Source organism: Massilia cellulosiltytica (genome assembly GCF_047325105.1).
Classification (GTDB): domain Bacteria; phylum Pseudomonadota; class Gammaproteobacteria; order Burkholderiales; family Burkholderiaceae_D; genus Telluria; species Telluria orientalis.
The window spans coordinates 1,194,855-1,251,393 of the sequence record NZ_CP168562.1 but is presented as its reverse complement, the minus strand read 5'-3'; the positions used below and the strand labels follow the sequence as shown (position 1 = coordinate 1,251,393).

Genomic DNA, 56,539 nt, shown 5'->3' with positions numbered 1-56,539 from the left:
CGAGATCCGCGCGCTCGTGCAGGTCGGCACCGCCGCGCCCACGTCCTTCCACATGCAGAACTGGCGCTTCATCGCCGTGCGCACCCGCGCAGCGAAGGACCGACTGAGTCCGATCGCGTGGAACCAGCCCGCGATCACCGAAGCGGCCGTCACCTTCATCGTCTGTGGCCAGCTGGCCGACTCCGCCGTGATCCCCGATCGCCTGGCGCCGCTGGTGGAAGCGGGTGTCATGCCGGCGGCCATGGTGCGGGACTGGGAAATCCCGGCCCGCGACCTGTACATGGCATACCCGCAGCGCCGGCGCGACGAGGCGGTACGCACCGCCACCTTCGGCGCGGCCGCGATCATGTACGCGGCCCGTTCGCTGGGCCTGGGTTCGACGCCGATGATCGGCTTCGACGCCGACGCGGTGCACCGCGAATTCGGCCTGGGCGAGGAGGAAGTGCCCGTCATGCTGTTGTCCGTCGGGGTGGAGCGCCAGGGTAACTGGGCGCAGAAGCCGCGCCGCCCCGTCGGCGACGTGCTGGATCTGGTCTGACCCTCCGCCATGCCGGCGGTCGCATCGGCCTGCCGGCGCACCCCACATTCGATCGCACCAACGTTCAGGTTCCCGAGATTCCATGTCACACGTCGACTGGCTGAGCCAGCTTCTGCAAATGATCACCGTCACCGGCCAGCTGGAGGTTCGCTGCGCATACGGTGCGCCGTGGCGCGTCGCCTGGCCGCAGGCCGCCGCGCACGAGATTCCTTACCACGTCGTACTCAATGGCCGCGCGATCATCGAGGATCCGGACACGCACACGACGATGGAACTGGGCGGCGGCGATATCGTGCTGCTGCCCCACGGATCGGCGCACGTGCTGCACGACGGCAGCGGACGTGCCCCCGCGCGGACCCACACTCGCCAGAGTACCGCCGGACTGACGCTCCGCGAAAACAATGGCCGGGGCGAGCATCTGGACATGTTGTGCGGGCGATTCTTCATCCGGCCGCCCCACGACCGGCTGATTCGCAATTACCTGCCCACGAACGTCGTGGTACGGACCGGCGCCGGTCGTGGCGAAGACGGCGGCGAGTCCGCGCCGGACCACCTGGCGAACCTCGTCGGACTGATGCGCATGGAGTCCGCCGACGGCAGGCCGGGCGGATACGCGATCCTCAATGCCCTGACCTCGGCGCTGTTCACCCTCGTGCTGCGCGCGGCAAGCGAGTCCGCGTCGGCCCCGCCAGGCCTGCTGGCACTCGCCGGCTATCCGCGTCTGGCCCCGGCCATTTCGGCGATGTTCGCGGAGCCGGCGCGCGCCTGGAACCTGCCCGACCTGGCCAACCTGTGCAGCATGTCGCGCGCCACCTTCGTGCGGCATTTCCAGGACAAGGTCGGGAGTTCAGCCAGCGAATTCCTGACCGATATCCGGATGAGTCTGGCGGCCAACGAGTTGAAGAAACCCGGAATGACCACCGAGGCGGTGGCCGACTCGGTGGGATATCGATCCGTGGCGGCGTTCAGGCGCCTGTTCACGGACAAGATGGAGATGACGCCGGGACAATGGCGGCGCCTGGCGCGCGAGGGCGCCTGATGCGTGTACGCGTCCGGGCGATTCCCTGTCTGCTTGATCCTTTTGAGCAGCTTGTTGAGAAGATCCAGTCTCGAAAACGGCGACCGGCCCGCCTAAAGTGGAGGCTCCTGACCACCTGACGAAAGCACCCGCCATGAGCCGTATTGCAACCACTGGAATCACTCAGACCAATGCCGTCATCGACTGCATCCTGAACCGCAGCGCAACCAAGTACTACGACCCGTCCGCCACCCTGAGCGACGACGAGATCCGCGCGCTCGTGCAGGTCGGCACCGCCGCGCCCACGTCCTTCCACATGCAGAACTGGCGCTTCATCGCCGTGCGCAGCAGCGCAGCGAAGGCCCGACTGAGCCCGATCGCGTGGAACCAGCCCGCGATCACCGAAGCGGCCGTCACCTTCATCGTCTGTGGCCAGCTGGCCGACTCCGCCGTGATCCCCGATCGCCTGGCGCCGCTGGTGGAAGCGGGCGTCATGCCGGCGGCCATGGTGCGGGACTGGGAAATCCCGGCCCGCGACCTGTACATGGCATACCCGCAGCGCCGGCGCGACGAGGCGGTACGCACCGCGACCTTCGGCGCGGCCGCGATCATGTACGCGGCCCGTTCGCTGGGCCTGGGTTCGACGCCGATGATCGGCTTCGACGCCGACGCGGTGCACCATGAATTCGGCCTGGGCGAGGAGGAAGTGCCCGTCATGCTGTTGTCCGTCGGAGTGGAGCGCCAGGGTAACTGGGCGCAGAAGCCGCGCCGCCCCGTGACCGACGTGCTGGATCTGGTCTAGCCGCAAGAAGGACGATCCTCCGACCCCGAAAACCAGAACGAGCATTCGCATGAACATCCTCCATATCGATTGCAGCCCGCGTACCGAATCGCACAGCCGGCGGCTGTCCGCCGCGTTGGTCGGCAAGCTGCTCGACGGCACGCCGAATACGAGCGTCAGCCGGCGCGATCTTGCCTGTGTCCCAATCCCGCACGTCGCATCGGACTACGCGACGGCACTGTCGTCGCCGGCCACGCTGGCGGCGCCGCCGAACGGATCTCTCGAATTTTCCGAAATGCTCATCCGGGAAGTCGAAGCGGCCGATGCGATCGTCATCGGAACGCCCATGTACAACCTCACGGTGCCCTCGGTCCTGAAGGCGTGGATCGACCGCATCCTGCGCGCCGGCCGCACGTTCGCGTCGACGCCCGCGGGGAAAGTCGGCATGCTGCGGGATCGTCCGGTCTTCGTCGGCATTGCTTCCGGCGGCGTCTTCAGCGGCGAGCGGGCCAACCAGCCGGACTTTCTCACGCCGTATCTCGCGGTCGTGTTGGGAAATATCGGCCTGAGGACCGTGCAATTCATCCCCGTGCAAGCCACCGCATTCCTCGACCGCGACCAGGCCGCGTCGGCGACCGCGGCCGGGGTCGCGACCATGGACGTGACGCCGGTCCGACGCTTGCCGCGTCCGATCGCATGGGACCGGAGGCACGCGTCATGACCGTCGACCTGTGGTGGCTGCGCCGCCCAGGAAGCGCCCGTCGGGGCGCATGAGACTCAGCATCCATCCCAAGTCCAGGAGAATGAAAGTGACACCCGATCATCCGATTTTCTCGCGTTGGCCAGCCCGGCACCCCGACCGGCTCCAGCTCTTTTCCCTGCCAACGCCCACCGGCGTGAAGGTCGGCATCATGCTGGAGGAGACGGGCCTCGCCTATGAGCCGCACCGCATCGACATCACCGCGAACGAGAGCCACGACCCGGCGTTCCTCTCGCTGAACCCGAACGGCAAGATCCCCGCGATCTACGATCCCGACGGTCCGGGCGGCCGGCCGCTGGCGTTGTTCGAATCGGGCGCCATCCTGATCTACCTCGCCGACAAGACGGGAAAGTTCCTGCCGGCCGATCCCGGCGCGCGCTACGAAACGATCCAGTGGCTGATGTGGCAAATGGGCGGTGTCGGGCCCATGTTCGGCCAGGTCGGTTTCTTCAACAAATTCGCCGGCAAGGCCTACGAAGACAAGCGCCCGCTTCAGCGTTACGCGAACGAGTCCGCGCGGCTGCTTGGCGTGCTCGACCAACGGCTCGCGGGCCGCGACTGGGTGATGGGGGCGGACTACACCATCGCCGACATATCTCTGCTCGGCTGGGTGCGCAACCTGATCACCTTCTACGAAGCACGCGAGCTCGTCGGTTTCGACCGGTTCCTTCACGTGCGGGCGTGGCTCGACCGCGGCCTCGCCCGCCCCGCGGTACAGCGCGGGCTGCAGGTCACGGCGGCTTAGCGGGGACGGCCATGCGCGATATTACCGCCGACATGGAGGCGATCATTGAACGGGCGATACTGTCGTTCGTCGCGACCGTCAACGCGGACGGCACGCCCAACCTCTCGCCCAAGGCGTCGCTCACCGTCGTGCAGGGCGTGCTCTATTTCGCCGATATCGCATCGCCCGCGACGGTCACGAACCTGAAGCGCAATCCCGCCGTCGACATCAACGTCGTCGACATCTTCGAGCGGCGCGGCTACCGCTTCAAGGGCCGTGCGCAGGTACTGGCGCCGGGCGACGCCGCGTATTCGATGATCGCGGACCGGGTCCGGACGATGAACGGCCCGGAATACCCGGTCGACCACGTGGTCAGGATCGAGACCACGTCGATCACGCCGCTACTGTCGCCGGCGCACGTTTTCGCCGACCCGCCCCGCAGCCAGGACGAGATCAGGCGCACCTATTATCGAAAGTACAGGCTGTACGACGCGGGCCGCTCCAGCTGTCTCGCCCCGCTCGACGCGCAGCGCAACCTGCCACGGTCGAACGCAGCGCCGTGCAACTGCGCGGCAACCGTGCGATCACGACAGTCGCCCTGATCCGCGCCCTCGGTGGCGGCCGGGATGCGCCGGCCGACTGATCTTTTTGAGCAGTTTATTGAGCAGGTACGGTCTCGATGCGCGAAGCAGACACGCCTACAGTAGAGGCTCAAACCACACGGGGACAGCGCCCGACGGCGGCCCCCGATCCGATGAAACCAGTGACTCACTTGATGGAGAATATGATGGCAAGAACCGCAGCGCTCACGCCGGAACACGTGCCGGCCGAATCGAAACCGACCCTCGACGCCTTCACGAAGAATATCGGCTTCACGCCGAACATGATGGCCGCGTTCGCGCAGAGCCCGATCGCGTTCAACGCCTGGGCGACACTGCTCGGCGCCTTGAGCAAGGCGCTCGACGTGAAGACGCGCGACAGCATCGGCCTCGCGGTCTCGGAAGTCAACGGCTGCAACTACTGCCTGACGGTGCACAGCTTCACGGCCGAACACATGGCCAGGCTTCCGGCCGCCGACATCCTGCTCGCGCGCAAGGGCCACGCGAACGATCCGAAGCGCGACGCCGCCGTCCAGTTCGCGCGCAAGGTCATCGAGACGCGCGGCCACGTCGCCGACGCCGACCTGGACGCCGTGCGCGCTGCCGGCTACACGGATGCGAACGCCATGGAAATCGTCGCGCTGGTGGCCATGTACTCGCTGACGAACTTCTTCAACAACGTGTTCGATCCCGAGAAGGATTTCCCCGCCGTCGCGCCGGCCGGTTCGATCTGATCGCCGCGAGTTCGCGCCGCCGTCTGCGCCGACACGCAGAAGGCGGCGCGATGGAACGATTCACCCGGAATGAAACCTAAAAGGAAAAGCAATGCTGCTACCTCGGCAACTGGTGCCTGAACTTCGCGTTCCGACGCTCGATCATGGCGAGTTCGATCTCGCAGACAACGTACACGACCAGTTCACGTTACTCGTCTTTTACCGCGGCCTTCATTGTCCGGTTTGCCTCAAGTACCTGCGCGAACTCGGGTCGCTGCTATCCGAGTACGAGCGTCGCGGCACCAGCGTGATCGCGATCAGTTCCGACACGCCGGAGCGAGCCCGGGACATGGCACGCAAGGTCGGTGCGGGCCATCTCCGGGTCGGACATTCGCTGCCGCTTGCCGTCGCGCGTCGATGGGGCCTCTACATTTCCTCGTCGCGCGGCACATCGTCGATCGGCATCGAAGAGCCGCCCCTCTTCTCGGAACCGGGCGTGTTTCTCGTACGGCCCGATGGCACCCTGTATTACGGCTCGGTCCAGACGATGCCGTTTGCCCGTCCGCTGTTCTCGGAACTGCTTCAGGCGATCGACTTCGCGATCACAAAGGATTACCCGGCACGCGGCGAATACGACGGTCCGCTGTGAAAGGTGACGCTACAATCCCCGCAAGGCTCAAGTCCGGCCGGATTCTGGCATGATGTCGGCCTTTTGAACGGAACAGGCAGTGCGACAAGGAAGGTGTCAATGAAGTCCGTCCCCACTATCTCGACAGCGGATTTGAGCCGATTGATCGCGGCGCTGGACGTCCAGATCGTCACACTCGCGGAATGTCTGGTCAGCCCGGGATACAACCTCGTCATGGGCGGCCACCCGTGTCCGGGCATTCATTACGTGCTCGAGGGCACAGGGCTCATGTACCTGAGAAACGAGGCGCCAGTAAAAGTCGAGCCCCATACACTCGTCATCGTGCCTCCCGATTGTCCGTTCCGGCTGGAGGTCATCAAAGGCGACGAGTCGCCTGGCGCAACCGAACCGGTCACCGGAGCCGATCACATGAACATCGTCGATTCGGTGTATCGCTTCACGGCGGGGAATGAAGGGCCGCGAACCGTCCTGATATGCGGCTATTTCAGAACCCTGTACGGCGCGTCGATGGATTTGTTCGAAACCCTGACGGCACCGATCGTGGAAAAATTCTGTGCTGACGATCGGCTGGACGTCAAGCTCAAATGCGCGATGGACGAATTGGTAGCGCAAGAAATCGGTTACGGGGCGATGACCGGCGCGTTGCTGAAACAGGTCATCATCGCCCTGGTGCGCAAGTCGCTGAGTTCGATGAATGTCTGGATCGAACGCTTTGCCATGCTGAGCGACCCGCAAGTCGCACGTGTGTTCGCGGACATGGTCGCCCAGCCGGGCAAGGGGCATACCGTCCATACGTTGGCGGAGACCGCGTGCTTGAGCAGGTCGGCGTTCGTGGCCCGGTTTACCAACGTCATCGGACGTTCGCCGATGGCTGTCCTGCGGGAGGTGCGCATGCGCCAGGCCGCGGCCGACCTGGCGGCGGGCAATATGTCCATCGACCAGGTCATACGCAACACGGGATATGCCAGCCGCAGCAGCTTTGCCAGGGCGTTCCGGCAGGCTTACGGCATGGACCCATCGGGTTACCGCGAATCCATTCTGCGGAACAAGGACGTGTCGACATCCAGTCGTTGATCCATCAATTCTTCAAACCGCGCGACCACGTGCGGGTCCGCTCTGCAGTACACCCCCGAGCACGCCCGGATTGTCGGTTCCACGCGTCCAGACGTAGGCTCGGCGTGGCTTTTCACGTATACTTGCCGACCCTGCATCTCGCACCGCAGGTCGACCGGTGGGGCATGGTAAAGTGCACGTCTGCCGACAGCTGCTCGGCCGCCCTGGTATCGAGTGCATCACTCTCCCTACGCCGATCCGTAATCGCCATGCGATCGAGAGCCGCACGAGCCCAAGGAATCCGCAACAAAATCATGAAGTTAGACGACAACATGCCGTTAGACCGAGAAGTTACCAAACCCGGAAAAAGCCAGCACACCCCGATGATGCAGCAGTACCTGAGCATCAAGGCCGACTACCCCACGATGCTCGTCTTCTACCGGATGGGCGACTTCTACGAGCTGTTCTTCGAGGACGCCGAGAAGGCCGCGCGCATCCTGGGCATCACCCTGACGGCGCGCGGCAGCTCGGGCGGGAATCCGATCAAGATGGCGGGCGTCCCCTTCCACTCGCTCGACCCGTACCTCGCCAAGCTCGTCAAGCTGGGCGAGTCGTGCGCGATCTGCGAACAGATCGGCGACCCGGCGCTGAGCAAGGGTCCGGTCGAGCGCAAGGTCGTGCGGGTCGTCACGCCGGGGACGCTGACGGATGCCGACCTGCTGCCCGAAAAGGCCGAGCGTCCCCTGCTCGCGGTGTGCACGGTCGCGAACCGCAAGGTGGTCACGACGGGTCTCGCGTGGATGTCGCTCGCCAGCGGGGGACTCCGGCTGATGGAATTCGCGGGCGACGCCCGGGCGGCTGCCGTGCGCCTCGTGCAGGAACTGGAACGCATCGCGCCGGCCGAAGTGCTGCGCGCCGACGGCGGCGCCGACCTGTTCGAAGAATCGCCGGTCGGCCACACCGCGCGCGTGCCGGATTGGCATTTCGACGTCGTGCACGGCCACAAGGCGCTGCTCGACCAATTGGGCGTCGCCACCTTGTCCGGCTTCGGCGCGGACGGTCTCGGCGCCGCGTTCGGCGCGGCCGGCGCGCTGTTGCGCTATGCCCAGGCCACGCAGGGCCGCGGCCTGCAGCACGTGAAGAGTCTCGCGGTCGAATCGGAGAGCGAATTCATCGGCCTCGATGCGTCCACGCGCCGCAACCTCGAGCTGACGGAGACGATCCGCGGCCACGAGTCGCCCACGCTGTTTTCTCTTCTGGATGGCTGCCGCACGGCGATGGGTTCGCGCCTGCTGCGCCACTGGCTGCACCACGCGAAGCGCGACCAGCGCGTGGCCCGCGCGCGCCACGAAGCGATCGAGGCGCTAGCCCAGCGCGAGGCCATGCACGACCTGTCGGCGACCCTTGCACACGTGCCCGACATCGAGCGCATCACGACCCGCATCGCGCTCTTGACGGCGCGTCCGCGCGATCTCGCGAGCCTGCGCGACGGCTTGACCCAGCTGCCCGCGCTGCGCGAGCAGGTGGCGCGCTGCTTCATCCCCGGCGACTCGTGCCTGCTGCGCGACATCCACGACGCCATCGCCGTGCCCGAGGCGTGCGCGGACCTCTTGCAACGCGCCATCGCGACGGAGCCGGCCGCCATGGTGCGCGACGGCGGCGTGTTCGCGCGCGGCTTCGACGCCGAGCTGGACGAGCTGCGCGCGCTGTCGGAAAACGCGGGCCAGTTCCTCGTCGACCTGGAAGCGCGCGAGCGTGCGCGCACCGGCATCGCCAACCTGCGCGTCGAGTACAACCGCGTGCACGGCTTCTACATCGAAGTCACGAACGGCCAGGCCGACAAGGTGCCGGACGATTACCGCCGCCGCCAGACGCTGAAGAACTGCGAACGCTACATCACGCCCGAACTGAAGGCGTTCGAAGATAAAGCCTTGTCCGCGCAGGACCGCGCGCTGGCGCGCGAAAAACTGCTGTACGAGCTGCTGCTGGCCGACCTCGCGCCGCACATCGTGTGCCTGCAGCGCATCGCGTCCGGCATCGCGCAGCTCGATACCATCACCGCCCTCGCCGCCCACGCCGTGCGCAACAACTGGTGCATGCCGCAGCTGGTCGGGGAGCCCTGCCTCACCATCGTCGAAGGCCGCCACCCGGTCGTCGAGAACCAGATCGAGCGCTTCATCGCCAACGACTGCAAGCTGTCCAACGACCGCCGCCTGCTCCTGATCACGGGCCCGAACATGGGCGGTAAATCGACGTTCATGCGCCAGGTCGCGCTGATCACGCTGCTGGCCTATGTCGGCAGCTACGTGCCGGCGACGAGCGCGACGATCGGTCCCATCGACCGCGTCTTCACGCGCATCGGCGCGTCGGACGACCTGGCCAACGGCCGCTCGACGTTCATGGTGGAGATGACGGAATCGGCCACGATCCTGAACGGCGCGACCAAGCACTCGCTCGTGCTGATGGACGAAGTGGGCCGCGGCACGTCGACGTTCGACGGTCTCGCGCTCGCGTGGGCCATCGCGCGCCACCTGATCGAGACGAGCCGCAGCTTTACGCTGTTCGCCACGCACTACTTCGAATTGACGCAGCTGCCGGAACAGCATCCGAGCGCGGTCAACGTGCACCTGTCGGCCGTCGAGCACAAGGACAGCATCGTGTTCCTGCATGCCGTGCAGGACGGCCCGGCGTCGCAGAGCTACGGGCTGCAGGTCGCGCAGCTGGCGGGCGTGCCGCCCGGCGTGATCCGCGCCGCGCGCAAGCACCTGGCGCGGCTGGAAGCGCAGGCGCTCGACGCGACGCCGCAGCTCGACCTGTTCGCGCCGGCGCCGTGCGACGAAGGCGACGCCGAAGCCGCGCCCGCACCGGCACCGGCGCCGGCGCACGTGGCGGCCGAGTCGCCCGCGCTGACGCTGCTGGACGCCATCGATCCCGATGCCCTGACCCCGCGCGAAGCGCTCGAACGCTTGTACGAGCTCAAGCGGCTGGCCTCGGCCTGACGATGCCGCGACGCCGTTCGCTTCTCCTGTTCGTCCTCGCCTGCGCGCTGGCGGGCGGCGCGCGCGCGGACGCCCGCGACGATGATGCGCACCGTTTCGCCATCATCGGCCACGGTTTTACCGATGGCGGCGAAAAACGCCTCAAGCAGGCGCTCGCCGACAATGACGACAAGGACGTCGCCTTCCTGGTCGTCACCGGCATCAAGGGTGCGAACGAGCCGTGCACGGACAAGCTGTACCAGAAGCGGCGCGAGCTGATCGACGATGCGCGCCGGCCCGTCATCGTGCTGCCGGCCGGCAGCGACTGGACGGAATGCCGCAACAGCGCCGGCCGGACGAATGCGATCGAGCGCATGAACCGCATCCGCGAACTGTTCTACGGCGAGCCGTCCACGCTGGGCGCGCGCAAGCTGCCGCTGACGCGCCTGTCGATGAGCCCGCGCTTTCGCAGCTATGCGGAAAATGCGCACTGGTCAGTCGGCAAGGTGCTGTATGCGACCGTCAACATGCCGGCCAATAACAACCACTACCTGAACGAAGCGGGCCGCAACAGCGAGTACGAGGACCGGCTCGTCGCGAACCGCTTCTGGCTGCACCGGCTGTTCGCCATCGCCAGGCGCGACAAGCTGGAAGCGATAGTGCTGTTTTCCGAAGGCGACGTGAAGGCGTTGTCGCAGCCGACGGGCCTGCGCGCCCTGCTGCGCGGCGCCGTGCCGGACAACGACGGCTTCGCGGAGCCGCGCCGGCTGATCCTGTCGCTGGCGCAGAAATTCCCGGGCAAGGTGCTGCTCGTCGACGGTACGCGCATGCGTGCAAGACCCGTCATCGAATGGCGCGGCAATGTCGGCCATCTGGCGGCCGGCGCGGATGCATTGGAGGTTGTGGTGAATCCGGAGACGAAGACCCTGTTCAGGGTCGATCCCCGCAAGGTCGAGACGGCGAACGGCGCAAGGAAGGACTGACGACCCGGCCGCAGCCGGGTCGAGGCGCACCGCGTGCGTGGGTAATTATTGCAGCGGCTGGCTACGGAAGTGGTCGCCCTCTTCGCTGTCGTCGATCTCGCCGTGGCCGTGGTCATGGCCGTGGGCGCCGTGCACGTGGCCGTGCGCGATCTCTTCCGGCGTGGCGGCACGCACGTCGATCACGGACAGGTCAAAGCGCAGGGCCATGCCGGCCAGCGGGTGATTGCCGTCCAGCACGACCTTGTCGTCGGCCACTTCGGTGACGGTGAAGATGACCGGCTCTTCGTCGCTGCCCTCGGCCATGCCTTCGAACTGCATGCCGACTTCGATCGGTTCCGGCAGGCGGTTGCGGTCCTCGACCTTCACCAGGTTCGGATCGTAGTCGCCGAACGCGTCTTCCGGCTCGATCTGGATGGTCGACGTGTAACCCACGTCCTTGCCGTCCAGCTCTTCTTCGATCTTCGGCAGCGTGTTCTCGTAGCCACCGTGCAGGTAGACCATCGGCTGGGCGCCGTCTTCGATCAGGTTGTTCTGAGCGTCGGACAGTTTATAGTTGACCGACACAACCGTGTTCTGGGCAATCTTCATTGCACATCCTTTCGTGGGTAAGGTCTCGATTATACCCGGGGGCCTCGAAAAACCTACTGCGCGTCGCATTGTCGGTCTGCGATGCTCCGCAACGGCGGACCGGCCGTACCGTTAGTACGGCTGCGCTTCTCGACCAACACTGCTTCCGCTCGCTACGGTTTTTCGAGGCCCCTTTAGGCAGCGAGTTTACCAGCCTGGTTATAATGGGATATGCAAAAATTACAGCTCCTCGGCAATATCACGCCCGCCCAGTTCCTCCGCGATTACTGGCACAAGAAACCCCTGCTCATCCGTCAGGCCATCCCCGATTTCAAACCGCTGCTCAAGGTCGACAAGCTGGCCGAGCTGGCCAAACTGAACCACGTCGAATCGCGCCTCGTGACGCTCACCGACGGTCAATGGGACATGCAGCACGGCCCGCTGGCCGAACTGCCGTCCAGGACGCAGCGCGAATGGACCATGCTCGTGCAGGGCGTCAACCTGCACGAGCCGAAGGCCGATGCCCTGCTGCGCCAGTTCCGTTTCGTGCCGGACGCGCGCCTGGACGACCTGATGGTCAGCTATGCGACGGACGGCGGCGGCGTCGGTCCGCATTTCGATTCCTATGACGTATTCCTGCTGCAGGCGCAGGGCAAGCGCCGCTGGCGCATCGGCGCGCAGCAGGACCTGGCGCTGGTCGAGGGCCTGCCGCTGAAGATCCTCGCCAACTTCGAGCCGGAAGAAGAGTTCGTGCTGGAACCGGGCGACATGCTGTACCTGCCGCCGCACTACGCGCACGACGGCGTCGCCGAGGGCGAATGCATGACGTATTCGATCGGCTTCCGCTCGCCGTCGTTCCAGGAACTGGGCGAAGCCTTCCTGCAGTTCATGGCCGACTCCATCGACCTGCCGGGCCGCTATGCCGACCCGGGCCTGCAGCCCGCGAAGAACCCGGCCGAGATCCCGCGCGACATGCTGGCCACCGTCACCGAAGAGCTGAACAAGGTGCGCTGGGACGAGGAAGACGTCACGATCTTCATGGGCGAATACCTGTCCGAGCCGAAGCACAACGTGTTCTTCACGCCGGTCGCGAAGCCGCTGACGGTGGGCCGCTTCATGGAACAGGCGGCGAAAAAGGGCCTGAAGCTGTCCCCCAAGACCTTGATGCTCTACCGCGGCAAGCACGTGTTCATCAACGGCGAATCGTTCGCCGTCGGGCGCGCGGACAAGGTCGTGCTGGACGTGCTCGCCAACGAGCGGGCCCTGGCGGGCAGTCTGCTCGACCAGGCGTCGGACGACGTGCTGGAGGCGCTGTACACCTGGTACCAGGACGGCTGGATCGAACTCGGCTGACATGAACGCGTCCTTCGACACCCGCGCCGCATTCCAGCAGCAACTGGGCGAGGTATGGACACGGGCACGGGCGACGCTCGTCATGTTCGATCCGGACTTTACGTTGTTCCGGCTGGGCGCGCCGGACGCGGACGCGGCACTGCGCCGCTTCCTGCACGCCGGCGGCCGCCTGCGGCTGGCGCTGCACGATCCCGCGCACCTGGAACGGGAGGCGCCCAGGTTCCTGCGCCTGCTGCGCGATCATGCGCACGGCATCGAATGCCGGCGCACGCCGCGGGCGCTGCGCGCGCTCACGGATTCGTTCTGCATCGCGGACGACCTGCACATCGTGCGGCGCTTTCACAGCGATCACCTGCGCGGTGAGGCGGTCTTTGACGCACCGCAACAAACCGAGCTGTCGCGCCTGCGTTTTGACGCCATTTGGGCAGAATCACAAGCTGGTATGCAGGCCAGTGTTTCCGGTCTGTAAATACTCGTTTTGGCTTGGTTTTCTCTATGAGAACTAGCGCACGGACAGATGTATCCTGTTGCTTGAAGATGAACCTTGCCCGATCTGGCAACTGTTACGTCTTGACACGACTTTTCTATTGCGATTCAGTAAATTTGGCTATAATATCGGGTTAGGAAGGTTCCGTTGTCTGTAGGCACTTTTTCCAAAGTATACAAACAAGAGAATTCCTGACGAGCGATAATTACCGGTAATTATTCATCGCACCACCCTTTTGAATTAATTAAGGAAAAACCATGAAAAAATCTCTGCTGATCGTTTCCCTGCTGGCTGTTGCTCTGGCTGCCTGCTCGAAGAAAGAAGAAACCACCGTGACCCCGGCGGCTCCGGCTGCTGAGACCACCGCTCCGGCTGCTGCTCCGGCCGCTCCGGCTGCTGACGCTGCCGCTACCCCGGCTGCTCCGGCCGCTGCTGACGCTGCTGCTTCGGCCGCTTCGGCTGCTGCTTCGGCTGCTTCGGCTGCTGCTGACGCCGCTTCGGCTGCTGCTGCTCCGGCTGCTTCGAAGTAATTCGAATTGCGCTAAAGAAACCGGCCTGCGGGCCGGTTTTTTTACGTCCATTGCTTTTACATAGAATTGGACCGATAAAAAAACCGGCCACGCGGGCCGGTTTTTCATGCAGGCTAAACCAGATTATTTCAGCTCGTCCGCCAGCAGCTTGAGGATCTTGGCACCGGTCGGCGACGTTTCCGGCTTGCCGTCGTTCGTCTGCACGGTCACGTCGGTCGAGGTCGCGCCCTGTGCCGTCGACACGATCACGCGGTATTTCTGCGCTTCCTTGTTCTTGTCTTCGCTACCGAACAGCTTGCTGAAGAAGCCTTCCTTCTTGACCGCGTCCGGATCGACGTAGCGCACGAAATAAATGCCCTGCACGCGGTCGCGGTCTTCCACCGTGAAGCCGACGCGGTCCAGCGCCAGGCCCACGCGGCGCCATGCGCGGTCGAAGCCTTCGTCGACGACGACCTTGCTGCCTTCCAGCTTGGCGTGCTGCGGTTCCAGCGGCGCGTTCGTCACGAACGCGGTTGCTTCCTTGACCTTGGTGCCGGTCAGCTGGGCCATCAGGCGGCCCAGGAATTCCGCTTCCAGTTCCGGATCGTTCGGACGCGCGGTCCAGGTGGCCTGCTCCTTCTGCGGACCGGTCAGCACTTCTTCCGCGCCGCGGTGGCTGATGTAGATCTCGGTCGAACCGTCCGGACGGCGCTCCAGGCGGGTGCGGAACTTGTCGCGCTCGCCGGTCGAATACGCCGAATCGAAGACCTTGCCGATGGTGCGGCGGATGAAGTCCTGCGGGATCTTGGCGCGGTTCTCGGCCCAGTTCGTTTCCATGATGCCGGTCTGCGGCGACTCGGTCTCGACGGTGAAGCCCGAGTTATGCCAGAACTCCAGCAGTTGCGGCCACAGTTGTTCCGGCGTTTCCTTGATCACGAGCCAGCGCTGGTTGCCGTTGCGCTCGATGCGGATGGTGTCGGTGGGCACCTGGCCGATCTGTTCGCCGGACGCGGCCGCGATGGCCGGTGCGGCGCCGCGCTGCTGCTGGAAGCCGGACGCGGTGGCGATGCCTTTGCCATCCGGCACGGCGTAGCGGTTGTCCTTCTGCAGCTGGGTCAGGTCGGGCGGAATGTCCAGCGGTGCCGCTTTCTTGGAAGCCTTGTAGTCCACCTTGTCCGATTCGAACACGGTCGTGCACGCGGCCAGGCTCAACGCGATGGCGGTCAGGGCCACGGTGCGGGCTGCGGTGGAAGTCATCATCTTGCGATTCGTCATATCGTTAAAGCTGGTAATCAAAGGACGCCGGAAGCGCGCAGCGCGGTGCGGACGGTGTCGTGGTATTGCGCGGACAGCGGGGCCAGCGGCAGGCGCAGCCCGGCCGGCATCTTGCCCATCTCGGCCAGCGCCCATTTCACCGGCACCGGATTCGGCTCGACGAACAGCTTGCTGTGCAGTTCGAGGACGCTGTTGTTGATTTCGATGGCGCGGGCAGCCTCGCCGTTCAGCGCGGCCTTGCACATCTCGGCCATCGCGCGCGGCGCCACGTTCGCGGTCACGGAGATGTTGCCGGCGCCGCCGCACAGCATCAGCGCCAGTGCGCTCGCATCGTCGCCCGAGAACACGCCGAACGACTTGCCCTTGCCGGCAAACGAACGGTCAATGTCGCGCAGCAGTTCGATGCCGCGGGCCAGGTTGCCGGTCGCGTCCTTGATGCCGATGATGTTGTCGATGGCGGCCAGGCGCAGCACGGTCTCGTTGCTCATGTCGGCCACGGTCCGGCCCGGCACGTTGTACAGGATCACCGGCAGGTCGGTCGATTCGGCGATCGCCTTGAAGTGGCGATACATGCCTTCCTGCGACGGACGGTTGTAGTACGGGACGACTTGCAGCGACGCGTCCGCGCCGACTTCCCTGGCGTGGCGGGTCAGCGCGATCGCTTCGACCGTCGAATTGCCGCCCGTGCCGGCGATGACCGGAATGCGGCCGGCGATGTGGTCGACGGTCAGCTTGATCAGTTCGCAGTGTTCGTCCGGGCTCACGGTGGCCGACTCGCCGGTCGTGCCGACGATGCAGATTGCGTCCGTACCTTCCGCCACATGCCAGTCGAGGAGTTGGCGCAGGCTGTCCCTGTCCAGGCTTCCATCCTCGAACATCGGTGTGACGATTGCTACTATGCTGCCCTTAATCATAATCAGTGGACCGTGCCGTTAATAAATAAATGTCGATTGTAGCGGATAGCCTGGCGTTATGGTTCATTCCACACCATATAAATGGCATGGTTACAGGTTGGTTACATATCGAGCCTGACTGCTCCCGGATCGACCTCCCGACCCGCCGCGCACAGCCTTTGCACGCGCGCCGGACGGGGCGTCTCGATGATCCCGTCCTCGTAGGCGAGGACCTTCAAACCATGGCGTGCGGCGACGTCCAGCAGTTCGCCGGGCGCCAGCATGAACGCCGGGTTGGATGGTTTGCCGAAGCGTTCGTTCCCGAGCGCGAAGGTTTCGTAGACGAGGATCCCGTTCGGCGCCAGCGCGCCCGCGAGATGCGCGAACAGCGGCCGGTGCAGGTAGTTCGTGACGACGATGCCGGCAAAACGTCCCGGCGCGAACGGCCATGCGCCGCCCTCCGCTTCGAGGTCGTGCTGCAGGGTCGTGATGCCGGGACCGGCCGCCTGCGCGAGCGATGCGGCGTCGCGGTCGACCGCGAGCACGGGATGGCCGAGCGCCGCCAGCAGGCGCGCATGACGGCCGCCGCCGCACGCGAGATCGAGCGTCTCGCCCGGCGGGATCGCCGGCGCAAAGCGCGCGACCCAGGCGGATGGACGGTCCGTCACGAGTAGGACAGTCCCATGACTTCGCGCACGTCGCGCATCGTTTCCTGCGCCAGCTTGCGCGCCTTCTCGCAACCGTCGGCGACGATGGCGCGCACGAGCGACGGATCGTCGACGTACTGCTGCGCGCGCTCGTGCATCGGCTCCTGCTCGGCCAGCACGGCTTCCACGACGGGCTGCTTGCACTCGAGGCAGCCGATGCCGGCGCTCGTGCAGCCCTTCATCACCCAATCCTTCGTATTCGCGTCGGAATAGACTTCGTGCAGCTGCCACACCGGGCATTTGAGCGGATCGCCCGTGTCGCTGCGGCGCACGCGCGCGGGATCGGTCGGCATCGTGCGGATCTTCTTCGTGACGGATTCGGGATCTTCCCGCAGCGAGATCGAATTGCCGTAGCTCTTGGACATCTTGCGGCCATCGAGGCCCGGCAGGCGCGATGCTTCCGTCAGCTTCACTTGCGGCTCGACGAGGATGATCTTGCGGCTGCCTTCCAGGTAGCCGAACAGGCGCTCGCGGTCGATGTTCGACAGGCTGCCCGCCTCGTCCAGCATGGCCTGCGCCTGTTCCAGCGCGGCAGCAATGCCGTCCTGCTGGTACGCGGTGCGCAGTTCCGCATACAGCTTGGCGCGCTTGCTGCCCAGCTTTTTCACGGCGTCCAGCGCCTTCTGCTCGAAGCCAGGCTCCTTGCCGTACAGGTGATTGAAGCGCCGCGCGATCTCCCGCATCATCTCGATGTGCGGCACCTGGTCCTCGCCCACGGGCACCTGCGTGGCGCGGTAGATCAGCACGTCGGCCGCCTGCAGCAGCGGGTAGCCGAGGAAGCCGTACGTCGCGAGGTCGCGGTTGGCCAGGTTCTCGATCTGGTCCTTGTACGTCGGCACGCGCTCGAGCCAGCCGAGCGGCGTGGCCATCGACAGCAGCAGATGCAGTTCCGCGTGCTCCGGCACCCTCGACTGGATGAAGATCGTGGCCTGGGCCGGGTCGATGCCGGCCGCCAGCCAGTCGATGACCATGTCCCACGTGCTTTTCTCGATGATCGCCGGGTCGTCGTAATGCGTGGTCAGCGCGTGCCAGTCGGCGACGAAGAACAGGCAAGGCAGTTCGGACTGCATGCGGATCCAGTTCTTCAGGGCCCCATGGTAGTGGCCAAGGTGCATCAGCCCGGTCGGGCGCATGCCGGAAACGACACGGTCGGGAAACATAGCGGTATCAGGTCAGGAGAAAATTCAGGGGATAGACGATCAGGTGCAGCAGCAGGTTCGCGATCACGCCGACCCAGAACAGCCAGTAGCCGATCACCTTCAGGAAGATCAGCGCGAGCAGGATGATGAAGCCGTACGGCTCCAGGCGCGCGAACTGGAATGCGGCCTTGTGCGGCAGGATGGAAAACAGCACGCGGCCGCCATCCATCGACGGGATCGGCAGCAGGTTGAACGCCATCAGCCACAGATTCGTCTGCACACCCGCCTCGGCCACGAGGTGCGGGAACGACTCCTGCACGCCGAAGTAGTTGAGGAAGATCGCCAGCAGGAGCCAGATCAGCGCCATCACGAAGTTTGCGCCCGGACCGGACAGCGCGACCCACGCCATGTCGCGCTTCGGGTTGCGCATCTGGCCGTAGTTGATCGGCAGCGGTTTCGCGTAGCCGAACACGAAGTGCACCGTCAGGTACATCACCACCGGAATGACGATGGTGCCGATCGGATCGATGTGGGCCAGCGGATTGAAAGTGGTACGCCCGGCGGCGTGTGCGGTGTTGTCTCCGAAGCGTTTCGCGACGAACGCCTGGGCGGCGTCGTGCATCGTCAGCGCAAAGAGGACAGGCAGTGCATACACTGCCAGATTGCGTATGAGTTCATCCATAACCTGCGATTCTATCAGAGCGCGCGGCGCGGCGGCCCCGGCCTACAGGCCGAACGCGGCCGGATCGCCCCGGCCTTCGCGTACGAGTTCGGCGTCGGGCCCCGTGAGGTCGATGATCGTGGTGGGTTCGAGCGTGCCGGCGCCGCCGTCGATCACGAGCTCGATCTGCCTGTCGAGACGCTCGCGCACCTCGTCCGGATCGGACAGCATGTTGTCGTCGCCCGGCAGTTGCAAGGTCGTGCCGATCAAGGGTTCGCCCAGTTCTTCCAGCAGCGCCAGGAGGATCGCGTTTTCCGGCACGCGGATGCCGATCGTCTTGCGCGACGGGTGCGACAGCCTGCGCGGCACTTCCTTCGTCGCTTCCAGGATCACCGTGTACGGCCCCGGCGTGACGGCTTTCAGTTGCCGGTACTGGCGGTTGTCGACGCGCGCATACGTGGCGATCTCGGACAGGTCGCGCACGAGCAGCGTCAGGTGGTGCTTCTCGTCGACGCCGCGGATGCGCCGCAGCTTTTCCACGGCCGCCTTGTCGTCGAGGCGGCATACGAGGGCGTACGCGGAATCGGTCGGCGCGGCGACGATGCCGCCGCTCTGGATGATCTGCGCGGCCTGGCGGATCAGGCGCGCCTGCGGATTCTGGGGATGGACTTCGAAATATTGGGTCATCGCGCGAACCCCGACTGGCGCAGCGCCTGGAGGGCCGCGATGCGTTCTTCCATCGGCGGGTGCGACGCGAACAGCGCGCCCCAGCCGCTGCCGTGGCCGGAGATGCCCGATGCGGCCATCGATTGCGGCAGCACGCCCGGGTGCATGCCGGACAGGCGCGCGAGCGCATGCTGCATCGGCAGCGGGCTGCCCAGCAGCTGGGCCGAACCGGCGTCCGCGCGGAATTCGCGCTGGCGTGAGAACCACGCGACAATGATCGACGCGACGATGCCGAACAGGATCTCGCACACGAACACGGTGATCGCATAGCCGAAGCCCGGCCCGCGCGCGTCGTTCCCGCGGCGGAACACGACGTTGTCGACGAAGAAGCCGACCACGCGCGCGAGGAACACGACGAACGTGTTCACCACGCCCTGGATCAGGGTGAGCGTGACCATGTCGCCATTGGCCACGTGCGCGATCTCGTGGCCCAGCACGGCCTCGACTTCTTCGCGGTTCATGTTGGCGAGCAGGCCCGTCGACACGGCCACCAGCGCGGAATTTTTGAAAGCGCCCGTCGCGAACGCATTCGGCTCGCCCTCGTACACGGCCACTTCCGGCATCGCGATGCCCGCGCGCTGCGCGAGGTTGCCCACGGTGCCGAGCAGCCATGCTTCAGTGGCGTTGCCGGGCTGTTCGATGACGCGCGCGCCGGTGGACATCTTCGCCATCGGCTTGCTCATCAACAGGGAAATGATGGAACCCGTGAAGCCCACGACGAGCGAAAACACGAGCAGCGCCCCGACGTTGATGCCCTGCCCGCCGACCGGTCGCCCGACGCCGAGGACGTTCAGCACGATCGACAGCACGAGCACGACGGCGAGGTTGGTGGCGAGGAACAGCAGTATGCGCTTCATCTGGGGAGCCTCAGGATGGGTTCAATATCAGTCCGACAAGATAAGGGTTGGATGTTGAAATTTCAAGCCCGGCACGTCGTTCCCGCGGAAGCGGGAACCCATACTGAGTTACCGAAATCGATCAATTTGCGGACCACTTGCGATCGCGACGTCGGAGGTTCAGCATGGGTCCCCGCCTTCGCGGGGACGACGGGGTGCTTAGAACCAGTCATGCCAAACCGGCGTCACCCCACTCGGCAACGGCGGCAACTTCGCCGTCCCTGCGGAGGCAGGGACCCAATTTCACGTCGCGTCGACGCACAAAACTTGGGTCCCCGCCTTCGCGGGGACGACGGTGTGCTTAGAACCAGTCATGCCAAACCGGCGTCACCCCGCTCGGCAGCGGCGGCAACTGGTCGAACTCGACGCGCGACTCCCCCGGCGCGTGGAAATCCGTCCCGCGCGATGCGAGGAAACCGTAGCGGCGCGCCACCTCGGCATACGTCGCGTACTGGTCCGGCGTATGGCTGCCCGTGACGACCTCGATGGCATTGCCGCCCAGCTGCTTGAATTCGTCGAACAGCGCGCCCTCGGCCGTCGCGTCGAAGCGGTAGCGGCCCGGATGCGCGATCACGGGGACGCCGCCCGCCGCGCGGATCCAGCCCATCGCATCGGCCAGCGTCGCCCAGCGGTGCGGCACGTAGCCCGGCTTGCCTTCCGTGAGATAGCGGCGGAACACCTCCGACGTGTTGGAACACTTGCCGAGCTCGCACAGGTAGCGCGCGAAGTGCGTGCGCGACAGCAGGTCCGGATTGCCGACGTATTTCAGCGCGCCTTCGTAGGCGTTCGGGATGCCGGCCTGGTCGAGCTGCGCGGCGATCTCGCGCCCGCGCGCGTCGCGCCCGTTGCGCGTGGCGGCCAGGCCCTGCACGAGAGTCGCATTGTCTTCGTCGACCTGCAGGCCGACGAGGTGCACGGTCTCGCCGGCCCACGTCACGGAAATCTCCACGCCCGGCACGAAGCGCATGCCCAGTTCCTCGGCCTTCGCGCGTGCGGCCTTGATCCCCCCGATTTCGTCATGGTCCGTCAGCGCCCATGCATCGACACCGCCCTTGCGGGCATACGCGGCCACGGCGGCGGGTGCGAGCACGCCGTCGGAGACGTTGGAGTGGCAGTGGAGATCGACTTTCATGGGCAGCATCCGGACAGGGTATCGTTTCGAAATACCATTGTACGCAATGTCAGCCCGCGAGGAACGCCTCGATCATGCGCGCCAGCACTTCGGGTTGATCGTGGTGCAGCATGTGCCCCGCATCCGGCATCATGCGCGGCGTGACCTTGGCCAGCTGCGCGAGCCGGCGGTCGACTTCGTGGCGGGCCTCTTCCTTCGGGCCCATCCAGCGCCACATGTCCGTGTGCTCGGCCTCGACCCACAGCACGGGCGCCGTGATGCGGCGCCAGCACGCGAGCACCTCTTCCACCTGGTACAGCAGCGGCCCCGGCATCTTGTGCGCCGGGTCGCCCAGGATTTCCCACTCGCCCTGCGCATTCTGCGCGGCCCAGTGCTGCGCGAGGAAAGCGGCGCGGTCGGCCGGCAGGCGCGGGTTCGTCTTGCGCAGGCGCGTCGCCACCTCATCCAGGCTGGCGTAGCCGCGCATGGCGGGCGGGACCTTCACTTCGTCGAGCCACTTGGCGTAGCGGCCCGGCGCCTGGTCGGGGCGCGTGGCGGGCAGCCCGAAGCCTTCCAGGTTGATCAGCTTCGCGATGCGTTCCGGCCGCACGCCCGCATACACGCTCACGATGTTGCCGCCCATGCTGTGGCCCAGCAGGTTCACGGGTTCGCCGGGCGAATAATGGTCGAGGATCGCTTCCAGGTCGGCGAAGTAGTCGGGGAACCAGTACGTGTCGTTGCCGGAGCGCCCGGTCAGGCCGAAGCCGCGCCAGTCGTGGGCGATCACGTGCCAGTCGCCCTGCAACGCGTCGACGACGAACTGGAACGAGGCCGACATGTCCATCCAGCCATGCGCCATGAACAGCTTGGGCGCGCCCTCGCGGCCCCAGTGGCGGACGTGGGTGCGCAAGCCGCGGATAGTGAGGAATTCGGAGCGGGACGGTGTCATGGCGGTTCCTGTTTGCGAGTTAAATTAGTACGACCGTTCGCATTATAAGCACGAAGCTTGTAATCCTGCAGGCCAGCCCCATCTGGGCCCCTTACGAGCGTGAAGGCGTAAAATACGGGCATCTCAACCTTCCGCGAGCACTCCATGGCGATTTACCAGCTGGGCGAAGATGCGCCCGAGATCGATCCGTCGGCCTATATCGCCGATTCGGCCACCCTGATCGGCAAAGTGACGGTCGCGGCGGATGCCTCGGTGTGGTCCGGCGTGACGATCCGCGGCGACAACGAGCGCATCACGATCGGTACCGGCAGCAATGTCCAGGAAGGCACGGTGATGCACACGGACATGGGCTTTCCGCTCGTGCTCGGCAAGAACGTCACCGTCGGCCACCAGGCGATGCTGCATGGTTGCACCGTCGGCGACGGCGCGCTGATCGGCATCCAGGCCGTGGTGCTGAACGGCGCGAAGATCGGCAAGCGCTGCCTCGTGGGAGCCGGCGCCGTGGTCACCGAAGGCAAGGAGTTCCCGGACGGTTCGCTGATCCTGGGCGCCCCGGCCAAGGTAGTGCGCGCGCTCACGGAAGACGACCTGCTCCGCCTGCAGGGCAATGCCGCCAGCTATGTCGAGCGCGGCAAACGCTTCAAGGCGGAGCTCAAGAAAATCGGATAAAGAATGACGACTGATACCAGCAAGGACACCCTCCAGAAATTCATCTTCGACAACGCAGCCGTCCGCGGCGAGCTCGTCGAGATCTCCAACGCGTGGCGCGAGATCCAGTCGCGCCACGTCTACCCGAAGGCGGTGCGCGCCTTGCTGGGCGAAATGGTCGCCGCGGCGGCGCTGCTGTCCGCCAACCTCAAGTTCAACGGCTCGATCGTCATGCAGATCCATGGCGACGGCCTGGTGAAACTGCTCGTCGTCGAGTGCGACGCGAACCTGTGCATGCGCGCCACCGCCAAGCTGCGCGAAGGCGCGGACGTGCCGGACGACGCGTCCGTCGCGCAATTGCTGAACCAGCATGGCCACGGCCGCTTCGTGATCACGCTCGACCCGCAGGACAAGGTTCCGGGCCAGCAGCCGTACCAGGGCGTCGTGCCGCTCGTCGGCGAGGACATCGCGACCGTCATCGAGAACTACATGCTGCGCTCGGAACAGATGGACACCAAGCTGTGGCTGGCGGCCGACGAGAACGTCGCGCGCGGCCTGCTGCTGCAGAAGCTGCCGCGCAATTCCAGCATCGAAGGCCAGGTCAAGCAGGCCAGCGAGGAAGAAGACCTCGAGACCTGGACCCGCGCCGTCATGCTGGGCCAGACCTTGAAGCAGGAAGAGCTGCTCACGACCGACGTGGAAACGCTGCTCCGGCGCCTGTTCTGGGAAGAGACGATCCGCGTGTTCGACCCGCTGCATCCGGTCTTCCACTGCACCTGCTCGCGCGAAAAAGTGGGCAACATGCTCAAGATGCTGGGCAAGGAAGAAGTCGAGTCCGCCCTGCACGACCTGGGCGAACTGGGCATCAACTGCGACTTCTGCGGCAAGCATTACGGCTTCGATGCCGTCGACTGCGCGCAATTGTTTGCCAGTGACACGACGGCCGACGGTCTGGCGCCCCCCTCCACCATCAAGCACTGATCGATACGGGGCCGCCATTGGCGGTCCCTATCATTTTTATTGGTAATATAAACTACCGCTATCGAGAGATCCTGTTAAGCTTGTCATCAATGTCACAGCAACAGGAGAACTCCATGAGCAACATCAATATCGGCATCAGCACCGAAGACCGCGCCAACATCGCCAATGCCCTGTCGCGCGTGCTGGCGGACAGCTATATGCTGTACCTGAAGACCCACAACTTCCACTGGAACGTGACGGGTCCGATGTTCCAGACGCTGCACATCATGTTCATGGAACAATACACGGAACTGTGGAACGCGCTGGACAACATCGCCGAACGCATCCGCGCCCTCGGTCATTTCGCGCCGGGCACCTATGCCCGCTTCGTGGAACTGTCGTCGATCAGGGAAGAAGCCGGCGTGCCGAACGCGCAGGAAATGATCCGCCAGCTGGTCGACGGCCAGGAAGCACTGATCCGCACGGTGCGCGAGGCGTTCAAGATCGCCGATGAGGCCAATGACCAGCCGAGCGCCGGCATGCTGAGCGACCGCATGGAGATCCACGAAAAGAATGCATGGATGCTGCGTTCCTTCCTCGAGAACGGCCAGTCGGCCTGATCCCGCCTTTTCTGCCGCAGACGGCCCCTGATCAGGGCCGATGCGGCATCCTCTTTATTGCCGGTCGGAAGTTAACCGGCAACCCTGTCGGAATTCCCTGATTCAGGATGACCGACCGGTTCAAATTGCGCTGCATCAATTGGTTTAAATCAACGACGCGTTTCAATGGCCTCCAGTGTACGAACTCGTGCACTTGAGACCGGGAATGTGTCGCTTTTTCGCGTCCCGTTTTGCAAACTTTTGGAGAACCGGATGAAATCAGTACGTAGCAATGATGCAGCCATCAACGCCAACACAGCCACAGCGCAGGGCGCACCCCGTAAAGTGGTCGCCCGCTACCCCATCGCCACGATCGGTTCGCGCACCCGCCGCGGTGGCGAAGTCGTGCTCGCATCGCAGGGCGAGCCCGCGGACGATTTCCGCATCGCCTGCGTCGGCGACCGGGTTCGCTACCCGGACGGCAGCGAGAGCGTGATCGTGTCCGGCGCCGGGCATGCGTCGACGTATGCGAACCAACCGATCGCCCTCGTGGGCAGCCATATCGCGAACGGCGACCGCATCGTCGCGCGTGCGCAGAGCATCGGCGAGATCGTCGTCGTGGAAGGAGAACCGATTCCCGGCCTGCTAGAGCCGGGTTATGCGCCGCCGGGCGCCGTCGGGGCCGGCGCCTGACAGGGGCGCGGCCGCCGGCGTGCGCGGCTGCAATCAGTGGCGGCAGCGAACGCCGGCGGGCGCGAGAAGCTTGATCAATTGGGTGCGCCGTCGGCCGGACGGTGCAAATCGATGACCTTCATGATGGCCAGCAGGCTATCGAGGCCCATCTCGCCGCGGTTCATCGCCGCGGCGAGCAGGTCGCGCGGCAGGCCGGCAGCGGCGGCCAGGTGCGTGAGGCCCGCGGAGCGCGCGACCAGCTTCAGCGCCTCCGTCATGGTGTCGGGATCGCCGGCATCGAACGCGGCGGCGAGATAGCCCGCGACGGCCTCGAGCGTGTCGAGCGCCGGCGGGGAAGATTCCGTGGGGATCATGGCGCGCCCTTCTTGACCTTCGGCGGCGGTGGCGGCGGCGGTTCCGTCATCATGACGGCCGGCTTCTCGTCCTTGCGCAATACCTGCACGAAGATCTCGTTCGACTTGATCATGCCCAGGTCGTAGCGCGCGCGTTCCTCGACGGCGCCGAGGCCGTCCTTCAGGTCGCGCACTTCCGATTCCAGCTTGGCGTTGCGGGCTTTCAGCTGCTCGGTCTTGGCGCGGCTCGCGGCCACCTGGGATTCCAGGTCGGCCACGGTAAGCCAGCCGCCCTTCCCCAGCCACAGGGGATACTGGATCAGCAGCAGCAGGGCTGCCAGGGCAAGGGTGATGAGGCGCATGGATGAATACGGCTGGCGGGGTGTCGACACGAGCCCGGCGAACGAACCCGTGTCCATACTACTCGATTACTTCAGGTTGTAGAAAGCGTCGCGGCCCGGGTAGCTGGCGATGTCGCCCAGGTCTTCCTCGATGCGCAGCAGCTGGTTGTACTTCGCCATGCGGTCCGAACGCGACAGCGAGCCCGTCTTGATCTGCAGGGCGTTCATGCCGACGGCGATGTCGGCGATGGTCGAGTCTTCGGTCTCGCCCGAACGGTGCGAGATCACGGCCGTGTAGCCGGCGCGCTTGGCCATCTCGATGGCGGCGAAGGTTTCGGTCAGGGTGCCGATCTGGTTGATCTTGATCAGGATCGAGTTGGCGATGCCCTTCTGGATGCCTTCTTTCAGGATCTTGGTGTTGGTGACGAACAGGTCGTCGCCCACCAGTTGCACCTTCTTGCCCAGGGCGGCGGTCAGCGTTGCCCAACCTTCCCAGTCGCCTTCGGCCATCGCGTCCTCGATCGAGACGATCGGGTACTTGTCGCACCAGGTGGCCAGCATGTTGGTGAAGTCCTGGGCCGTCAGCTGCAGGCCGCCTTCGCCTTCCAGCACGTACTTGCCGTCCTTGTAGAACTCGCTGGCGGCGCAGTCCAGGCCGATGGCGATGTCCTGGCCGGCCACGTAGCCTGCCTGCTCGATCGCTTGCATGATCAGCTTGATGGCTTCTTCATGGTTCGCGACGGACGGGGCGAAACCGCCTTCGTCGCCGACGGCCGTGTTCAGGCCCTTGCTGTGCAGGATTTTCTTCAGGGTGTGGAACACCTCGGCGCCGTAGCGCACGGCTTCCTTGAACGACGGGGCGCCGACCGGGATGATCATGAATTCCTGAATGTCCAGGTTGTTGTCGGCGTGCGCGCCGCCGTTGATGACGTTCATCATCGGCACCGGCATCTGCATCGCGCCCGAACCGCCGAAGTAGCGGTACAGCGGCAGGCCGGATTCTTCAGCGGCGGCCTTGGCGACGGCCATGGAGACGGCCAGCATCGCGTTCGCGCCCAGGCGGCTCTTGTTCTCGGTGCCGTCCAGGTCGATCAGGGTGCGGTCCAGGAATGCCTGTTCGTTGGCGTCCAGGCCCATGATGGCTTCGCTGATCTCGGTGTTGATGTTCTCGCAGGCCTGCAGCACGCCCTTGCCGAAGTAACGCTTCGGATCGCCGTCGCGCAGCTCGATGGCTTCGCGCGAACCGGTCGAGGCGCCCGACGGGACGGCGGCGCGACCCATCACGCCGGATTCCAGCAGCACATCGCACTCGACGGTCGGATTGCCGCGCGAGTCGATGATTTCGCGGCCGATGATATCAACGATAGCACTCATGGTTCTTTAATCTCCAGAAAGTAAGAATCGATACAGTCGCGCCAAGCCGCACGGCGCGCTTTATTGAGCCCGTCATTCCCGCCTGGGCGGGAATCCATGCCGAGCCACTTCGATACGCTCGGCATGGGTCCCCGCGTTCGCGGGGACGACGTCGTTACGCTTACGGAACGACGTGGTACGCCACGTTCCTGTTATTGAAAGTCCGATTCGATAAAGCCGGCCTTCTTGACGATACGGTCGAGGTCGACCAGTGTGGTCAGCAAATCCTTCATGCGGGCGAGCGGCACGGCATTCGGGCCGTCCGACAGCGCGCACGCGGGATTCGGGTGGGTTTCCATGAACAGGCCCGACACGCCCGCCGCGACCGCTGCGCGCGCCAGCACGGGCACGTGCTCGCGCTGGCCGCCGGACGACGTCCCCTGCCCGCCCGGCAGCTGCACCGAGTGGGTGGCGTCGAACACGATCGGGCAGTTCGACTCGCGCATGATGGCGAGCGAACGCATGTCGGAAACCAGGTTGTTGTAGCCGAACGAGACGCCGCGCTCGCACGCCATGAACTGGTCGGGCAGGCCGGCTTCCGCAGCTGCGGCGCGCGCCTTGTCGATCACGTTCTTCATGTCGCCCGGTGCCAGGAACTGGCCCTTCTTGATGTTCACGGGCTTGCCGGAACGGGCGCAGGCGTTGATGAAGTCGGTCTGGCGGCACAGGAAGGCCGGCGTCTGCAGCACGTCCACGACGCTCGCGACGACCGGGATCTCTTCCTCGGTGTGCACGTCGGTCAGGACGGGCACGCCGATTTCCTTGCGCACGTCGGCCAGGATCTCCAGGCCTTTTTCCATGCCGGGGCCGCGGAACGACTTGCCGGACGAACGGTTCGCCTTGTCGAACGACGATTTATAGATGAACGGGATGCCCAGCGCCGAGGTGATCTCCTTCAGCTGGCCGGCGACGTCCATGGCCATCTGGCGCGACTCGATCACGCAGGTGCCGGCGATCAGGAAGATCGGCTGGTCGAGGCCGACGTCGAATCCGCACAGTTTCATGCTGCATCTCCTTGCAGGGCTGCAGGCGTGTTTGCAGCCTGTTGATTGGCATTGGCGGCCTGGTGGGCCAGCGCGGCCTGGATGAACGACGAGAACAGCGGGTGGCCGTTACGCGGCGTCGACTTGAACTCGGGGTGGAATTGCACGCCCATGTACCACGGGTGGACATTGCGCGGCAGTTCCATGATCTCGCACAGGTCTTCGTTCGGCGTACGCGCCGCGACGACGAGGCCTGCAGCTTCGACCTTCGGCAGGTAGTAATTGTTCGCTTCGTAGCGGTGGCGGTGGCGCTCCGTCACGACGTTGCCGTAGATCTCGGCGGCCAGCGTGCCCGGGTTCACGGCGCAGGTCTGCGCGCCCAGGCGCATGGTGCCGCCCAGGTCGGAATTGACGTCGCGCTTCTCGACCTTGCCGTCGTGGTTCTGCCACTCGTTGATCAGGGCGACGACCGGCTGGTCGGTCTCCGGATCGAATTCCGTCGAGTTGGCGTTCGGCAGGCCGGCCATGTGGCGCGCGTATTCGATCAGCGCGACCTGCATGCCCAGGCAGATGCCCAGGTACGGGATCTGGTTTTCGCGGGCATAGCGGGCGGCCATGATCTTGCCTTCCACGCCGCGCTTGCCGAAGCCGCCCGGCACCAGGATGGCGTCGTACTTGGCCAGGTTGGCGCAGCCCGTCGACTCGATCTCTTCCGAGTCGATGTATTCGATGTTGACGCGGCTTTCCGTGTGGATGCCGGCGTGGCGCAGCGCTTCCGTCAGGGACTTGTACGACTCGATCAGGTCGACGTACTTGCCGACCATGCCGATCGTGACTTCGTGCTTCGGATTCTCCAGCGTGTGGATCAGCTTCGTCCACATCGACAGGTCGGCCTTGGGCGCCTCGAGGCCGAGGGCGTCGAGGATGATGTCGTCCAGGCCCTGGTCGTGCAGCACCTGCGGCACTTTATAGATCGTGTCGACGTCCCACACGGAGATGACGGCCTGCTCTTCGACGTTGGCGAACAGCGAGATCTTGGCGCGCTCGTCGTCCGGGATGCGGCGGTCGGCGCGGCACAGCAGCGCGTTCGGCGAAATGCCGATCTCGCGCAGTTTCTGCACCGAGTGCTGGGTGGGTTTGGTCTTCAGCTCGCCGGCGGACGAGATGTACGGCACGAGGGTCAGGTGCACGAACGCTGCGCCCTTGCGGCCCTGGCGCAGCGACAGCTGGCGCGCGGCTTCGAGGAACGGCAGCGACTCGATGTCGCCGACGGTGCCGCCGATCTCGACGAGCGCGACGTCGACGCCTTCGGCGCCGCGGCGGATGTAGTCCTGGATCTCGTTGGTGATGTGCGGGATCACCTGCACGGTCTTGCCGAGGTACTCGCCACGGCGTTCCTTGCGGATCACCGATTCATAGATCTGGCCGGTCGTGAAGTTGTTCACCTTCTTCATCCGCGTGCTGATGAAGCGCTCGTAGTGGCCCAGGTCCAGGTCGGTCTCGGCGCCGTCGTCGGTGACGAACACTTCGCCGTGCTGGGTGGGGCTCATCGTGCCCGGGTCCACGTTGATGTACGGGTCGAGCTTGAGCATGGTGACTTTGAGACCGCGCGATTCGAGGATCGCGGCGAGGGAGGCGGCCGCGATCCCTTTACCCAGGGAAGACACGACGCCGCCAGTGACGAATACGAATTTGGTCATTGTGCAGAAGGTGCCGAACGGCACGCGCGGGAAATAGAAATTATACCTTAAACCTGCAAATACTTCCTCATTCCATCTTGGCAACATATCCCATTGCCAACAGTGGTGGACTGTGGCTACACTGGTGATCTTTCTTCCATGTCAAGAAAATCGGCCATGCACGCACCTGACGACCGTCCTTTCGATGAGCCGACTTCGCATGCCCTGTCGTTCTCCGGCAGCGGCGCCGAATACTTCCGCATCTGGATCGTCAACCTGATGCTGACGGTGGCCACGCTGGGCATCTACTCGGCCTGGGCCAAGACCCGCCGGCTGCAGTATTTTTACCGGAACACCCAGCTCGCCGGCGCCGGCTTCGACTTCCGGGGCGACCCGAAAGCGATCCTACGCGGACGCATCCTCGCGGTGGCGCTGCTGGCGGCGTATCACTACGCGTTCGGCTTCTCGCTCAAGGCGGGCGTCGTCACCGTCGCGCTGCTGCTGGCCGGCCTGCCCTTCATGATGCGGTCGGCGCTGCGTTTCCGCCTGTCGAACACGGTCTACCGCGGCCTGCCGTTCGGCTTCGCGGGCGGCATCAAGGAGGCCTACATCGTGTACTTCGTGCCGGTGGCGATCTTCGTGCTGCCCGGCGCGCTCGTCGCCCTGATGCCGGGGAATCCCGGCGTCGGCGCCATCTTCCTGCTGTACCTGTGCTGGCCGCTGATGCATGGCGCGATGAAGGCCTACCAGCACAAGCACCTGATGGCGGGCGACCAGCATGCCGCGTTCGGGCTCGACACGGCGGACCTCGCCAAGCCCTACGTGCGCGCATTCCTGATCGGCCTCGGCGTGATGGTGGTCGTCGGCCTGTCGATCGGCCTCTCGGTGTATCTGGCGCGCGGGCAAAAGTCGGCGGCGGCGTTCGCGGCGTTCCTCCCGGCCATCCTCGCCATCGTGCTCACGTATCTCTACATGCTGCTGATGGGGCCGTACATCCTCGTGCGCATGAACAACCTGGCCTGGTCGGCCACGTCCTTCCCCGGCATCCGTATCACGTGCGCGATGCGGACCTGGCCCTATCTGCGCCTGCAGACGGTCAACGTGCTGCTGACCCTGCTGACGTTCGGCCTGTTCCGCCCGTTCGCCGTCGTGCGCACGTGGAAATATCGCGTGGCCCACCTCAGCGTCGACGCGCCGGACGGGTTCGAGCAGGCCGTGCTGGCGGCGCGGCGTCCACCCGCGGCGGCGGCCGGCGACGGCATCGCAGACTTCCTCGGCGTCGACCTGTCGTGGTAAGGAGCGCAAGATGATCGCAGCCCATTTCTTCGATGGCCACGACGCCCGCCTGCAACCGGTCGGCCTGGACGTACGCGATGGCCACCTGCACGTCGATGCGTCCGGGTTCGAACGCAGCTTTCCCCTGGCGGACGTCGCGCTGGCCGAACCGTTCGAGCAGGCGCCGCTCGTGCTGCGCCTCGGCGACGCCACCTGCGAGGTGCCGTACGGCCCGGGACGGCAGGCGCTGCTGGCCGCGCTCGGCTACCGCAAGAGCGCCGTCGAGCGCTGGCAGGCACGCTGGCCCGCCGCCCTCGCCGCCCTCGTCCTCCTGCTGGCGCTGCTCGGCACCGGTTTCGTGTGGGGCGTGCCGGCCGCCGCCGAATTCGTCGCCGCGCGCCTGCCGGCCTCGGTCGACACGAAGCTCGGCCAGGCCGCGCTGGCCGGCCTGGAAGCGCAGGGCATGCTGGCGCCGTCGCGCCTCTCGGACGACCGCATCGCCGACGTCGAAGCCCTGCTGCCCCAAGCGCTGCCCGCGCACCCGCGCGTGCCCGTGCGCCTGCTCGTGCGCTCGTCCGACACGTTGGGCGCCAATGCGCTGGCGCTGCCGGACGGCACGATCATCGTGACGGACGCGATGGTCCGCCTCGCGCTCGACGACGACAACGAACTGGACGACAACGGCAAAGCCGCCCTGCTGGGCGTGATCGGCCACGAGGTCGGCCACATCGAACGGCGCCACGCCACGCGCGCGATGACGGGGTCGTCGCTGACGGCCGCGATGTCGGCCACGCTGTTCGGCGACTTCAGCGCCGTCGCCGCCGGCCTGCCGGCCGTGCTGACGCAGATGCGGTATTCGCGGGCGATGGAGCTGGAAGCGGACGACGACGCGGTCGCGGTCCTGCGCCGCAACGGGCTCGAACCGGACGTGCTCGCCGATGTCCTGGAGGCGCTGGAACGCGCGCGTCCAGGCGAGGACAAACTGCCGCGCTGGCTGAAGAAATCGATGTCATATCTGTCCACGCACCCCGACACCGCCGAACGCATCGCGCGCCTGCGCAAGACCGCCCGCTGAAACCCGTTGTCAACCTCATCATGGCAGTTAACCGACATGCATGATGCTGTCACATGCGGGCAACATTATGGTGCTCATATGCACACTTTTTGGGCGCAGAGTTCCATAAGGCAACAAAAAATTCTTCCCTGTACGTAGAATCAAGCCGGGAACTGTTTGTTACCTCTTCCCCCATAACAATCACGCTTGAATCAAGGAAGAACAAGATGGGCTTTCTCGCCAATATGAATATTGCGAAACGTCTCGGCGTGGGCTTCGCCCTGGTGCTGGGCCTGACCCTCGTCATCGCGGCCGCCGCCGTCTGGCGCCTGAATACGATCGCGGATGCGACGCGCGCGATGATGGCCGTCCCGCTGGCCAAGGAGCGCATGATGGAAGAATGGCATATGCAGACGTTCGCCGCCGTGCGCCGTACCGCCGCCATCGTCAAGAGCTCGGACCCCAGCCTCGTCGAATTCTTCAAGGCCGACGGCGTCAAGACCGCCAGCCGCTCGACCGAACTGCTGAAACAGATCGAAGCGTTGCTCGACAGCGACGAGGAACGCGCGCTGTTCGGCCGCATCACCGAACTGCGCAAGGCATACACGTCGTCCAAGGAACGCGCCATCAAGGCCAAGGCCGCCGGCGACACCGCGGAAGCCGAGCGCATCCTGAACCAGGAATACGTACCGACGTCGGAAGCCTACGAAGGCAAGCAGGCCGAACTGGTCAAGATGCAGCAGGACCGCATCGACACCGTCGCCAGGGAGATCGACAACGCCAGCCGCCACAGCGCGCGCATGATCATGATCGTGGCCGGCGTCGCCGTGCTGTTCGGCGCCGCCTGCGCGTGGGTGCTCGCGAATGCGATCGTCCGTCCGATCCGCCAGGCCGTGGACCTGGCCGAGAAGGTGGCCGGCGGCGACCTCACCCAGCACATCGACGCGAGCGGCACGTGCGAAACCGGCGCCCTGCTGCGCGCGCTGCGCAACATGAACGACAGCCTCGTCGCGATCGTCGCCCAGGTACGCAGCGGCACCGATACCATCGCCACCGCGTCGGCGGAAATCTCGGCGGGCAACATGGACCTGTCCTCGCGCACCGAACAGCAGGCCGGCTCGCTCGGCACGACGGCCAGCACGGTCGAGGAACTGACGGGCACCGTGCGCCAGAACGCGGACAATGCGCGCCAGGCGAGCCAGCTGTCGATCGCCGCGTCGGAAATCGCCACCCAGGGCGGCGCAGTCGTCGACCAGGTCGTGCAGACGATGGGCGCGATCAACGATTCGTCCAAGAAGATCGTCGACATCATTTCGGTCATCGACGGCATCGCCTTCCAGACCAACATCCTCGCGCTGAACGCCGCCGTCGAAGCGGCGCGCGCGGGCGAACAGGGCCGCGGCTTCGCCGTCGTGGCGGGCGAGGTGCGCACGCTGGCCCAGCGCTCGGCCGCCGCGGCGAAAGAGATCAAGGCACTGATCGTGGACTCGGTCAGCAAGGTCGAGGACGGCACGAAGCTGGTCGACCAGGCCGGCATGACGATGAGCGAAGTGGTCGACAGCATCCGCAAGGTGAGCGACATCGTGGCCGAGATCGCCAGCGCCAGCGGCGAGCAGAGCACCGGCATCGAACAGGTCAACAACGCGATCGCCGACATGGATTCGTCCACGCAGCACAATGCCGCCCTCGTCGAGGAATCGGCGGCGGCCGCCACCGCGCTGCGCGACCAGGCCGACAAGCTGGCCGAAGTGGTCGCCCTGTTCCATATCGACTCGAAAGCCATGACGGCACCGAAGGCCGCGCCCGCACCCACTCCCTCGCGCGCCGTCGTGCCCGTGAAGACGAGCGTCCGCAAGCCGGCACCGAAGGCGGCGCCAAAGGCGGCCGCTACCGAGGAGTGGGAAACGTTCTGAAGCCGTCCGTGCGCTCCCGCCCGAACCGGCGCGCCGGACTCGGGTTATGCTTCTGCTTCCGGACAAGAACGAGGCGAGGAGAAGGGATATGTCCTACGAGGAACGCGACGACTACGGCATGTACAAGAACAAGCACGGCAAGGGCCCGGGCCCGGAGCTGATGGGCGCGAACACCCTGATCGGCGACCACGTCCACAACCTGCAGAACGAGCACCTGGGCGTCATCAAGGAATTCATGGTGGACATGCGCACGGGTGCCATCGCCTACGCCGTGATGTCGTCCAGCCGCTTCCTCGGGCTGGGCGAAAGACTCTTCGCCGTGCCCTGGCAGGCGCTGACCCTGGACCCGCGGCACAAGCGCTTCACGATGGACATCCCCAAGGAGCGCATCGCCAGCGCGCCCGGCTTCGATACCGACCACTGGCCGGACATGGCCGATATTCGCTGGATGGGCGAGGTGCACGCGTACTTCGGCACCTCGCCGGCCTGATTACTTCTTCGGCATCAGGTCGAGCAGGATCGCCGTCTCGGCCTTGATGGTGTTGACGACGGTCGGCTTGAAGTCCGGCGCCCACTGCGGCGAGTGCGTACCCGGCAGCGGCTGGCCGGCCTTCTTCGCGGCGTCCAGGCGGGCGGCGTCGACGGCGCCCACGTGCAGCAGGATCGCCTTCACGCCCGGCTGCTGGCCGTACTGCGAAAAGTCTTCCGACGTCATCTTCGGCGGCATCTCCTTCACGAACTCGGGGCCCACCGCGCCCTGCACGGCCTTCACCATGCGGGCCAGCGTCTCCGGATCGTTGTAGACCGAATCCGTACCCGGCTTCACTTCCACCAGCGGCTCCTTCGGCGCGCCGGCGGCCATCGCTTCGCCCTTCGCTTCGCGCGCAATGCTGGCCAGCACGCGCTTGCGCACTTCCGGCTTGAAGGTGCGCACCGACAGCTGCATGGTCACCTGGTCGGGAATGATGTTCGCCTGCGTACCGCCGTGGATGCTGCCCACGGTGATGACGACCGGGTCGATCGGATTGTTCTCGCGCGAGACGAGCGTCTGCAGCGCCAGCACGATGCGCGACGCCATCACGATCGGGTCGCGCGCCTCGTGCGGCACGGCGCCGTGGCCGCCCTGGCCGAACACGGTGATGCTGACGACGTCGGACGACGCGCGGAACGGACCCGCGTGGTACATGATCGTCCCGGACGGCATGGACGCGTCGTCATGGAACGACAGCGCGTAATCCGGCTTCGGGAAGCGCGTGAACAGGCCATCCTTCAGCATCGCGCTCGCGCCGTTCACCGGCTCCTCGGACGGCTGGCCGACCAGCATCAGCGTGCCGCTCCAGGCCTTGCGGTTCCCGGCCATCAGCTTCGCGGTGCCGTACCACGCCGACATGTGCAGGTCGTGGCCGCAGGCGTGCATCACGGAGACGGTGTCGCCGGCGGCGTTCTTGGTCGTGACCTTGCTGGCGAACGGCAGGCTCGTTTTTTCCTGGACCGGCAGTGCGTCCAGTTCGGTGCGCAGCATCACGGTCGGGCCGGGGCCGTTGCGCAGGATGGCGACGACGCCGGTGCCGCCGACGCCGGTCGTGACGTCGAAGCCCAGCGCCTTGGCGCGCTCGGCCAGCTTGGCCGCGGTCTGGTGTTCGTTGAACCCAAGCTCGGGGTTGCGGTGCAGGTCCTGGTACAGCGTCTCGATGGCCGGGTAGCTGGCGTTCAGCTGTTCGGCGAACGGCGCGGGCAGCGCGGCGGCGCCGGCGACCTGGGTGCCGATGACGCCCGCCAGGAACAGGGTGGTGCGGAGAATGCGGGAAGATTTCATGGGTATCCGTGAACAAAAAAACGGGTGGACGATGCCGCCACCCTTTTTTACGCTAACAGATGCGTCCAAATGCGACAATGGATCGTTTAACAATTCCCAGAGGAGGCTTGTGGAAACTACGTAGTGGAGTGTTGCGTAAAAGTTTCTTTACAGTATTTATTTATTCCAAGTGGAAAGTATGATGCGTACAATACGTCCCTTCGTTTCACAAGGAATCACGATGGGACTCATTGCAAACATGAAGATCGGCCGACGGCTCGGCCTGGGCTTCGCCCTCATTCTCGCGATGACGGTGGCGATCGCCGCGGTCGGCGCGTGGCGCCTCACCGAAGTCGCCAATGCGACCAAGGCTATGATGGCCGTGCCGCTCACGAAGGAACGCCTGATCACGGACTGGTACAGCCTGAACTACGCCTCGATCCGCCGCACCGCCGCCATCGTCAAGAGCACCGACCCGTCGCTGGGCCCGTACTTCAAGGACGACGCGGCCGCCTCGGTGAAGCGCGCCGCCGAACTGCTCAAGCAGATCGAACCGCTGATCGCGGCCAGCGGTCGGGAACATGACCTGTTCGCGCAGATCCTCGAACAGCGCAAGACGTACAGCGCGTCGCGCGACGGCGCCGTCAAGGCCAAGGCCGACGGCAACGCGGACGAAGCCGCGCGCATCCTCGACCAGGCGTTCACGCCGGCCGCCCAGAAATACCAGGGGCTGCTGCAAGACCTCGTCGCCATGCAGCGCACCAGCATGGATGCCACCGCCGCCGCGATCGATGCCGACGCGACGCTCAGCACCCGCCTGATCGTCATCTTCAGCAGCTGCGCGCTGGCGCTGGGCGCCCTCGTGTCGTGGCTGCTCACGCGCGGCATCGTGCTGCCGATCCGCGCCGCCGTGGCCGTGGCCGAGACGGTGGCCGCCGGCGACCTGACGCACGCGATCGAAGCGCATACGCAGGACGAGACGGGCGCCCTGCTGCGCGCCCTGCGCCATATGAACGACAGCCTGGTGGGCATCGTCAGCCGGGTGCGCGGCGGCACCGATACCATCGCGACGGCCTCGCGCGAAATCAGCGCCGGCAACCTCGACCTGTCGGCCCGCACCGAGCAGCAGGCCGGCGCGCTGGAAGAGACGGCAGCGTCGATGGAAGAACTGACGACGACCGTGCGCCAGAACGCGGACAATGCGCGCCAGGCCAACCAGCTCGCCATCGCGGCATCAAGCATCGCCACGCAGGGCGGCGCCGTGGTGAGCGAAGTCGTCACGACGATGGGCGCCATCAACGCGTCGGCCAGCCGCATCGCCGACATCATCGGCGTCATCGACGGTATCGCCTTCCAGACCAACATCCTCGCATTGAACGCGGCCGTGGAAGCGGCGCGCGCCGGCGAACAGGGACGCGGCTTCGCGGTCGTGGCGTCGGAAGTGCGCAACCTCGCGCAGCGCTCGGCCGCCGCGGCGAAGGAGATCAAGGACCTGATCGCCACGTCGACGGCCAACGTGGACGCGGGCACGAAGCTCGTCGACCAGGCCGGTGCGACGATGGAACAGGTGGTCGGCAGCATCCGCCGCGTGACCGACATCATGGCCGAGATCACGAGCGCCACGCAGGAGCAGACGGGCGGCATCGAGCAGGTCAACCAGGCCATCGGCCAGATGGACCAGGTGACCCAGCAGAACGCGGCGCTCGTCGAGGAAGCGGCGGCAGCGGCGGCGTCGATGCAGGAGCAGGCGGCGACGCTGGCCGAGGTGGTCGGCGTGTTCAAGGTCGAGCGCGGGTTCAGCCTGGCTGCACCGGCGGCGGCAAGGCCCGTCGCACGCCCCGCCCTGCCGGCGAGGTTCTGATCCTTACACCTTGCGCACGCTGCAGACCGTGTCGAACCACGACTGCATGCCCACCAGCGGCGCCGGATTGACGGGCAGGATGGCGTTGATGTTCACGCCGTTGCCGCGCCCGCCGCGGTGTGCGTCCCACCACACGCCGTTCGTGAGGTCGTCGACGCGCGGCGCCGGCGCCAGGCTCTTGCGCATCGCCGCCTGGCCGGTGGCATCCAGCACGGCGTCGCGCGCGCCCGCGCGGCCCTGCGCGGCGCGCCCGCCCACCTGCCAGCCCAGCGAGTTCGACACGGCCAGCACCTTCGGATGGATGGCGTCGGTGACGAACACGCGGATGCGCGCGCGGCCCACGACCTCCTCGCGTCCCGCGGGCGCGGCCTTGAAGGCGACGTCGCCCCGGGCGCCCGAGCGGGGGCGGTAGGTCGTCAGTTCGACCATGTCGCCGGACTTCACCCCGATGCGCCGCGCCACCTTCGGATGCATCCACATCGGGTTGTCGTGCACGATCTCGGACAGGTACTTCTGCGACGCCGTGCGGCCCTGCGTGTGCACGTTCCACTTGAACGTCGTCAGGACGAAGCGATCGTCGGCAAGCCGGTCCAGGCCGGGCACGGGATGGAATGCCGGCATGCCGTCGTCCGCCATGCCCGCCTTCGCCGCGACCTCCGCCACTTCCGGCGCGAGGATCTCGAAGCGGCGCGACGGCGTGGCGAACCCGCGCAGCGGCTCGCCCTTCACCATCATCCCGATGGCGCGTTCCTTGCCGGCCTTGTCGGCTTTCAGGATGCGGCCCGCGTCGTCGACGCGCGTGCCGGCGAGCTGCTCCGCGCCCAGCCTGCGGCGGTACACCTCGTAAGTCTTGGGCTGGCTCGTGTCCACGTGCACGCCGTAGTGTTTCATGTAGTCGAAACCCGACGCGAACGTGCGGCCGTCCGGACCTTGCGTCGGCAGCTTCGAACACTGCGCGCGCACGAAGTCCTCGTGCTTACCGAACGCGAAATATTTCGCCTGCTCCGGCGCCAGGCGCCGGCCCACGTCGAACAGCACCTCGGGGAAGGACCGTGCCTCGCCCGGCGGCGCCGTCATCGGCTGGCGCAGCATCACGTAGTGCTGCAGCTCGAGGTTGTTGCGGATGTCCATGCCCCACCGTTCGAGATAGGTCGCATCGGGCAGGATCAGGTCGGCCCAGTGCGCCATCTCGGAATACACGATGTCCGAGCAGGCGTGGAACGGGATCAGCTTTTCGTCGGCCAGCACACGGGCGGCCGTCGTGCGGCCCTCCGGCCACGTCATCGGGGACACGACCGTGTAGCTCAGGTAGACGTCGAGCTGCGCGCGGCCCTGCTCCAGGTAGTCGTACACGACCTGGCCCACCTTCATCTTCTGCCACCGGTTCGCCAGCGGCCATTCGGGCGGGTCTTCCAGGTCGGTGCGGATCCTGGCTTTGGGCGGCTCGGGCTGCGGCGCCGGGTACTTCGCCGGCGCCAGCTTCTCCTCGAGCCCGTAGCAATAGCCGCCTGGCCGCCCGACGGAACCGACCAGCGCATTGAGCATCACGACGGCCCGTTCGTTGTTGAAGCCGTTGTAGTGCGCGCCCGTGCCGCGATTGGTGAACGCGGCGACGGCGGGACGCGCGCGTGCGAACTCGATCGCGATCCGCTCGATGTCGGCGGCCGGCACCCCCGACTGGGCCTGCGCCCACGCCGGCGTGCAATCCTTCAGCCACGTGCGCAGCTGCGCCTCGCCGGGCTGCACGAAGTCCTCGATGAAGGCGCGGTCGTGCAGGTTCTCGCGCAGGATCACGTGCGCCATCGCGAGCGCGATCGCGCCTTCGGTGCCGGGATGCGGCTGGAACCATTCGTCGCTGCGGCCCGCGGTATTCGACATGCGCACGTCGAACGTCACGAGCTTGGCGCCGTGGTCGAAGCGCGCCTTGACGACTCGTTTCACCAGATGCAGGCCGCCCTGGTGCGCCTCATAAAAATTGGCGCCGAAGTTCAGGAAGTAGCGGCAGCGCTCGGCGTCGATCGATTCCCAATCGGTCTCGCCCAGGCTCACGTAGTTGGCGGCGCGCTTGTTCGACGAGCACAGCGCGCGGTGGTTCAGCAGGACGGGCGAGCCGACCGCGTTCAGGAAGCGCGCGAACTCGGCCTCGTAGCGCGAGCGGCCCTGGTGGATCGCCACGCGCTCGGGGTGGCCGGCGGCGATGCTCTTGCGGATGCGCGCCGCAATCTCGTCGTACGCCTCATCCCACGTGATGCGCTTCCACAGGCCCTCGCCCCGCTTGCCCACGCGCTTGAGCGGGTACAGCAGGCGCTCGGGATACGTGTTGATCGTGGGACCGCTCTGCCCCTTCGCGCACGTCATGAAGCTGCCGAGGTTCGGATCGAGCGGATTGCCGCGGATCTTGACGACCTTGCCGTCCTCGACGAACCCTTCGATGCCGCACACGGTGGAGCAGTTCAGGCACACGCTTTTCACCGCCGTGGCCGTGCGGTAGTCGACGTGCCGCTTGCGCGCCTTGCCGTCCGCGTCGGTCGCGTAGTTCAGCGGCTCGGCGACACCGGCAGCGGCATCGCCCGGGGCGAGGAGGATCGTTTCGCCGACCGCCAGCGTGGCCAGCGCGCCTAGGCCGGACTTGAGAAAACCGCGACGTTCCATCATTTGCCTCCCTTCGGTTTGGCCGTTGCGTTGCCGACGACGGTGCCGTAATCGGCGCGCAGCTCCGCCCACGTGTCGATCTCGTACGTGAACGGATCGTGGTTGCGGCCCTTCGGCAGCTTGTTCTCGACGGCGCGCGGCACCACGGTCCCGATGCCGCGGTAATGCACGGCCGGCCGCGTGCCTTCCTGCGGCTTGAGCACGGCCAGGTCCTTCCCGTGCCGCGCGTTGAAGCGGCTCACGGCGCTGCCCGGATCGTTCAGGTCGCCGAACGCGAACACGTCGGCGGGACAGGCTTCCACGCAGGCCGGCTGCATGCCGGCTTCGAGCCGGTGACTGCAGAAGTCGCACTTGTCCGCGACCTGCGCGACCGGATCGATGTGGATGGCGCCGTACGGGCACGCGGCGATGCAGTCGCGCGAACGGTCGCAGCTGTCCACGTCGATGCGCACGATGCCGTCCGCCCCGCGGCTGATCGATTCGGTGGGACACGCCTTCAGGCACGGCGCATCCTCGCACTGCATGCACAGGGCAGGCAGGAATGCGCGCTTCGGCGTGACCTTGCCGGCGGCGTTCTTGCCGTGGAAGTCGTGGTAATAGACCTTGGTGCGGAACATGCCGAGGTAGACCGAGTTCTCGACCTTGCAGGCGACGGAGCAGGCATGGCAGCCGATGCAGCGCTCGGTGTCGATGGCCAGGCCCCAGTGCGGAGTTTTTTCAGGTGTCATGGCGTGAAGAATGGTGGGCCGCGCGGGCGCGAAACCCGCGATGATAAACGATCGCGCCGCGCGGCCCCTTCACATCGCGTTACGCCGCGGCCGCGAAGTGGCGGTTCACGCCACTGAGGATCGCCCGGAACGACGCGGTCATGATGCTGCCGTCCACACCGACGCCGAACAGCGAGCCGCCGCTGCCGACGCGCAGCTCGACGTAGCACGCGGCCTGCGCATCGGCGCCGCGGCCCAGTGCGTGCTCGTGGTAATCCATCACCTTGACGTCGAGGTCCAGCGCATTCACGAACGCGTCGATCGGGCCGTTGCCGATGCCGTGGCGGGTCGTGCGCACGCCGTCGGTCTCGATGTCCACCTCGAGCCGCGTGCCGTTTTCTCCTTCATTCGACATGGCGTGACCGCGATAGATGTAGCGGCCCGGGTCCAGGTACTGGCTGCGGAAGATCGCGTGGATGTCGGCGGCGGCCACTTCACGCCCGCTGCTGTCGGTCGCGTGCTGCACGGCGCGGCTGAATTCGATCTGCAGCCGGCGCGGCAGCACGAAACCGTATTCCTGTTCGAGCAGGTAGGCGATGCCGCCCTTGCCCGACTGGCTGTTCACGCGGATCACGGCATCGTAGTTGCGCCCCAGGTCCGCCGGATCGATGGGCAGGTAAGGCACTTCCCAGATCGCGTCCGGCCGCTGCTGCGCGAAGCCCTTCCTGATGGCGTCCTGGTGCGAGCCGGAGAATGCGGTGAACACGAGGTCGCCCGCATACGGATGGCGCGGGTGGACAGGCAGCTGGTTGCAGTCCTCGACGCACTGGCGCACCGCATCGATGTCGGAAAAATCGAGCCCCGGGTGGATACCCTGCGTGTACAGGTTCAGCGCCAGGGTGACGATGTCCACGTTGCCGGTACGTTCGCCGTTCCCGAACAGACAGCCTTCGACGCGGTCCGCGCCCGCCATCACCGCCAGTTCCGCCGACGCGACGGCCGTGCCGCGGTCATTGTGCGGATGCACCGAGAGGACGATGGCGTCGCGGCGCTCCAGGTGGCGGTGCATCCATTCGATCTGGTCGGCATACACGTTCGGCGTGCTGCACTCGACCGTCGACGGCAGGTTGACGATCATCCTGCGGTCCGGCGTCGGCTGCCAGATCGCGGAGACGGCATCGCATACCTCCTTCGCAAAATCCAGTTCCGTCATGCTGAACGTCTCCGGCGAGTACTCGAACACCCATTCCGTGCCGGGCCGCGCGTCGGTCAGTTCCTTGATCAGGCGGGTGCCGTTCAGCGCGATCTGCTTGACGTCGTCCGGGGTCGCGCCGAACACGATGCGGCGGAAGGCCGGTGCGATCGGATTGTAGAGGTGGACGATGGCGCGCCGCGCGCCCTGCAGCGAGTCCACGGTACGGCGGATCAGGTCCTCGCGCGACTGGGTCAGGACCTCGATCGTCACGTCGTCCGGAATGCGGTCTTCCTCGATCAGCTTGCGCACGAAATCGAAATCCGTCTGCGACGCGGAGGGGAACGCGACTTCGATTTCCTTGAAGCCGATCTTGACGAGCTGCTCGAACATGCGCAGCTTGCGCTCCACGCTCATCGGCTCGATCAGGGCCTGGTTCCCGTCGCGCAGGTCGGTGCTCATCCAGATGGGCGGGCGTTCGATGATGCGGTCCGGCCAGGCGCGGGACGTGGTGGAAACGGTCGGGAAACGGCGGTACTTTGCTGCGGGGTTCGACAACATGGACGACTCCTTTTCAGGGCTGTGGGAAAACGCGGGCGTGACGGGTCCCGCCGCATGGCGCGCATGCGGTGCGAAAAACCCGAACGAAATCAGAGGTGGCGGAAAGGCTGCCCGGCTGCCACGGGGCACGTGGCCAGGCAACCGGACACTAGTCGAAACACGGGAGTGAACATGGAACAGCGAACCTTATTCTGAAACTTCGGCGGTACGGCACGGCAGACGAACTGAGGACGATCTGCGGGAATGGCGATTCAGGCCAGGTGCGGTAGCACTAGCGGTAGCGCTAGGGAAGTCAGAAAGGTGAGGTTCGCGGTGAGCATTCTTTTAATATAAAAAGTTTATGCCGATTGTGTCAAGCAAAACCTAGCAAAAGTCACGACTGCGCGCATCGAGCTTGCCGAGCAGGTGCGACATGTCGACGAGGCGCCTGGCGACGAGGTGACGCACTTCGCCTTCGCGCTGCCACACGCCGTACACGCCCAGCAGCGACGCGTTCAGCACTTCGCGCCGCTGCTGTTCGACGAGCTGCGGCCAGACGATCACGTTGATGTTGCCCGTCTCGTCCTCGATGGTCAGGAACAGCACGCCCTTCGCCGTGCCGGGGCGCTGGCGCACGGTGACGATGCCGCACGCGCGCGCCAACTGGCCGTTCTGGAAATCGTGCAGCACGTCGGCCGGCAGGAAGCGCTGCGCCAGCAGCCGGTCGCGCAGCAGCGCCAGCGGATGGCGGCCCAGCGTGAGGCCCTGCGCGCGGTAGTCGCCGACGATCTCCTCGCCCTCCTGCGGCGCCGGCAGCGCGGGCACGTCCTCGACGGGCGCCGTGGGTTTTAATAAATCCTTGTCCGGCACGGCGCCGGCCGCCTCCCACAAGGCCTGGCGGCGGTGGCCCGCGAGCGGTCCGAGCGCATTGCCGGCCGCGAGCACCTGCAAATCGCCGCGATCGAGTCCCGCGCGGCGCGCGAGGTCGGCGACGTTCGCGAACGGTCGGAGCGCGCGCGCGAGCTCGATGCGCTCCGCCGCTTCCTGTGCCATCCCCCGCAGCATGTGCAGGCCGAGGCGCACGGCGGGCTGGCCGCGTGCATGATCGTCGAGGTCTTCCAGCGTGGATTCCCAGGCGCTGATCGTGATGTCGACGGGACGCACCTCGATGCCGTGCCGGCGCGCGTCCTGCACGAGCTGCGACGGGCTGTAGAAGCCCATCGGTTGGCTGTTCAGCAGCGCGCACAGGAACGCGGCGGGCTCGTGGCACTTGAGCCAGGAACTGGCATACGCGAGCAGCGCGAAGCTGGCCGCGTGCGATTCGGGAAAGCCGTATTCGCCGAAGCCCTGGATCTGGCTGAAGATCTGCTCCGCGAACGACTGGTCGTAGCCTTTCGCGAGCATGCCGCCGACGATGCGCCGGTAGTATTTTTCGAGCCCGCCCTTTCTCTTCCACGCGGCCATCGCGCGGCGCAGCTGGTCCGCTTCGCCCGGGGTAAAACCGGCCGCGAGGATCGCCACCTGCATTACCTGCTCCTGGAAGATCGGCACGCCCAGCGTGCGCTCCAGCGCGACCTTCATGTCCGGGCTCGGATACTTGACCGGTTCCTTCTGCTCGCGCCGCTGCAGGTACGGATGCACCATGCCGCCCTGGATCGGGCCGGGGCGCACGATCGCGACCTGGATCACGAGGTCGTAGAACGTCCTCGGCTTCATCCGCGGCAGCATGCTCATTTGCGCGCGCGATTCGATCTGGAAGACGCCGACCGTATCCGCACGGCGGATCATCGCGTAGGTGGCGGGATCGTCGTGCGGGATGTCCTGCATCTCGAACGTCGTGCCATGGCGCAGGCCGACCAGTTCGAACCCGCGGCGCAGCATCGACAGCATGCCGAGCGCCAGCACGTCGACCTTCATGAGGCCCAGTTCCTCGAGGTCGTCCTTGTCCCACTGGATCACGCTGCGGTCTTCCATCGTCGCGTTCTCGATGGGGACCAGGCGCGACAACTGCCCGCGCGCCATCACGAACCCGCCCGGGTGCTGCGACAGGTGCCGCGGAAAACCGAGCAGGCGCTGCGCCAGCGACGCCCATTGCTGCGACAGCGGCGCGTCCGGATCGAGCCCGCTCTCGGCCAGGCGATTGAGCAGGTCGGCCTTGCTGTCGAACCAGTGGTGCTGCTTGCAGACCTTGTCGACGATGGCGAGGTCCACGCCGAGCGCGCGGCCGCTGTCGCGCAGCGCGCTTTTCGGGCGGTAGCTGATGACGACGGCCGCCAGCGCCGCGCGCGTGCGTCCGTACTTCCGGTAGATGTACTGGATGACTTCCTCGCGGCGCTGGTGCTCGAAGTCGACGTCGATGTCGGGCGGCTCGTTCCGCTCCTTGGAGATGAAGCGCTCGAACAGCAGGTTGCCGCGCGCCGGATCGACTTCCGTGATGCCCAGGCAGTAGCACACGGCGGAATTGGCGGCCGAGCCGCGGCCCTGGCACAGGATCTGTTGCGAGCGCGCATAGCGCACGATGTCGTACACGGTCAGGAAGTAGTGCTCGTAGCGCATCTCGGCGATCAGCGCGAGCTCGTATTCGATCTGCGCCTGGACCTTCGCGGGGATGCCCTCGGTGAAGCGCCGGTGCGCGCCGATCCACGTCTGCTCGCGCAAATAGCTCGCGGCCGTGTGGCCGGCCGGGACCACTTCGTCCGGGTATTCGTAGCGCAGCTCTTCCAGCGAGAACGTGCACAGGCGCGCGATGCGGACCGTCTCGTCCAGCGCCGCGCGCGGATAGATGTTCGCGAGGCGCACGCGCGAGCGCAGGTGCTGCTCCGCGTTCGGCGCCAGCTGGTAGCCGCACTGCGCCACCGGCTTGCCGGCGCGGATGGCCGTCATCGTGTCCTGCAGGGGCTTCCTCGAACGGACGTGCATCGTCACGTGACCGCACGCGACGATGCGCATGCCGTGCTGCCACGCCACTTCCTCGATGGTGGCGCGGTGCGCGTCGTCGAACGCGCGGTGCAGCAGCGTGAGGCCGAGCCACGCGCGGCCGGGGAACGTCTGCGCCAGCCACGCGGCCTGATGGTGCAGGCGGTCGACGTCTTCGGGCATATGGCCGGGGTAGGCGGGCAGCAGGATCGCCAGGCAATCCGGCATGCCGCGCAGGTGCTCGAGGCCTTCGGGCGGCGCGTCGAAATCGGACGGATGCAGCCGGTACGTGCCCTTCTCGCTGCGCGTGCGGCCCAGCGTGATCATCTCCGACAGGTTGCCGTAGCCGTTGCGGTTCTGCGCCAGCAGCAGGAGGGAGAGCGCGCGGCTACCGTCTTCCGGATGCTGCAGATGAAAATGCGCGCCGACGATGAACGGCAGCTTCGCCCGCTTCGCTTCCGCATGCGCGCGCACGACGCCGGCCAGCGAGCACTCGTCCGCCAGCGCCAGCGCCGTGTAGCCCAGCTGCACGGCGCGGTCGACCAGTTCTTCCGCATGCGATGCGCCCTGCAGGAATGAAAAGTTCGACAGGCAAAACAGTTCCGCATACGCCGGTAGCCCTGCCGCCGCGCCGAGGTGGGGATCGTGCGTGGGTGGACTCAGGCGGGTCGGCGGAAGATTTGGCATGGCATTTCAGGCAAAATGGTGTATTATGAAATACTGTATATAAACCCAGTATATCCGACGAACCCGACCTTGCCAAATATGCACATCCATTCTTTGCGCTGCTTCAGTTCCCGTCCAGGTACCGGGAACCCGGCCCTCGTCATCGAGGACAAAGAACAAGACCCGGATGCACGCCAGGCCCTCGCCCGCGCGCGCGACACGACCTGCGTCTTCATCGACGTGGGGAGCGACGGTGCGCTGTCCGTCGATTACTACTATCCGCACAAGCGCAGCCCGCTGTGTCTCCACGCGACGCTGGCTGTGGCGGCCGTGCTGTTCGCGCGCGATCCGCACGCGGGCGCCATCGCCGTACGCACGGCGGTCGAAGGACAACATCTGGAACTGGTGCGGGGCAGCGAGGAATATTTCGTGCGATTGTCCGCGCAGCCGGTGGCGGCGCGGGACGTCGGCGCTGACGTGGCGGCCGAACTGCTGGGCGTACCGGCGGCATCGCTGGCCACGCCGCCGCGCGTGGCGTCGGTCGGCAGTCCCAAGCTGCTCGTGAAGGTGGCGGATACGGACGCTTTATATGGCCTCGCGCCCGACCTCGCACGCATCGCCGCGTGGGGCAAGGAAGCGGGCGTGAACGGCATCTACGCGTGGTGCCGCCGGGACGACGGCACGTTCGAGGGCCGCAACTTCAACCACCTCGACCCGCGGCTGGAAGACAGCGCGACGGGCGTCGCGGCCGGTGCGCTGACGGCGTTGCTCGGCCTCGGCATCCGGCTGCGCCAGGGCCGCGCGACGGGCGGCGATTGCCTGATCCGCACGCGCAAGGAAGGTGCCGCCATCCTCGTCGGCGGCGCGGTCGAAACCATTTGATTCGCAGGCGTTGTACCCCCCAACCCACTCATCAAGGAGACCGAAATGGATAGGAATGTCGTAGGCTGGTTCGAAATCTATGTGGACGACATGAAGCGCGCCCGCGCTTTCTATGAAGCCGTGTTCGAAGCAAAACTGGATAACCTCGCGCCGGAAGGCGACGCCTCCGGCCTGGAGATGTGGGCGTTCACGGGCGACCCGAACGCCGGCGGCGCGGCCGGATCGATCGTCAAGATGGAAGGCTGCAAGGCCGGCGGCAACAGCACGATCGTCTATTTCAGCTGCGCCGATTGCGCCGTCGAAGCGGCGCGCGCCGCCGCGAACGGCGGGCGCATCTTCAAGGACAAGTTCTCGATCGGGCAGTACGGCCACATCGCCCTCGTCGAAGATACCGAGGGCAACATCATCGGATTACACTCGATGAATTGAAGTCAATAAATTAATTCAAGCCTGGGGCGCCATCCAGGCCAGTTCCCAGATATGGCCATCGAGGTCTTCGAACCCGTGGCCATACATGAAGCCGTGATCCTGCGGCGGGCGCGGCGCGCGTCCGCCGGCAGCAACGGCTTTCGCCACCAGCGCATCCACTTCCTCGCGGCTCTCGCAGCTCAGGCAGACGAGGACTTCCGTCGCTTCCTTCGCCTGCACGAGGGGCTTGTCGACGAACGTCTTGAAGAACGGTTCCGTGAGCAGCATCGCGTAGATGCTGCCGTCCGCGATCACCATGCAGGCGCCGCTCTCGTTGGTGAACTGGGGATTGAACGTATAGCCCAGCGCCTCGAAGAACGCCTTGGATTTGTCCAGGTCCTTGACGGCCAGGTTGACGAAGATCTGCTTGTTCATGATGCCTCCTAGTGTTGGGTGAAATGGATGCCACATGCCTACGACGAACGGGGCATCACGAAATCGACAACGTCATCAAAAAAAGAATTGCCGTCGTTCCCTATACGTCATGTAAGACGTTATGATTTCCGAGGACGCTTGGAAAACGGAGTACATGCAGGCTGTGTCGTTCCCGAGGCTTCGAGCCTGTTACGCAGATAAGCCGCATGTACTCCCCTTTATCTGAAGAGTGCGAACAGTATCTGAGGCCTTGAGCCTGTGTTTGTAAGGATGCACGAGATAAAGCCATGCGAAATCTAACATCAGAGGGAAGCGATGAACTTTGTAGGTATTGATATTGCAAAGCGCAAATTCGACGTAGCTTGGTTGTCAGAGGACGGGAAGGTCAAGACCAAGGCGCTCGAGAACACGGAGGCGGGACATGCCGACCTGCTCGGCTGGCTGAAGAAACAGGGCTTAACTGTCGAGAACTGCCATTTGGCGATGGAAGCAACAAGCCAATACTACGAGCCAGTAGCGCTGGCGTTGTTCGACGCGGGTTATACCGTGAGTGTCGTCAACCCATCACAAATCAAGGCGTTTGGACAGGCGATGATGAATCGGCAGAAGACCGATCGCGCCGACGCGACGTTGATCGCACGCTTTTGCCAGACGATGAAGCCACTGGCCTGGCAAGCGCCACCCCGGGAAATCCGGGAACTACAGCGTTTGCTGGCGCGATTGGAAGCCGTGCAGTCGATGCATGTGCAAGAGCAGAATCGGAGTTACGAAGCGCAAGGTATTGCTTTGGAATCCATCGAACGTGTGATTGCGACGCTCAACGATGAAATCAAGCGTTTGCAAAAGAAGATCCGTGACCATATCGACCACCATCCTGGCTTACGCGAGCAGGACGAGCTGCTGCAGAGCATTCCCGGTATCGGCAGCGGTGTAAGCAGCTACGCAATCGCGTGGCTTCGTGGCGAGCGTTTTGACGATGTACGCCAAGCTGTCGCGTTTGTCGGGCTATCGCCGCGGCATCACGAATCTGGCGACTCCGTACAAGCCAAAAGTCGCCTTAGCAAACTTGGGCACGGCAGGCTACGCAAGATCCTGTACTGGCCTGCCATGGCAGCGATCCGCTACAACGCTGCTGCTGCAGCGCTATCGGCACGCATGGTTGCGGCTGGCAAGAACAAGAAAGTGGCCATCATTGCCGTCATGCGCAAGCTGGTGCACTGGATGATTGGTGTACTCAAATCTGGCAAGTCCTTCGATGTGAATTTGGCGCTTGCCAAGGCTTGAGGAGCACAGTATCTGCGAAGGCGGGAACCCAATTTGCATGAGCTGCCGCGACGCAGGCAGAACTTGGATCCCCGCCTGCGCGGGGATGACGGTGTTTTTAGGTTGCCTGATTTATTTCGCCAGGAAGCTGCTCAGCTTCGCCAGGTCGATATTGCCGCCGCTGACGAGAATCCCGACCTTCTTGCCGCGCAGTTCATCCCGCATGCGCCGCGCCGCCGCGAACCCGAGGCAGCCGGTCGGCTCCACGACGATCTTCATGCGCTCGGCGAAGAAGCGCATGCATTGCACCAGTTCATCGTCGGTGGCCGTCAGGATGTCGTCGACATCGCGCCGGATGATCGGGAACGTGATATTGCCCAGGTGCTGGGTCTGGGCGCCGTCGGCGATGGTCTGCGGGGTGTCGATGTGCACGATCGCGCCGCTGCGGAACGATTGCTGGCCGTCGTTGCCCGCTTCGGGCTCCACGCCGTACAGGCGGCATGACGGCGACAAGGCGCGCGCGGCCAGCGCGGAGCCGGACAGCAGCCCGCCGCCGCCCAGGCACACGAAGAACGCGTCCAGCGGCCCGACTTCCTCGAACAACTCCTTCGCGGCCGTACCCTGCCCCGCGATGACGTCCGGATGGTCGTACGGCGGGATCAAGGTGAGGCCGTGCTTCTGCGCGAGGTCGCGGCCGATCTGTTCGCGGTCTTCCGTGTAGCGGTCGTACATGACGACGTTGCCGCCGTAGCCGCGCGTGGCGGCGACCTTGGCGGCGGGGGCGTCCTGCGGCATCACGATCGTGGCGGGGATGCCGAGCAGCTTCGCGGACAGCGCGATGGCCTGCGCATGGTTCCCCGACGAGAACGCGACGACGCCGGCGCGGCGCTGCTCCGGCGAGAACTTCATCAGCGCGTTGTAGGCGCCGCGGAACTTGAAGGCGCCCATGCGCTGCATGTTCTCGCACTTGAAAAAGACCTGGGCGCCGAAGGCCTCGTCGACGGTACGCGACGTCAGCACCGGGGTACGGTTGGCGGCGCCGGCGATGCGGGAGGCCGCCTGGACGACGTCATCGTAGGTAGGGAGCGAAGGTGTGCTCATCCAGTTTTCCTTTTGGGTTGGTCGATGGGTGGCAGCATTCTAATCCTTCCTTGTTGTACTTATGAGACGTTCAATGGTTGCCTTCATGGAAATTCATTAATATGCAATTTTTCCCTGGAGCCCACCCCTTGAAACTTACAACGATCCGCCAGTCCGTCCTGCTGGGCCTGTACGGCAGCGCGGCACTGGCTTTCGCGCCGGCCGCCTTGGCACAAAATGCCACCGCGCCTGCCGCTTCCGACGCCAATATCCAGAGCGTCAACATCGTCGGCTCGCGCCGCGTCGGCAACACGTCGTCCACCGATACCCCGGTGCCCGTCGACTACATCCCGCTGACGAAGGCCGCCGAGCAGAGCGGTCAGTTCGACCTGGCCCAGACCCTGGCCAACATCTCGCCGTCGTTCAACTCGACGCGCCAGACCGGTGCCGACGGCGCCGACCTGGTCGACTCCGCCGCGCTGCGCGGCCTCGGCTCCGACCAGACCCTCGTGCTCGTGAACGGCAAGCGCCGCCACACGACGGCCCTCGTGAACCTGTTCGGCGCGCGCAACCGCGGCAACACGGGCACGGACATGAACGCGATCCCCGTCCTCGCCATCAAGAGCGTGCAGGTGCTGCGCGACGGCGCCGCCGCCCAATACGGCTCGGACGCCATCGCCGGCGTCATCAACGTGGAACTGCGCAAGGACCTGGGCTGCGAAGCGGTTGCCGGTTTCGGCGAATATTCGAAGCACGACGGCAAGAACTGGCTCGCGTCGGCCTACTGCGGCGTGGCCGTGGCGGACGGCGTGCTGGGCATCACCGGCGAATACTACGACCGCGGCCGCTCCAACCGCTCCGACCCGGGCAGCCTGCGCATCATCGGCGACACCAAGTCGAAGAACGAGACCGTCTACCTGAACGGCGAATTCCCGGTCGGCCCGGGCAAACTGTACGTGACGGCCGGCGCGCAGACGCGCGACGCGTCGTCGGCGGCATGGGCACGCGGCGGCATCGGTTCCGACGACATCCCGTCGCGCAACTCGGCCGCCATGTACCCCGGCGGCTTCGTTCCGTTCATCAATGGCGACATCGACGACCGCTACGGCATCATCGGCTACCGCACCCGCATCGGCGACTGGGCCAGCGATTTCTCGCAGACCTATGGCTACAACCGCATGCGCTACGACATCGCGCACACGCTCAACGCGTCGATCGCGAACCTGGACCTGATCAACGGCGGCAAGGGCATCAGCCCGTCGCAGTTCGACGCCGGCGGCTTCTCGTTCCGCCAGCTGACGACCAACGCCGACTTCAGCCGCTTCTACGACGACATCCTCGGCGGCCTGAACGCCGCGTTCGGCTTTGAGTACCGCAAGGAGAATTACCAGATCTTCGCGGGCGAGCCGGGCTCGTACAACGATGTCGACGGCCTGGGCTTCGGCGGCAATGCCGGCAGCCAGGGCTTCCCGGGCTTCCAGCCGGGCGACGCCGCCAACCGCGATCGTCACAGCAGCGCCGCCTACCTCGACTTCGAGGCCGACATCGCCCCGCGCACCAAGCTGCAGGCCGCCGTGCGCCACGAGCGCTACTCCGACTTCGGTTCGACGACGACCGGCAAGGTGGCCGGCGCCTTCAAGGCCACGGACGACCTGCTACTGCGCGCCTCGGCCAGCACGGGCTTCCGCGCTCCGTCGCTGCAGCAGGTGTACTTCTCGTCGACCTTCACCGACTTCGTCGCCGGCGTGCCGATGGACGTCGTGCTCGCGCCGAACGGCGGCAAGGTCGCCAACGCGGCCGGCATCCCGAAGCTGCATGAAGAAAAATCGAAGAGCTACACGCTGGGCGCGACGTGGACGCCGACGAAAGCCATCTCCGTCACGGCCGACCTGTACCACATCCAGATCGACAACCGCATCGTGCTGTCGGGCCGCTTCGACGCCGACAACTACCCGGCCCTGGGCGCCATCCTGCAGAACCTGGGCGTGGGCCAGGCGCAGTTCTTCGTGAATTCCGTCGACACGCGCACGCGCGGCCTGGACCTGACCGCGTCGCACCGCACGAACCTGGGCGCCGGCAAGCTGGCCACGTATCTCGCCATGAACTTCAGCAAGACCGAAGTGACGGGCGTGCACGCCCCGGCCGCGCTGGCCGGCTACGAGGACGTGCTGCTGTCCGAACGCGAGCGCCTGTTCATCGAACAGGGCGGCCCGCGCCGCAAGGCCACGCTGGACTTCGACTACACGCTGGGCCAGCTGGAATCGGACTTCCGCATCATCCACTACGGTCCGCAGACGCTGGGCACGTTCTCCGGTCCGCCGGTGCCGAACCAGTATTACAAGGCCAAGACGTCGGCCGACCTCGCGTTCACCTGGTCGTTCACCGAGAAGACCAAGCTGACCGTTGGCGGCACCAATATCTTCAACGTGCATCCGACCCAGCAGAATCCGGATGAGACGGATAATGGCTTCAAGTATGAGAGTGTGCAGTTCGGCCTGAACGGCGCGGCATACTTCGCGCGTCTGTCGCACAAGTTCTAAAACTTACGCGCACCTGAAATACCGTCGTCCCCGTCTTCGCGGGGACGACGTTTACAACGACGATTCCACAGCGAACTGAACGCATCTCCCAAGCATCGTCGCGTAACACACACGAAACGAAAAATCGAGTCCGTCCAACCTGTGTTATGTTTCATCGCTGATGCATAACCAGATTGTCGACGGATCGATATGAGCTTCCCCAACGAAACCATAGTTCCCGACAAGGTGACTGTCGGCCCGCCAGGCCCGCCCCTGCTGTCGCTCGTCGTGCCGTTCTACAACGAGCAGGAGATGATCCCGCATTTCTTCAGCGGCGTGATCCCGGAACTCGAACGCATTCCGAACATCCGCTTCGAGATCCTGTGCGTGAACGACGGCAGCCGCGACCGCACGCTCGACTCCCTCATCGCCTACGCCCACGCGGATGCGCGCGTGCGCGTCGTCGACCTCACGCGCAATTTCGGCAAGGAGGCGGCGCTGACGGCTGCCATCTTCGAAGCACGCGGCGACCTCATCGTCCCGTTCGATGCTGATTTGCAAGACCCGCCCGAGGTCATCGGCAAGCTGGTCGAGAAATGGCGTGAAGGCTATGACGTCGTTCTGGCCAAGCGGGCCGACCGCGAGTCCGATTCGCCGCTGAAGAAATGGACCGCGCAATTTTTCTACCGCATCCACAACGACATGGCCGACCTGCCGATCCCGGAAAACGTCGGCGACTTCCGCCTGTTCACCCGTAACGTGGCCAACGCCTTGAAGATGCTGCCGGAATCGTGCCGCTTCATGAAGGGCCTGTTCGCATGGGTCGGCTTCAAGACGGCCATCGTCGAATACAAGCGTGCGCCGCGCGCGGCGGGGAAGACCAAGTTTTCCGGCTGGAAGCTGTGGAATTTTGCGCTGGAAGGCATCACCAGCTTTTCGACCTTGCCGCTGCGCATCTGGACTTACCTGGGCGTCTCCGTGGCAATCTTCGCGCTGACGCGCGCGTTCTGGCTCGTCATCCGCACGATGCTGTACGGCGTCGACGTGCCCGGCTATGCGTCACTGGCGACCGCGATCCTGCTGCTCGGCGGCATCCAGCTGATCGGCATCGGCGTGCTCGGCGAATACGTGGGCCGCATCTACCTGGAGTCGAAAGGACGGCCCGTGTACCTCGTGCGCAAGCGCTACGAAAAGGCGATGGCCCATGCCTGAACGCGGCGGCGTGGCCCGCTTCCTGATGTACGCCGCAGTGGGCGCCGCCGGGACAGCCGGACATTATGCCTTCCTGGTCACGGCCGTCTCGCTGGGCGTGCTGGCGCCCGTGCCGGCGTCCGTCATCGGCGCCCTGGTCGGGGCCGTCATCAATTTCGTGCTGAATGCGGTCGTTACCTTCCGCGGACACGCACACTCGCACCTGGCCTGGCGCACGGCCGCGCGCTTCTTCGCGACGGCCGGCGTCGCCGCCGTCCTCAACGGCGCCGCGATGGCCGTGCTCGTGAACGGCGCGCGCCTCGACTATCGCCTGGCCCAGGTCCTCGTGACGGGCACGCTGCTGTGCGTCACCTATGTCGTGAACTCGCTATGGACATTTCAAGCCAGCAAAGCCCGCTGACGCCCCTGCCGACCGCCGCACCACGGGGGCGCGACGTACCGCAGGCCCGCTTCTGGACATTGGCCCTGCTCGCGACAGGCCTCGCCCTGCTGCTGCGCCTGCCGACCCTGGCCGGCCGCTCGCTATGGCTGGACGAGACGTACAGCGCGTGGTTCGCCGCCGTCCCGCTGCGCGAACTGTGGACGAGCGTGCCGCTGTACGAGACGCATCCCCCGTTCTACTACACCCTGCTCAAGGGCTGGACCGCGCTGTTCGGCACGCACGAGGCTGCGCTGCGCAGCCTGTCCGTCCTCGCCAGCGTGCTGACCGTGTTCGCGCTCCCCGCCGGCGCGCGCTGGGCGCGGCTCGGCGCGAAGGCGGAACGCGTCGCGCTGCTCGCCGCCCTGTTCCTTGCCGTGAACGCGGCCAGCATCCAGTATGCGCAACAGGCCAGGCCGTACGCAATCCAGGCGCTGGCCGGGTCGCTGGCCGTGTTCTTTGCCGGCATGCTGGTACTGTCCTTCGTGCGACCAGATCCCCGCCGGTGGTACTGGATGACCGGCCTTGCCGTCAGCACCGGCCTGACGATGTGGCTGCACAACACGGGCGTGTTTGCCGCGCTGGGGATGTGGACGGGGATGACGATCGCGCTGCTGGCAGGCACGCCCGGCCCGCGCCGCCCGCAGATCCTGGCCGTGGCTGCGGCCGGCATCGGCGCACTGCTCGTGTGGTCGCCGTTCGTGCCGATGCTGATCAAGCAGAACGCGGCGATGGCGCACCTGGCGTACTGGATCCGTTTTACGCCGCGTAACGTCACCGCGGCGTGGACCGTCATCAGCGGCGGACAGGTGCTGCACTACCCCGTCGCGCTGCTCGTGCTGCTGGGCTTTGTGTGGTTGTGGCAGCGGGCGCGCGCCCATTTCTGGCTGCTCGCGTGCGTGCTCGTGCTGCCGATCCTCGCGCTCGCCGGCTACAGCTATGTTGTGAAGCCGGTGTTCCTGTCGCGATTGTTCCTGTGGCTCGGGCCGTTGGGGATGGCGTTGACGGCGCTGGGCGTCGCCCGGCTGCCGTCGCGCTGGCGGCTGCCCGCCGTCGCCGTCGTGCTGGCGCTGTCGGCCCATGCGGTGCTTGGCTTTTATCGCTCGCGCACGGAAGACTGGCGCGGGATGCTGGCGCAGGTGGCGCGCGACAGCCGGCCGGGCGACGTCGTGCTCGCGTTCCCGAACGAAGTGCAGATGCCCGTCACCTATTACATGAAGTCGGGACCGGCCGTCGCCTATCTGCCGGGCCCCTTCCCCGCGCTGCACCTGCCGCGCACGTACACGGGCAACTCCGGCGCGCCGAACATCGCGCCCGAGGACGTCGCACGGATCCGGGCGCTGACGGCCGGGCATCCGCGCGTGTGGCTGATCGAGCGGCTCGCGAAGCTGTACGATCCGGACGGGATCGTGATGAAGGAACTCGCCAATCGCTACCGGCTGGTGCAGACCATCGAAGGCAACGGGGCGAACATCCGGCTGTACGAAGCCGCTGACGGAACACTTAGGCCGGGAAGGTAACGGTCGCTTCGAGTCCGCCCAGGCGCTTCGATTCGCCCAGCGCCAGCGTCGCCCCATGCCGCTCCGCGATCGACTTGATGATGGCGAGACCGAGCCCGCTGCCCTTCGCGTCGCTGCCCGGCACGCGATAAAAGCGGTCGAACACGCGCTCGCGTTCCGCCGGCGGGATGCCCGGGCCGCTGTCTTCCACGGTCACGGTCACGCCGCGGTGTTCCGCCACCACCGACACATCGACCGTGCCGCCCTCCGGCGTGTACTTGATCGCATTGTCGATGAGGTTGCGCAGCAGGATCATCAACGCGTCCGGCTGCCCTTCCACTGCGGCGCTGTCCGCGCGCGGCAGGCCGAGGTCGATCTGCTTCGCGGCCGCGACGCTGGCCAGTTCCGCGACGGCCCGCCTGGCCGCGCCGGCGATGTCGACCGGCTGGCGCGGCGCGCCGCCCGCGACGCTCGCTTCCTGGCGCGCCAGCACGAGCAGCTGCTCGACCAGTCGCGTCGCGCGTTCGATGCCGGC

General features: G+C 65.6%; 52 protein-coding genes and 2 pseudogenes (2 of these 54 only partly in view). 31 read left to right on the top strand and 23 right to left on the bottom strand.

The genetic code is table 11. From position 1 onward, the window contains the following. The 12 genes and pseudogenes from ACEN9H_RS05585 to ACEN9H_RS05530 all read left to right on the top strand — a co-directional run. Positions 1–538 carry the 3' portion of a nitroreductase family protein gene (locus tag ACEN9H_RS05585; RefSeq protein WP_413674048.1) on the top strand. The gene continues 98 nt to the left of window position 1, outside the view, so the window shows 538 of its 636 coding nt (coding positions 99–636); its start codon lies off the left edge, out of view; its stop codon occupies positions 536–538. An 82-nt stretch (positions 539–620) separates the two neighbouring features. Then, entirely contained in the window at positions 621–1,577 is a 957-nt protein-coding gene (locus ACEN9H_RS05580; RefSeq protein WP_160410264.1) for an AraC family transcriptional regulator, read from the top strand. 133 nt (positions 1,578–1,710) lie between these two features. Next, positions 1,711–2,358, top strand: a complete 648-nt coding sequence (locus tag ACEN9H_RS05575; RefSeq protein WP_413674047.1) for a nitroreductase family protein — start codon at positions 1,711–1,713, stop codon at positions 2,356–2,358. 49 nt (positions 2,359–2,407) lie between these two features. Beyond that, positions 2,408–3,058: an FMN-dependent NADH-azoreductase gene (locus tag ACEN9H_RS05570; RefSeq protein ID WP_413674046.1), complete on the top strand. Its 651-nt coding sequence runs from the start codon at positions 2,408–2,410 to the stop codon at positions 3,056–3,058. Between the two features lie 88 nt (positions 3,059–3,146). Beyond that, positions 3,147–3,842, top strand: a complete 696-nt coding sequence (locus ACEN9H_RS05565) for a glutathione S-transferase N-terminal domain-containing protein (RefSeq protein ID WP_413675554.1) — start codon at positions 3,147–3,149, stop codon at positions 3,840–3,842. An 11-nt stretch (positions 3,843–3,853) separates the two neighbouring features. Beyond that, positions 3,854–4,108, top strand: a pseudogene (locus ACEN9H_RS05560) (pyridoxamine 5'-phosphate oxidase family protein); the annotation flags it as partial. 195 nt (positions 4,109–4,303) lie between these two features. Next, positions 4,304–4,464, top strand: a pseudogene (locus ACEN9H_RS05555) (RND transporter); the annotation flags it as partial. A gap of 144 nt (positions 4,465–4,608) precedes the next feature. Continuing rightward, positions 4,609–5,154, top strand: a complete 546-nt coding sequence (locus ACEN9H_RS05550; protein ID WP_160410260.1) for a carboxymuconolactone decarboxylase family protein — start codon at positions 4,609–4,611, stop codon at positions 5,152–5,154. 91 nt (positions 5,155–5,245) lie between these two features. Next, entirely contained in the window at positions 5,246–5,782 is a 537-nt protein-coding gene (locus ACEN9H_RS05545; RefSeq protein ID WP_413674045.1) for a peroxiredoxin-like family protein, read from the top strand. Positions 5,783–5,881: 99 nt separating this feature from the next. Then, a complete protein-coding gene (locus tag ACEN9H_RS05540; RefSeq protein ID WP_413674044.1) occupies positions 5,882–6,856 on the top strand; it encodes an AraC family transcriptional regulator in 975 nt (324 codons plus the stop codon). A gap of 311 nt (positions 6,857–7,167) precedes the next feature. Next, positions 7,168–9,834 carry a DNA mismatch repair protein MutS gene (gene mutS, locus ACEN9H_RS05535; protein WP_413674043.1) on the top strand — a complete coding sequence of 889 codons (2,667 nt, stop codon included), beginning with the start codon at positions 7,168–7,170 and terminating at the stop codon, positions 9,832–9,834. Positions 9,835–9,836: 2 nt separating this feature from the next. Continuing rightward, a complete protein-coding gene (locus ACEN9H_RS05530) occupies positions 9,837–10,796 on the top strand; it encodes a hypothetical protein (RefSeq protein WP_413674042.1) in 960 nt (319 codons plus the stop codon). 45 nt (positions 10,797–10,841) lie between these two features. Here ACEN9H_RS05530 and ACEN9H_RS05525 read toward each other — a convergent pair whose 3' ends face one another. Further along, positions 10,842–11,384: an FKBP-type peptidyl-prolyl cis-trans isomerase gene (locus ACEN9H_RS05525; RefSeq protein ID WP_056136636.1), complete on the bottom strand. Its 543-nt coding sequence runs from the start codon at positions 11,382–11,384 to the stop codon at positions 10,842–10,844. 210 nt (positions 11,385–11,594) lie between these two features. Between ACEN9H_RS05525 and ACEN9H_RS05520 the strand changes: the two genes are divergently transcribed. The 3 genes from ACEN9H_RS05520 (at position 11,595) to ACEN9H_RS05510 (ending at position 13,733) form a co-directional block, all read left to right on the top strand. Continuing rightward, on the top strand, positions 11,595–12,716 hold the full coding sequence (locus ACEN9H_RS05520; protein ID WP_413674041.1) for a JmjC domain-containing protein: 1,122 nt from the start codon (positions 11,595–11,597) through the stop codon (positions 12,714–12,716). A 1-nt stretch (position 12,717) separates the two neighbouring features. After that, positions 12,718–13,185 carry a hypothetical protein gene (locus ACEN9H_RS05515; protein ID WP_413674040.1) on the top strand — a complete coding sequence of 156 codons (468 nt, stop codon included), beginning with the start codon at positions 12,718–12,720 and terminating at the stop codon, positions 13,183–13,185. A gap of 275 nt (positions 13,186–13,460) precedes the next feature. Then, positions 13,461–13,733 (top strand): hypothetical protein, encoded by a 273-nt coding sequence (locus ACEN9H_RS05510; RefSeq protein ID WP_082439717.1) that lies wholly within the window; start codon positions 13,461–13,463, stop codon positions 13,731–13,733. A 123-nt stretch (positions 13,734–13,856) separates the two neighbouring features. Here the strand turns inward: ACEN9H_RS05510 and bamC are convergent, their stop codons facing one another. The 9 genes from bamC to ACEN9H_RS05465 form a co-directional block, all read right to left on the bottom strand. Then, complete coding sequence (gene bamC / locus ACEN9H_RS05505; protein WP_200948782.1) at positions 13,857–14,972, bottom strand: outer membrane protein assembly factor BamC; 1,116 nt, start codon at positions 14,970–14,972, stop codon at positions 13,857–13,859. Positions 14,973–15,004: 32 nt separating this feature from the next. Beyond that, the gene (gene dapA, locus ACEN9H_RS05500) at positions 15,005–15,901 is read right to left on the bottom strand and encodes a 4-hydroxy-tetrahydrodipicolinate synthase (RefSeq protein WP_371767625.1); all 897 of its coding nucleotides are present in this window, start codon (positions 15,899–15,901) and stop codon (positions 15,005–15,007) included. Positions 15,902–16,002: 101 nt separating this feature from the next. Then, a complete protein-coding gene (locus ACEN9H_RS05495; RefSeq protein ID WP_413674039.1) occupies positions 16,003–16,548 on the bottom strand; it encodes a class I SAM-dependent methyltransferase in 546 nt (181 codons plus the stop codon). Then, on the bottom strand, positions 16,545–17,747 hold the full coding sequence (locus ACEN9H_RS05490) for a tryptophan--tRNA ligase (protein WP_413674038.1): 1,203 nt from the start codon (positions 17,745–17,747) through the stop codon (positions 16,545–16,547). Before ACEN9H_RS05490 ends, ACEN9H_RS05495 begins: the two co-directional genes overlap by 4 nt. Positions 17,748–17,754: 7 nt before the next feature. Next, a complete protein-coding gene (locus ACEN9H_RS05485) occupies positions 17,755–18,408 on the bottom strand; it encodes a site-2 protease family protein (protein ID WP_413674037.1) in 654 nt (217 codons plus the stop codon). 42 nt (positions 18,409–18,450) lie between these two features. After that, complete coding sequence (locus tag ACEN9H_RS05480; RefSeq protein WP_413674036.1) at positions 18,451–19,074, bottom strand: L-threonylcarbamoyladenylate synthase; 624 nt, start codon at positions 19,072–19,074, stop codon at positions 18,451–18,453. Next, positions 19,071–19,970 carry a protease HtpX gene (gene htpX, locus ACEN9H_RS05475; RefSeq protein WP_413674035.1) on the bottom strand — a complete coding sequence of 300 codons (900 nt, stop codon included), beginning with the start codon at positions 19,968–19,970 and terminating at the stop codon, positions 19,071–19,073. The genes ACEN9H_RS05480 and htpX overlap by 4 nt, the downstream gene beginning before the upstream one ends. Positions 19,971–20,310: 340 nt before the next feature. After that, the gene (locus ACEN9H_RS05470; protein ID WP_056328613.1) at positions 20,311–21,150 is read right to left on the bottom strand and encodes a 3',5'-nucleoside bisphosphate phosphatase; all 840 of its coding nucleotides are present in this window, start codon (positions 21,148–21,150) and stop codon (positions 20,311–20,313) included. Between the two features lie 40 nt (positions 21,151–21,190). Beyond that, positions 21,191–22,069 carry an alpha/beta fold hydrolase gene (locus ACEN9H_RS05465; RefSeq protein ID WP_413674034.1) on the bottom strand — a complete coding sequence of 293 codons (879 nt, stop codon included), beginning with the start codon at positions 22,067–22,069 and terminating at the stop codon, positions 21,191–21,193. A 144-nt stretch (positions 22,070–22,213) separates the two neighbouring features. Between ACEN9H_RS05465 and ACEN9H_RS05460 the strand changes: the two genes are divergently transcribed. The 4 genes from ACEN9H_RS05460 (at position 22,214) to ACEN9H_RS05445 (ending at position 24,969) form a co-directional block, all read left to right on the top strand. Further along, positions 22,214–22,738, top strand: coding sequence for a gamma carbonic anhydrase family protein (locus ACEN9H_RS05460; protein ID WP_413674033.1), 525 nt, complete (start codon positions 22,214–22,216; stop codon positions 22,736–22,738). 3 nt (positions 22,739–22,741) lie between these two features. Further along, positions 22,742–23,698: an Hsp33 family molecular chaperone HslO gene (hslO, locus tag ACEN9H_RS05455; RefSeq protein WP_413674032.1), complete on the top strand. Its 957-nt coding sequence runs from the start codon at positions 22,742–22,744 to the stop codon at positions 23,696–23,698. Positions 23,699–23,811: 113 nt separating this feature from the next. Further along, positions 23,812–24,297 (top strand): Dps family protein, encoded by a 486-nt coding sequence (locus ACEN9H_RS05450; RefSeq protein WP_413674031.1) that lies wholly within the window; start codon positions 23,812–23,814, stop codon positions 24,295–24,297. Positions 24,298–24,549: 252 nt separating this feature from the next. Next, the gene (locus tag ACEN9H_RS05445) at positions 24,550–24,969 is read left to right on the top strand and encodes a PAAR domain-containing protein (RefSeq protein WP_413674030.1); all 420 of its coding nucleotides are present in this window, start codon (positions 24,550–24,552) and stop codon (positions 24,967–24,969) included. A gap of 74 nt (positions 24,970–25,043) precedes the next feature. On the opposite strand, the gene ACEN9H_RS05440 is transcribed toward ACEN9H_RS05445, so the two are convergent. The 5 genes from ACEN9H_RS05440 to ACEN9H_RS05420 form a co-directional block, all read right to left on the bottom strand. Continuing rightward, the gene (locus ACEN9H_RS05440; RefSeq protein ID WP_413674029.1) at positions 25,044–25,322 is read right to left on the bottom strand and encodes a DNA-binding protein; all 279 of its coding nucleotides are present in this window, start codon (positions 25,320–25,322) and stop codon (positions 25,044–25,046) included. Beyond that, a complete protein-coding gene (gene ftsB, locus ACEN9H_RS05435) occupies positions 25,319–25,663 on the bottom strand; it encodes a cell division protein FtsB (RefSeq protein ID WP_056136910.1) in 345 nt (114 codons plus the stop codon). Before ftsB ends, ACEN9H_RS05440 begins: the two co-directional genes overlap by 4 nt. A gap of 66 nt (positions 25,664–25,729) precedes the next feature. Further along, on the bottom strand, positions 25,730–27,016 hold the full coding sequence (gene eno, locus ACEN9H_RS05430; protein ID WP_056136601.1) for a phosphopyruvate hydratase: 1,287 nt from the start codon (positions 27,014–27,016) through the stop codon (positions 25,730–25,732). Positions 27,017–27,207: 191 nt separating this feature from the next. Next, the gene (gene kdsA / locus ACEN9H_RS05425) at positions 27,208–28,059 is read right to left on the bottom strand and encodes a 3-deoxy-8-phosphooctulonate synthase (protein ID WP_371761139.1); all 852 of its coding nucleotides are present in this window, start codon (positions 28,057–28,059) and stop codon (positions 27,208–27,210) included. Further along, positions 28,056–29,738, bottom strand: coding sequence for a CTP synthase (locus ACEN9H_RS05420; RefSeq protein ID WP_413674028.1), 1,683 nt, complete (start codon positions 29,736–29,738; stop codon positions 28,056–28,058). The genes kdsA and ACEN9H_RS05420 overlap by 4 nt, the downstream gene beginning before the upstream one ends. 156 nt (positions 29,739–29,894) lie before the next feature. Here ACEN9H_RS05420 and ACEN9H_RS05415 point away from each other — a divergent pair, with 156 nt between their 5' ends. The 4 genes from ACEN9H_RS05415 (at position 29,895) to ACEN9H_RS05400 (ending at position 34,449) form a co-directional block, all read left to right on the top strand. After that, positions 29,895–31,013, top strand: a complete 1,119-nt coding sequence (locus ACEN9H_RS05415) for a YjgN family protein (RefSeq protein WP_413674027.1) — start codon at positions 29,895–29,897, stop codon at positions 31,011–31,013. A 10-nt stretch (positions 31,014–31,023) separates the two neighbouring features. After that, positions 31,024–32,067, top strand: coding sequence for a M48 family metallopeptidase (locus ACEN9H_RS05410; RefSeq protein ID WP_413674026.1), 1,044 nt, complete (start codon positions 31,024–31,026; stop codon positions 32,065–32,067). Positions 32,068–32,273: 206 nt separating this feature from the next. Continuing rightward, complete coding sequence (locus ACEN9H_RS05405; protein WP_413674025.1) at positions 32,274–33,959, top strand: methyl-accepting chemotaxis protein; 1,686 nt, start codon at positions 32,274–32,276, stop codon at positions 33,957–33,959. Between the two features lie 88 nt (positions 33,960–34,047). Next, complete coding sequence (locus tag ACEN9H_RS05400; protein ID WP_413674024.1) at positions 34,048–34,449, top strand: PRC-barrel domain-containing protein; 402 nt, start codon at positions 34,048–34,050, stop codon at positions 34,447–34,449. Here ACEN9H_RS05400 and ACEN9H_RS05395 read toward each other — a convergent pair whose 3' ends face one another. Continuing rightward, entirely contained in the window at positions 34,450–35,775 is a 1,326-nt protein-coding gene (locus tag ACEN9H_RS05395; protein WP_371767642.1) for an amidohydrolase, read from the bottom strand. 220 nt (positions 35,776–35,995) lie between these two features. On the opposite strand from ACEN9H_RS05395, the gene ACEN9H_RS05390 reads away from it, so the two are divergent. After that, a complete protein-coding gene (locus ACEN9H_RS05390) occupies positions 35,996–37,615 on the top strand; it encodes a methyl-accepting chemotaxis protein (protein WP_413674023.1) in 1,620 nt (539 codons plus the stop codon). Positions 37,616–37,618: 3 nt separating this feature from the next. On the opposite strand, the gene ACEN9H_RS05385 is transcribed toward ACEN9H_RS05390, so the two are convergent. From ACEN9H_RS05385 to ACEN9H_RS05370, 4 genes are all read right to left on the bottom strand, one after another. After that, entirely contained in the window at positions 37,619–40,270 is a 2,652-nt protein-coding gene (locus tag ACEN9H_RS05385) for a molybdopterin-dependent oxidoreductase (RefSeq protein WP_413674022.1), read from the bottom strand. Next, positions 40,267–40,995: a 4Fe-4S dicluster domain-containing protein gene (locus ACEN9H_RS05380; RefSeq protein ID WP_413674021.1), complete on the bottom strand. Its 729-nt coding sequence runs from the start codon at positions 40,993–40,995 to the stop codon at positions 40,267–40,269. The genes ACEN9H_RS05385 and ACEN9H_RS05380 overlap by 4 nt, the downstream gene beginning before the upstream one ends. 79 nt (positions 40,996–41,074) lie before the next feature. Further along, on the bottom strand, positions 41,075–42,727 hold the full coding sequence (leuA, locus tag ACEN9H_RS05375) for a 2-isopropylmalate synthase (protein WP_413674020.1): 1,653 nt from the start codon (positions 42,725–42,727) through the stop codon (positions 41,075–41,077). 363 nt (positions 42,728–43,090) lie between these two features. Further along, positions 43,091–46,309 (bottom strand): error-prone DNA polymerase, encoded by a 3,219-nt coding sequence (locus tag ACEN9H_RS05370; RefSeq protein ID WP_413674019.1) that lies wholly within the window; start codon positions 46,307–46,309, stop codon positions 43,091–43,093. Between the two features lie 78 nt (positions 46,310–46,387). Between ACEN9H_RS05370 and ACEN9H_RS05365 the strand changes: the two genes are divergently transcribed. Together ACEN9H_RS05365 and ACEN9H_RS05360 are read left to right on the top strand one after the other, a co-directional pair. Then, positions 46,388–47,170: a PhzF family phenazine biosynthesis protein gene (locus ACEN9H_RS05365; protein ID WP_413674018.1), complete on the top strand. Its 783-nt coding sequence runs from the start codon at positions 46,388–46,390 to the stop codon at positions 47,168–47,170. A 45-nt stretch (positions 47,171–47,215) separates the two neighbouring features. Beyond that, positions 47,216–47,599, top strand: coding sequence for a VOC family protein (locus tag ACEN9H_RS05360; protein WP_413674017.1), 384 nt, complete (start codon positions 47,216–47,218; stop codon positions 47,597–47,599). A 15-nt stretch (positions 47,600–47,614) separates the two neighbouring features. On the opposite strand, the gene ACEN9H_RS05355 is transcribed toward ACEN9H_RS05360, so the two are convergent. Further along, complete coding sequence (locus tag ACEN9H_RS05355) at positions 47,615–48,013, bottom strand: VOC family protein (protein WP_176936259.1); 399 nt, start codon at positions 48,011–48,013, stop codon at positions 47,615–47,617. A 315-nt stretch (positions 48,014–48,328) separates the two neighbouring features. On the opposite strand from ACEN9H_RS05355, the gene ACEN9H_RS05350 reads away from it, so the two are divergent. Beyond that, positions 48,329–49,297 (top strand): IS110 family transposase, encoded by a 969-nt coding sequence (locus tag ACEN9H_RS05350; protein ID WP_413673197.1) that lies wholly within the window; start codon positions 48,329–48,331, stop codon positions 49,295–49,297. Positions 49,298–49,408: 111 nt separating this feature from the next. Here ACEN9H_RS05350 and ACEN9H_RS05345 read toward each other — a convergent pair whose 3' ends face one another. Then, positions 49,409–50,377, bottom strand: coding sequence for a threo-3-hydroxy-L-aspartate ammonia-lyase (locus ACEN9H_RS05345; RefSeq protein ID WP_413674016.1), 969 nt, complete (start codon positions 50,375–50,377; stop codon positions 49,409–49,411). Between the two features lie 128 nt (positions 50,378–50,505). Between ACEN9H_RS05345 and ACEN9H_RS05340 the strand changes: the two genes are divergently transcribed. From ACEN9H_RS05340 to ACEN9H_RS05325, 4 genes are all read left to right on the top strand, one after another. Continuing rightward, positions 50,506–52,896 carry a TonB-dependent receptor plug domain-containing protein gene (locus ACEN9H_RS05340; RefSeq protein WP_413674015.1) on the top strand — a complete coding sequence of 797 codons (2,391 nt, stop codon included), beginning with the start codon at positions 50,506–50,508 and terminating at the stop codon, positions 52,894–52,896. 189 nt (positions 52,897–53,085) lie between these two features. Next, positions 53,086–54,087 (top strand): glycosyltransferase family 2 protein, encoded by a 1,002-nt coding sequence (locus tag ACEN9H_RS05335; RefSeq protein ID WP_413674014.1) that lies wholly within the window; start codon positions 53,086–53,088, stop codon positions 54,085–54,087. Further along, positions 54,080–54,487, top strand: a complete 408-nt coding sequence (locus ACEN9H_RS05330; protein WP_413674013.1) for a GtrA family protein — start codon at positions 54,080–54,082, stop codon at positions 54,485–54,487. The genes ACEN9H_RS05335 and ACEN9H_RS05330 overlap by 8 nt, the downstream gene beginning before the upstream one ends. Then, complete coding sequence (locus ACEN9H_RS05325) at positions 54,457–56,025, top strand: hypothetical protein (RefSeq protein ID WP_413674012.1); 1,569 nt, start codon at positions 54,457–54,459, stop codon at positions 56,023–56,025. The genes ACEN9H_RS05330 and ACEN9H_RS05325 overlap by 31 nt, the downstream gene beginning before the upstream one ends. Here the strand turns inward: ACEN9H_RS05325 and ACEN9H_RS05320 are convergent. Further along, a protein-coding gene (locus ACEN9H_RS05320; protein ID WP_413674011.1) for an ATP-binding protein crosses the window boundary here: on the bottom strand, positions 56,009–56,539 show its end. The gene runs 798 nt beyond the window's last position; 531 of the gene's 1,329 nt are visible here — the last part of the coding sequence; the start codon falls outside the window, past its right edge — the gene reads right to left on this strand; the stop codon is at positions 56,009–56,011. The two genes, ACEN9H_RS05325 and ACEN9H_RS05320, sit on opposite strands and share 17 nt — an antisense overlap.

Bases quoted from the DNA above. Each gene is read 5' to 3' on its own strand.
- ACEN9H_RS05370 (WP_413674019.1), bottom strand. From the start codon at position 46,309: ATGCCAAATCTTCCGCCGACCCGCCTGAGTCCACCCACGCACGATCCC.
- ACEN9H_RS05400 (WP_413674024.1), top strand. From the start codon at position 34,048: ATGTCCTACGAGGAACGCGACGACTACGGCATGTACAAGAACAAGCAC.
- ACEN9H_RS05390 (WP_413674023.1), top strand. From the start codon at position 35,996: ATGGGACTCATTGCAAACATGAAGATCGGCCGACGGCTCGGCCTGGGC.
- ACEN9H_RS05515 (WP_413674040.1), top strand. From the start codon at position 12,718: ATGAACGCGTCCTTCGACACCCGCGCCGCATTCCAGCAGCAACTGGGC.
- ACEN9H_RS05345 (WP_413674016.1), bottom strand. From the start codon at position 50,377: ATGAGCACACCTTCGCTCCCTACCTACGATGACGTCGTCCAGGCGGCC.
- ACEN9H_RS05415 (WP_413674027.1), top strand. From the start codon at position 29,895: ATGCACGCACCTGACGACCGTCCTTTCGATGAGCCGACTTCGCATGCC.
- ACEN9H_RS05575 (WP_413674047.1), top strand. From the start codon at position 1,711: ATGAGCCGTATTGCAACCACTGGAATCACTCAGACCAATGCCGTCATC.
- ACEN9H_RS05520 (WP_413674041.1), top strand. From the start codon at position 11,595: ATGCAAAAATTACAGCTCCTCGGCAATATCACGCCCGCCCAGTTCCTC.
- eno (WP_056136601.1), bottom strand. From the start codon at position 27,016: ATGAGTGCTATCGTTGATATCATCGGCCGCGAAATCATCGACTCGCGC.
- ACEN9H_RS05525 (WP_056136636.1), bottom strand. From the start codon at position 11,384: ATGAAGATTGCCCAGAACACGGTTGTGTCGGTCAACTATAAACTGTCC.
- ACEN9H_RS05480 (WP_413674036.1), bottom strand. From the start codon at position 19,074: ATGACCCAATATTTCGAAGTCCATCCCCAGAATCCGCAGGCGCGCCTG.
- mutS (WP_413674043.1), top strand. From the start codon at position 7,168: ATGCCGTTAGACCGAGAAGTTACCAAACCCGGAAAAAGCCAGCACACC.
- ACEN9H_RS05330 (WP_413674013.1), top strand. From the start codon at position 54,080: ATGCCTGAACGCGGCGGCGTGGCCCGCTTCCTGATGTACGCCGCAGTG.
- ACEN9H_RS05365 (WP_413674018.1), top strand. From the start codon at position 46,388: ATGCACATCCATTCTTTGCGCTGCTTCAGTTCCCGTCCAGGTACCGGG.
- hslO (WP_413674032.1), top strand. From the start codon at position 22,742: ATGACGACTGATACCAGCAAGGACACCCTCCAGAAATTCATCTTCGAC.
- ACEN9H_RS05460 (WP_413674033.1), top strand. From the start codon at position 22,214: ATGGCGATTTACCAGCTGGGCGAAGATGCGCCCGAGATCGATCCGTCG.
- ACEN9H_RS05570 (WP_413674046.1), top strand. From the start codon at position 2,408: ATGAACATCCTCCATATCGATTGCAGCCCGCGTACCGAATCGCACAGC.
- ACEN9H_RS05470 (WP_056328613.1), bottom strand. From the start codon at position 21,150: ATGCTGCCCATGAAAGTCGATCTCCACTGCCACTCCAACGTCTCCGAC.
- ACEN9H_RS05380 (WP_413674021.1), bottom strand. From the start codon at position 40,995: ATGACACCTGAAAAAACTCCGCACTGGGGCCTGGCCATCGACACCGAG.
- ACEN9H_RS05545 (WP_413674045.1), top strand. From the start codon at position 5,246: ATGCTGCTACCTCGGCAACTGGTGCCTGAACTTCGCGTTCCGACGCTC.
- ACEN9H_RS05420 (WP_413674028.1), bottom strand. From the start codon at position 29,738: ATGACCAAATTCGTATTCGTCACTGGCGGCGTCGTGTCTTCCCTGGGT.
- ACEN9H_RS05530 (WP_413674042.1), top strand. From the start codon at position 9,837: ATGCCGCGACGCCGTTCGCTTCTCCTGTTCGTCCTCGCCTGCGCGCTG.
- ftsB (WP_056136910.1), bottom strand. From the start codon at position 25,663: ATGCGCCTCATCACCCTTGCCCTGGCAGCCCTGCTGCTGCTGATCCAG.
- kdsA (WP_371761139.1), bottom strand. From the start codon at position 28,059: ATGAAACTGTGCGGATTCGACGTCGGCCTCGACCAGCCGATCTTCCTG.
- ACEN9H_RS05450 (WP_413674031.1), top strand. From the start codon at position 23,812: ATGAGCAACATCAATATCGGCATCAGCACCGAAGACCGCGCCAACATC.
- ACEN9H_RS05350 (WP_413673197.1), top strand. From the start codon at position 48,329: ATGAACTTTGTAGGTATTGATATTGCAAAGCGCAAATTCGACGTAGCT.
- ACEN9H_RS05410 (WP_413674026.1), top strand. From the start codon at position 31,024: ATGATCGCAGCCCATTTCTTCGATGGCCACGACGCCCGCCTGCAACCG.
- ACEN9H_RS05580 (WP_160410264.1), top strand. From the start codon at position 621: ATGTCACACGTCGACTGGCTGAGCCAGCTTCTGCAAATGATCACCGTC.
- bamC (WP_200948782.1), bottom strand. From the start codon at position 14,972: ATGATGACTTCCACCGCAGCCCGCACCGTGGCCCTGACCGCCATCGCG.
- leuA (WP_413674020.1), bottom strand. From the start codon at position 42,727: ATGTTGTCGAACCCCGCAGCAAAGTACCGCCGTTTCCCGACCGTTTCC.
- ACEN9H_RS05325 (WP_413674012.1), top strand. From the start codon at position 54,457: ATGGACATTTCAAGCCAGCAAAGCCCGCTGACGCCCCTGCCGACCGCC.
- ACEN9H_RS05540 (WP_413674044.1), top strand. From the start codon at position 5,882: ATGAAGTCCGTCCCCACTATCTCGACAGCGGATTTGAGCCGATTGATC.
- ACEN9H_RS05395 (WP_371767642.1), bottom strand. From the start codon at position 35,775: ATGAAATCTTCCCGCATTCTCCGCACCACCCTGTTCCTGGCGGGCGTC.
- ACEN9H_RS05355 (WP_176936259.1), bottom strand. From the start codon at position 48,013: ATGAACAAGCAGATCTTCGTCAACCTGGCCGTCAAGGACCTGGACAAA.
- ACEN9H_RS05550 (WP_160410260.1), top strand. From the start codon at position 4,609: ATGGCAAGAACCGCAGCGCTCACGCCGGAACACGTGCCGGCCGAATCG.
- htpX (WP_413674035.1), bottom strand. From the start codon at position 19,970: ATGAAGCGCATACTGCTGTTCCTCGCCACCAACCTCGCCGTCGTGCTC.
- ACEN9H_RS05385 (WP_413674022.1), bottom strand. From the start codon at position 40,270: ATGATGGAACGTCGCGGTTTTCTCAAGTCCGGCCTAGGCGCGCTGGCC.
- ACEN9H_RS05445 (WP_413674030.1), top strand. From the start codon at position 24,550: ATGAAATCAGTACGTAGCAATGATGCAGCCATCAACGCCAACACAGCC.
- ACEN9H_RS05485 (WP_413674037.1), bottom strand. From the start codon at position 18,408: ATGGATGAACTCATACGCAATCTGGCAGTGTATGCACTGCCTGTCCTC.
- ACEN9H_RS05335 (WP_413674014.1), top strand. From the start codon at position 53,086: ATGAGCTTCCCCAACGAAACCATAGTTCCCGACAAGGTGACTGTCGGC.
- ACEN9H_RS05510 (WP_082439717.1), top strand. From the start codon at position 13,461: ATGAAAAAATCTCTGCTGATCGTTTCCCTGCTGGCTGTTGCTCTGGCT.
- ACEN9H_RS05440 (WP_413674029.1), bottom strand. From the start codon at position 25,322: ATGATCCCCACGGAATCTTCCCCGCCGGCGCTCGACACGCTCGAGGCC.
- ACEN9H_RS05490 (WP_413674038.1), bottom strand. From the start codon at position 17,747: ATGTTTCCCGACCGTGTCGTTTCCGGCATGCGCCCGACCGGGCTGATG.
- dapA (WP_371767625.1), bottom strand. From the start codon at position 15,901: ATGATTAAGGGCAGCATAGTAGCAATCGTCACACCGATGTTCGAGGAT.
- ACEN9H_RS05405 (WP_413674025.1), top strand. From the start codon at position 32,274: ATGGGCTTTCTCGCCAATATGAATATTGCGAAACGTCTCGGCGTGGGC.
- ACEN9H_RS05465 (WP_413674034.1), bottom strand. From the start codon at position 22,069: ATGACACCGTCCCGCTCCGAATTCCTCACTATCCGCGGCTTGCGCACC.
- ACEN9H_RS05360 (WP_413674017.1), top strand. From the start codon at position 47,216: ATGGATAGGAATGTCGTAGGCTGGTTCGAAATCTATGTGGACGACATG.